The sequence below is a fragment of the Pseudomonas protegens genome (genome assembly GCF_013407925.2).
In the GTDB taxonomy this organism is placed as follows: domain Bacteria; phylum Pseudomonadota; class Gammaproteobacteria; order Pseudomonadales; family Pseudomonadaceae; genus Aquipseudomonas; species Aquipseudomonas fluorescens_AP.
Genome location: NZ_CP060201.1, coordinates 6,692,906 through 6,750,576, shown reverse-complemented (window position 1 = coordinate 6,750,576; position 57,671 = coordinate 6,692,906). Strand labels below are relative to the sequence as shown.

43 protein-coding genes (2 of these 43 running past the window's edge) are annotated in these 57,671 nt (G+C 63.6%); 29 read left to right on the top strand and 14 right to left on the bottom strand.

Features of this window, described 5'->3' with window-relative positions:
- Together GGI48_RS30795 and GGI48_RS30790 are read left to right on the top strand one after the other, a co-directional pair.
- Positions 1-349, top strand: partial view of a class I fructose-bisphosphate aldolase gene (locus tag GGI48_RS30795; protein ID WP_047304373.1) — the 3' portion only. 680 nt of this gene lie to the left of the window's left edge; the window shows 349 of its 1,029 coding nt (coding positions 681-1,029); its start codon lies beyond the left edge, outside the window; it ends in the stop codon at positions 347-349.
- Entirely contained in the window at positions 346-948 is a 603-nt protein-coding gene (locus GGI48_RS30790) for a histidine phosphatase family protein (RefSeq protein WP_047304374.1), read from the top strand. Before GGI48_RS30795 ends, GGI48_RS30790 begins: the two co-directional genes overlap by 4 nt.
- A 25-nt stretch (positions 949-973) precedes the next feature.
- Here GGI48_RS30790 and GGI48_RS30785 read toward each other — a convergent pair whose 3' ends face one another.
- The 3 genes from GGI48_RS30785 to GGI48_RS30775 form a co-directional block, all read right to left on the bottom strand.
- On the bottom strand, positions 974-1,480 hold the full coding sequence (locus GGI48_RS30785; protein ID WP_052960060.1) for a TlpA disulfide reductase family protein: 507 nt from the start codon (positions 1,478-1,480) through the stop codon (positions 974-976).
- A 100-nt stretch (positions 1,481-1,580) separates the two neighbouring features.
- On the bottom strand, positions 1,581-2,606 hold the full coding sequence (locus GGI48_RS30780) for a TonB-dependent receptor (protein ID WP_179601788.1): 1,026 nt from the start codon (positions 2,604-2,606) through the stop codon (positions 1,581-1,583).
- Between the two features lie 79 nt (positions 2,607-2,685).
- Positions 2,686-3,003 carry a DUF2946 family protein gene (locus tag GGI48_RS30775; protein WP_185909083.1) on the bottom strand — a complete coding sequence of 106 codons (318 nt, stop codon included), beginning with the start codon at positions 3,001-3,003 and terminating at the stop codon, positions 2,686-2,688.
- A 269-nt stretch (positions 3,004-3,272) separates the two neighbouring features.
- Between GGI48_RS30775 and GGI48_RS30770 the strand changes: the two genes are divergently transcribed.
- The gene (locus tag GGI48_RS30770) at positions 3,273-3,656 is read left to right on the top strand and encodes a DUF2946 domain-containing protein (RefSeq protein ID WP_042940846.1); all 384 of its coding nucleotides are present in this window, start codon (positions 3,273-3,275) and stop codon (positions 3,654-3,656) included.
- A 421-nt stretch (positions 3,657-4,077) separates the two neighbouring features.
- Positions 4,078-4,659, top strand: a complete 582-nt coding sequence (locus GGI48_RS30765) for a putative natural product biosynthesis protein (protein WP_179601784.1) — start codon at positions 4,078-4,080, stop codon at positions 4,657-4,659.
- Positions 4,660-4,770: 111 nt separating this feature from the next.
- Here GGI48_RS30765 and GGI48_RS30760 read toward each other — a convergent pair whose 3' ends face one another.
- Positions 4,771-5,334, bottom strand: a complete 564-nt coding sequence (locus tag GGI48_RS30760; RefSeq protein ID WP_016964374.1) for a fasciclin domain-containing protein — start codon at positions 5,332-5,334, stop codon at positions 4,771-4,773.
- A 172-nt stretch (positions 5,335-5,506) separates the two neighbouring features.
- Entirely contained in the window at positions 5,507-5,797 is a 291-nt protein-coding gene (locus GGI48_RS30755) for a c-type cytochrome (protein WP_372840534.1), read from the bottom strand.
- A gap of 400 nt (positions 5,798-6,197) precedes the next feature.
- On the opposite strand from GGI48_RS30755, the gene GGI48_RS30750 reads away from it, so the two are divergent.
- From GGI48_RS30750 to mbnM, 8 genes are all read left to right on the top strand, one after another.
- A complete protein-coding gene (locus GGI48_RS30750; protein ID WP_179601782.1) occupies positions 6,198-6,623 on the top strand; it encodes a DUF2946 family protein in 426 nt (141 codons plus the stop codon).
- Between the two features lie 72 nt (positions 6,624-6,695).
- Entirely contained in the window at positions 6,696-8,825 is a 2,130-nt protein-coding gene (locus tag GGI48_RS30745; protein ID WP_179601779.1) for a TonB-dependent hemoglobin/transferrin/lactoferrin family receptor, read from the top strand.
- Between the two features lie 16 nt (positions 8,826-8,841).
- Positions 8,842-9,729, top strand: coding sequence for an MbnP family copper-binding protein (locus tag GGI48_RS30740; protein WP_179601777.1), 888 nt, complete (start codon positions 8,842-8,844; stop codon positions 9,727-9,729).
- Positions 9,726-10,862, top strand: coding sequence for a methanobactin export MATE transporter MbnM (locus tag GGI48_RS30735; protein ID WP_179601775.1), 1,137 nt, complete (start codon positions 9,726-9,728; stop codon positions 10,860-10,862). The genes GGI48_RS30740 and GGI48_RS30735 overlap by 4 nt, the downstream gene beginning before the upstream one ends.
- 145 nt (positions 10,863-11,007) lie before the next feature.
- Positions 11,008-11,103: a methanobactin gene (gene mbnA, locus GGI48_RS30730; protein ID WP_016963189.1), complete on the top strand. Its 96-nt coding sequence runs from the start codon at positions 11,008-11,010 to the stop codon at positions 11,101-11,103.
- 62 nt (positions 11,104-11,165) lie between these two features.
- A complete protein-coding gene (gene mbnB, locus GGI48_RS30725; RefSeq protein ID WP_016963190.1) occupies positions 11,166-11,978 on the top strand; it encodes a methanobactin biosynthesis protein MbnB in 813 nt (270 codons plus the stop codon).
- A complete protein-coding gene (mbnC, locus tag GGI48_RS30720; RefSeq protein WP_179601773.1) occupies positions 11,975-12,553 on the top strand; it encodes a methanobactin biosynthesis protein MbnC in 579 nt (192 codons plus the stop codon). Before mbnB ends, mbnC begins: the two co-directional genes overlap by 4 nt.
- Positions 12,540-13,913: a hypothetical protein gene (gene mbnM / locus GGI48_RS30715; protein ID WP_179601771.1), complete on the top strand. Its 1,374-nt coding sequence runs from the start codon at positions 12,540-12,542 to the stop codon at positions 13,911-13,913. Before mbnC ends, mbnM begins: the two co-directional genes overlap by 14 nt.
- Here the strand turns inward: mbnM and copC are convergent.
- Together copC and GGI48_RS30705 are read right to left on the bottom strand one after the other, a co-directional pair.
- Positions 13,889-14,263: a copper homeostasis periplasmic binding protein CopC gene (gene copC, locus GGI48_RS30710; protein WP_179601769.1), complete on the bottom strand. Its 375-nt coding sequence runs from the start codon at positions 14,261-14,263 to the stop codon at positions 13,889-13,891. The genes mbnM and copC overlap by 25 nt on opposite strands.
- 78 nt (positions 14,264-14,341) lie before the next feature.
- Positions 14,342-16,432, bottom strand: coding sequence for a TonB-dependent receptor (locus GGI48_RS30705; protein ID WP_179601767.1), 2,091 nt, complete (start codon positions 16,430-16,432; stop codon positions 14,342-14,344).
- A 602-nt stretch (positions 16,433-17,034) separates the two neighbouring features.
- On the opposite strand from GGI48_RS30705, the gene GGI48_RS30700 reads away from it, so the two are divergent.
- The 8 genes from GGI48_RS30700 to pelG all read left to right on the top strand — a co-directional run bounded on the left by GGI48_RS30700 (position 17,035) and on the right by pelG (position 30,221).
- The gene (locus tag GGI48_RS30700) at positions 17,035-17,967 is read left to right on the top strand and encodes an NAD-dependent epimerase/dehydratase family protein (RefSeq protein WP_179601765.1); all 933 of its coding nucleotides are present in this window, start codon (positions 17,035-17,037) and stop codon (positions 17,965-17,967) included.
- A 79-nt stretch (positions 17,968-18,046) separates the two neighbouring features.
- Entirely contained in the window at positions 18,047-20,857 is a 2,811-nt protein-coding gene (locus GGI48_RS30695; RefSeq protein ID WP_179601763.1) for a bifunctional glycoside hydrolase 114/ polysaccharide deacetylase family protein, read from the top strand.
- Positions 20,835-24,428 (top strand): tetratricopeptide repeat protein, encoded by a 3,594-nt coding sequence (locus tag GGI48_RS30690; RefSeq protein ID WP_179601761.1) that lies wholly within the window; start codon positions 20,835-20,837, stop codon positions 24,426-24,428. The genes GGI48_RS30695 and GGI48_RS30690 overlap by 23 nt, the downstream gene beginning before the upstream one ends.
- 28 nt (positions 24,429-24,456) lie before the next feature.
- Complete coding sequence (locus GGI48_RS30685) at positions 24,457-24,978, top strand: hypothetical protein (protein ID WP_016963198.1); 522 nt, start codon at positions 24,457-24,459, stop codon at positions 24,976-24,978.
- A 5-nt stretch (positions 24,979-24,983) separates the two neighbouring features.
- Positions 24,984-26,354 carry a PelD GGDEF domain-containing protein gene (locus GGI48_RS30680; protein ID WP_179601759.1) on the top strand — a complete coding sequence of 457 codons (1,371 nt, stop codon included), beginning with the start codon at positions 24,984-24,986 and terminating at the stop codon, positions 26,352-26,354.
- Positions 26,332-27,321: a tetratricopeptide repeat protein gene (locus GGI48_RS30675; RefSeq protein WP_016963200.1), complete on the top strand. Its 990-nt coding sequence runs from the start codon at positions 26,332-26,334 to the stop codon at positions 27,319-27,321. Before GGI48_RS30680 ends, GGI48_RS30675 begins: the two co-directional genes overlap by 23 nt.
- Positions 27,318-28,850 (top strand): GT4 family glycosyltransferase PelF, encoded by a 1,533-nt coding sequence (gene pelF / locus GGI48_RS30670; RefSeq protein WP_179601757.1) that lies wholly within the window; start codon positions 27,318-27,320, stop codon positions 28,848-28,850. The genes GGI48_RS30675 and pelF overlap by 4 nt, the downstream gene beginning before the upstream one ends.
- Positions 28,851-30,221 (top strand): exopolysaccharide Pel transporter PelG, encoded by a 1,371-nt coding sequence (gene pelG / locus GGI48_RS30665; protein ID WP_016963202.1) that lies wholly within the window; start codon positions 28,851-28,853, stop codon positions 30,219-30,221.
- Between the two features lie 82 nt (positions 30,222-30,303).
- Here pelG and GGI48_RS30660 read toward each other — a convergent pair whose 3' ends face one another.
- On the bottom strand, positions 30,304-31,071 hold the full coding sequence (locus GGI48_RS30660; RefSeq protein WP_179601755.1) for a substrate-binding periplasmic protein: 768 nt from the start codon (positions 31,069-31,071) through the stop codon (positions 30,304-30,306).
- A gap of 399 nt (positions 31,072-31,470) precedes the next feature.
- Between GGI48_RS30660 and GGI48_RS30655 the strand changes: the two genes are divergently transcribed.
- The 6 genes from GGI48_RS30655 (at position 31,471) to GGI48_RS31295 (ending at position 36,473) form a co-directional block, all read left to right on the top strand.
- On the top strand, positions 31,471-33,162 hold the full coding sequence (locus GGI48_RS30655) for a SulP family inorganic anion transporter (RefSeq protein WP_179601753.1): 1,692 nt from the start codon (positions 31,471-31,473) through the stop codon (positions 33,160-33,162).
- Positions 33,163-33,418: 256 nt separating this feature from the next.
- Positions 33,419-34,279: an RNA ligase family protein gene (locus tag GGI48_RS30650; protein ID WP_179601751.1), complete on the top strand. Its 861-nt coding sequence runs from the start codon at positions 33,419-33,421 to the stop codon at positions 34,277-34,279.
- A gap of 14 nt (positions 34,280-34,293) precedes the next feature.
- Complete coding sequence (locus GGI48_RS30645) at positions 34,294-35,439, top strand: AAA family ATPase (RefSeq protein WP_179601749.1); 1,146 nt, start codon at positions 34,294-34,296, stop codon at positions 35,437-35,439.
- A gap of 73 nt (positions 35,440-35,512) precedes the next feature.
- Complete coding sequence (locus tag GGI48_RS30640; protein ID WP_179601747.1) at positions 35,513-35,911, top strand: hypothetical protein; 399 nt, start codon at positions 35,513-35,515, stop codon at positions 35,909-35,911.
- A gap of 50 nt (positions 35,912-35,961) precedes the next feature.
- The gene (locus GGI48_RS31300) at positions 35,962-36,210 is read left to right on the top strand and encodes an Imm15 family immunity protein (protein WP_260620578.1); all 249 of its coding nucleotides are present in this window, start codon (positions 35,962-35,964) and stop codon (positions 36,208-36,210) included.
- A 41-nt stretch (positions 36,211-36,251) separates the two neighbouring features.
- The gene (locus GGI48_RS31295; RefSeq protein WP_260620577.1) at positions 36,252-36,473 is read left to right on the top strand and encodes a hypothetical protein; all 222 of its coding nucleotides are present in this window, start codon (positions 36,252-36,254) and stop codon (positions 36,471-36,473) included.
- An 85-nt stretch (positions 36,474-36,558) separates the two neighbouring features.
- Here the strand turns inward: GGI48_RS31295 and GGI48_RS30630 are convergent, their stop codons facing one another.
- From GGI48_RS30630 to GGI48_RS30620, 3 genes are all read right to left on the bottom strand, one after another.
- A complete protein-coding gene (locus tag GGI48_RS30630; protein WP_179601745.1) occupies positions 36,559-37,818 on the bottom strand; it encodes a cation:dicarboxylate symporter family transporter in 1,260 nt (419 codons plus the stop codon).
- A gap of 93 nt (positions 37,819-37,911) precedes the next feature.
- Positions 37,912-39,120: a pyridoxal phosphate-dependent aminotransferase gene (locus GGI48_RS30625; protein WP_179601743.1), complete on the bottom strand. Its 1,209-nt coding sequence runs from the start codon at positions 39,118-39,120 to the stop codon at positions 37,912-37,914.
- Between the two features lie 10 nt (positions 39,121-39,130).
- Positions 39,131-39,796 (bottom strand): RraA family protein, encoded by a 666-nt coding sequence (locus tag GGI48_RS30620; RefSeq protein WP_047305258.1) that lies wholly within the window; start codon positions 39,794-39,796, stop codon positions 39,131-39,133.
- Between the two features lie 127 nt (positions 39,797-39,923).
- Here GGI48_RS30620 and GGI48_RS30615 point away from each other — a divergent pair, with 127 nt between their 5' ends.
- Positions 39,924-40,832: a LysR family transcriptional regulator gene (locus GGI48_RS30615; RefSeq protein WP_179601741.1), complete on the top strand. Its 909-nt coding sequence runs from the start codon at positions 39,924-39,926 to the stop codon at positions 40,830-40,832.
- 332 nt (positions 40,833-41,164) lie between these two features.
- Here the strand turns inward: GGI48_RS30615 and GGI48_RS30610 are convergent, their stop codons facing one another.
- The 3 genes from GGI48_RS30610 to GGI48_RS30600 all read right to left on the bottom strand — a co-directional run bounded on the left by GGI48_RS30610 (position 41,165) and on the right by GGI48_RS30600 (position 43,673).
- A complete protein-coding gene (locus GGI48_RS30610; protein WP_179601739.1) occupies positions 41,165-41,359 on the bottom strand; it encodes a hypothetical protein in 195 nt (64 codons plus the stop codon).
- On the bottom strand, positions 41,356-42,795 hold the full coding sequence (locus GGI48_RS30605; RefSeq protein WP_179601737.1) for an efflux transporter outer membrane subunit: 1,440 nt from the start codon (positions 42,793-42,795) through the stop codon (positions 41,356-41,358). Before GGI48_RS30605 ends, GGI48_RS30610 begins: the two co-directional genes overlap by 4 nt.
- A 62-nt stretch (positions 42,796-42,857) precedes the next feature.
- The gene (locus GGI48_RS30600; RefSeq protein ID WP_179601734.1) at positions 42,858-43,673 is read right to left on the bottom strand and encodes a helix-turn-helix transcriptional regulator; all 816 of its coding nucleotides are present in this window, start codon (positions 43,671-43,673) and stop codon (positions 42,858-42,860) included.
- 323 nt (positions 43,674-43,996) lie between these two features.
- On the opposite strand from GGI48_RS30600, the gene GGI48_RS30595 reads away from it, so the two are divergent.
- Both GGI48_RS30595 and GGI48_RS30590 read left to right on the top strand, forming a co-directional pair.
- Entirely contained in the window at positions 43,997-45,694 is a 1,698-nt protein-coding gene (locus GGI48_RS30595; RefSeq protein ID WP_179601732.1) for a cyclic peptide export ABC transporter, read from the top strand.
- 460 nt (positions 45,695-46,154) lie between these two features.
- On the top strand, positions 46,155-57,671 hold the 5' portion of the coding sequence (locus GGI48_RS30590) for a non-ribosomal peptide synthase/polyketide synthase (protein WP_179601730.1). The gene runs 7,749 nt beyond the window's last position; 11,517 of the gene's 19,266 nt are visible here — the first part of the coding sequence; the start codon lies at positions 46,155-46,157; the stop codon falls past the right edge of the window.

Sequence of the window (57,671 nt, the reverse complement as noted above, 5' to 3'; positions counted from 1 at the left end):
GGCTTGCACCCTCCCGGTTTCGCTGGAAGCGATAGCCGATGCCACCCTCAACTGCCTGAAGCGCAGCGTGCCGGCAGCGTTACCGGGCATCGTGTTCCTGTCGGGCGGGCAATCGGCAGAGCTGGCCTCAAGCCGGTTGAATGCCATGAATACGCGCTCCAAGTCACCGTTGCCCTGGGCATTGGCGTTTTCGTTCGCCCGCGCCGTGCAGTATCCCGCACTGGAGATCTGGCGCGGTGACGAGGCCAATCTGCGGGCAGCCCAACAGGCCCTCTTGCATCGACTCGCATGCAACCACGCGGCCTGTCGTGGTCAATACAGCGTGGCCCTGGAAAGGAAGCTGATATGAATTGCCCCAAGCCCCTGCGTCTCTACCTGGTCAGGCATGGTGAAACCCCATGGACACTTTCTCGTCAGCACACCGGCCGCACGGATGTGCCATTGACGGCCCATGGCGAGACTGAAGCGAAGAGGCTTATCGGGCCTGTGCGGGACATCCCCTTCAGCCAAGTACTGACCAGTCCAATGCAACGGGCACAGCGAACCTGTGCGCTGGCGGGGCTGGGGGCACACGCGCAGATCGACCCGCAACTGCTGGAGTGGAACTACGGCGATTACGAAGGCTTGCGTTCAATGGATATTCAAAAGCTGCGAAACGGATGGAACCTGTTTCGCGATGGCTGCCCCAACGGTGAAAGCCCGCTGCAAATCGGCGAGCGCGCCGACCGGCTCATCAGTCATCTGCGAACACTGGAAGGCAACGTGGCGCTTTTTTCCCATGGTCAATTTGCTGCCGTGCTGGCCGCGCGCTGGGTGGATCTCCCTCCGGTTGCGGCGCAGCATTTCCCCCTGGATACCGCCTCATTGAGCATCCTTGCCTATGACGTCCACCACCCCGAAGTCGCCGTCATTGCCTTATGGAATGGCTTGAGCAGCGCCGTCGTCTAGAGCGTCCGGCGCTTCAAGCCTTTGTTCAAGGTGCCGTCAACAGTGGGGTGACCACTTGTTCCAGCAAGGGCAGATCGATTTTGGGATCGCCGATGCTGCCATCCTTGCGAATCACCCCCTTCCGGTCGATGACGTAAGTCATCGGCATCCGCCAGACCCGGCCAAAGCCCTTGAAATCGGCATCACGCTGGAAGGCCGCCGGATAGCTGTAGTTGGCCATGACCTCGCGTACCAGCGCGTCGTCCTGCGGGTCATCCAGGCTGATGGCGACAATCTTCAATCCCTGTTCCTTGTGCTGCTGGTAATAGCGCTGCATCGCCGGCATTTCCGCGCGGCACGGCTCGCACCAGGAGGCCCAGAAGTTGACGATCACCACCTGTCCGGCCTGCTGCTTCAAGTCGAACAGGCTGCCGTCCAGGGTCTTGAGCGTCAGCGGTGGGGCCTGCTCGCCGACATCGACGGCCAGGGCGGGGAGGCAGGTCAGAGCGCAGCAGAGTGCCAGCCAGGGGGCGGTCAACGGGTTGAAAGGCATTGCATGTACCTCGATCTGTCGGGTACGCCGCACCGGAGGGTGCGGCGTGCTGAAGGAACGCCACACCGGGAGCAGGAACGACCTGACTCCCAGTGCAGGGCTAGAAGGCGTAACGCGCACCTACGGTTGCCGTATAGCGGGGCGCAAGCTGCACGCCATTGACGTTCTGATACACCGGCACCTGCACGAAGCTGTACAGCGACGCCTTGGCGGTGACAGGGATGGTCACGCCCGGACTGAGGTAGGCCAGGGTGCCGCCGGTACTCACGGTGTCAGCCTGAGCACCCTGGTCACGTTCGACATGGCGCACATTGACTTGCAGTTGCGGCATGACATAGGCGTTGCCCATGTAACGCAGCCCGGCGTTCAGGTTGATGCCGTCTCCCGGGCGGTACTGATCGCTGGAGTCCATGGCCCGTTGCACCATGGCCTGGCCGAAGTAGTCCCAGTTCTTGTTCAGGCTGTCCATGTAGTAGGCGCCGAGGATGGCGTCGGTGGTGCCGGTTCCGGGCTGCAGGCCGCGATCGATCGGCACCGGGCCAGGCGTGCTGGGGTCGCTGGAGGAGGCCGTGTCGTCATGGCTGCCGGTGGGCAGCTTGACGCCGAACAGCAGGCCGAAGTTGTGCTGCGGGGTAAAGCCCTGATAACGCCCGATGATCTTCACATCTCCGAGACTGGAGGTCTTGGAGCTGTACTGGCCGCCACCGTCACCGGCGCTGACGCCGTCCGAAGCCGTGCCCAGGGTGCTGTGGCTGCGGAAAATGTAGGGCATCTGCAGATTCACCCCCCAGTCGCGATTGATGCTGTAGTCCAGGCCTAAGGTCAGATAGTCGTTGCGGGTGTATTTCTCGACTTCCTGGGCTTGGCCCTGGTTGTTGATCTGGCTGGCGGTGCGTGGCGAGATCGTACTACTGCCACTGCGCAGCTGATTCTGGTTGAGGTAGTCATAACGCAGATCCAGTTTCAGGCCGGATGAGTTGCTGATGCCCAGGTTGTCCCAGTCGGAACTCAAGGTGCAGCCGCAACTGGCACAGGCCAGGGCGGTGTGGGGCAGCAGGGCGGTGACGGACAGGGTAAACATGGGCAGCAACATACGGCGGCCGCCACGGATGGAATGAAGGCGCATGGTAATTCCTGAAGATAAATGGGCAGACACGGGCGTCCGCCTCTGGCGAGGGCGCAGGGACGGACCGCAGCAGTGGGCTTCAGGCGTGCAGAGGGGGCGCGCGCGGCTGGGCGCTGAGCCGCAGAGCGGGAAACAGGGAAGGGCTGACGCCCGCTTGGAAAAAGCCCTGGCGAGGCGCGGGCAACGGGAACACAGCGAGGCTGCCGGGCAGGCCTACATCCAGGGCCTGGACCAGGCACAACACACAATGGCAGTCCTGCAGTCCGGCGGAGTCCGGGTGGTGCGCAGCATGGCCCGGCGCGGCCATCAGGCAGTTGCGCTCCATGCCTGCTGGAGTCGCCTGAACCACCGGTAGCAGCAGCATCAAGCTGGGCAGCAGCGCGGCAAGCAAAGCCAAGCGCAGGGCCAGTCGGCGTAATGGGCGGAAGCGGGAAGACGGGTTCAAGGCGCTGATCACGCAGACTGGGAGTGCCGGTTCGGCAAAGTGCGGCGATGGTACGCCGCTGGTTTGAGGCCAGCAAGAAGCGTGGCGGGGCATTTCACATGCTCTGCACGGCGCCTGATGTGGGCGCCGTTCTGCTCCACCCTGGTGCTCTGGGTGGCAGGTTGACGCGCCCCCAAGTCGCGCTTCATCCGCTCCGCTGTTCGGTGTTAAAGTCGCCGCCCATGAAATTGTCCCGCCCCGACCGCTCGCTGATTGCCTGGACCCTGTACTTTTGCGTCCTGTTCAATGTGTTCGCCTGCGGTTTGGGGCACGGCCAGATGATGGGCCTTGCCCTCAATGGTGTAGGCGGGCAGTTCTGCTCCACCCAGGGCAGCCAGGCGCCGGTGCAGAAGTCCGATTTCAGCGATCAGGCCGCCAGTGCCTGGGTCGGCAGTTTTTCCTGCCCGGTCTGCTCGGGAGCCGCGCTGAATCTGGTCCTGCTGTTCTGCCTGAGCTGGCTGCTGCGCATCGGCCAAGTCCGGCGCCGCTGTCTTGAACCGCGCTGCAAGGCGCCCCCACGCTACTCCTGGCCCTCGGCCAACCCTCGTGCCTCCCCGCTGATCTGAGCCCGCAGGCGGGCAGCCGCATTCGCCGCTGACCGCCGCCTGGCCTGTGTCCTTCACCTCTGTGGCCGCCGCCGGCGGTCGCTGCTGCGTGGCTGAATCCGGGCCATTCGATCCTCATGATTGCAAGTGTGTGGCATGAACGGTTTGCAACCTGTGCCCGCGAGTCCGGGTGCTTGCCGCTGCGGGTCCGCTGCGGCCTGCGCCAGGCCAGCCGGCACAACGCCTGGCCGCGGCGTTCCTGTCCTCACGCTCGCACATGACCCTTGTTATCCGCGCATTTCCACGGCCACTGGGCCGAGGGCGTGTTCATGGTTATGGCTGAGATGCAAAGGAGCACGACATGGCTCGAATCATTCAAGGTTGGCGACAGCCAGCGCGGCCCGTTGCCGCCAACGCGAGTACGGGGGCGCCGCAGGCTGAGATGCGCACACTGGCGATCCCCTCTGGGGTCAGCCGCCTGCTGAGCAAGAGCCCCCGGGGACAGAACCACGGCGATTTTCTGCTGCCGTTTCCCGATTACCCGAGCAACGCCCGCAGCTTCGTGCACCTGGATGCGCGCCTGCTGCCTTACTGGCACACCTTGTTCGATGTTTGTCCGGGGCTGCTCAAGCTCGATCCACCGGATGGCTTGAACATCTTCCGTGGCTTCATGACCTGGGCCTACCGCAATCATCCGCCGCTGAACTGGACCTATTACCTGAACCTGTGCCGCTGGCTCCTGGGCTCACGCTACGGGGCGCGGATCGATGCCGAGCATATCGAGGCGTTCATGACCGCCGCGGCCGCGCGCTGGATCAACACCGACGACAGTCAGGCCCGTGGGCTGGTGCTGGCCTGGCGCGAATCGCCGGACTGGGTGTTCGACTGGAAGGTGGCGCCGCGTCTGGCGCCACAGGTTGATGGCGAGCCGGAGGAGTATCCGCCAGTGCCCTGGGACTTTGCCTGGTGCCCGTTGAGCGCCAAGGGCGGTTCGGGATTTCGCCGCTGGTTGCCGATTCCCTGAACCCGCTATCGGGCCAAGGCCCCGCGGCGAAGGCCGTGGGAGCCTGGTCGCAGGGGGCTGGTCACACAGGGACGATGCCCGGCAGAGGCAAGGTCGGCCGGGCACCTTGGATTACTGCGGCAGCAGCACGCTGTCGACCACGTGAATCACCCCATTGGACTGCATGACATCGGCGATGCTGATCGCCGACTTGCCGCCTTTGGCATCGATCACCCAGAGCTTGCCTTCATAGGGTTTGACAGTCAGCGCTTCGCCCTGGACGGTCTTGAGCATGACCTGGCCGCCATGCTGCTTGGCCTCGGCCATCAACTGCCCGGCGGTGTGGGTTCCGGGCACCACGTGGTAGGTCAGGATCTTGGTCAGGTCGGCCTTGTGTTCAGGCTTGACCAGGGTATCGACCGTGCCGGCCGGCAGCTTGGCGAACGCCTCGTTGGTCGGGGCAAACACGGTGAACGGGCCTTTGCTGTTGAGGGTGTCCACCAGCCCCGCGGCCTTGACCGCCGTGACCAGGGTGGTGTGGTCCTTGGAGTTGACCGCGTTTTCCACGATGGTTTTGCTGGGGTACATCGCAGCGCCACCGACCATCACGCTATCGGCGGCGAAACCGCTGAGGGGGGCAGCAACGGAGAAGACGGCGAAGCAGACAGCGGCCAGGCGTTTGGTAAAGGTTTGCATGATGCAGCTCCTCGATTATTCGGCCCTCCTGATGAGGGTGCTGAATGTACGGTGCGCATCGGCCAACGGATGCAGCGCTGGCGAAGTTTTCCCACAGCACAGGCTCACTCGACCCTGAACGGCCTGCCCAGCCTGCGCTGCAAGCGCAGAACAGGGCAGGGCAGGCCGCGCCTTACTTGGACATCCAGTCGATCACCGCCTGGTAATCCTCGGCGCTGCAGTCCATGCACAGGCCGCGTGGCGGCATGGCGTTGAAGCCTTCGGTCACGTGCTTGACCAGCACCGCGGAGCCTTGCGCCAGGCGCGGCTTCCAGGCCTCCTGATCGCCTTTTTTCGGCGCCATGGGCAACTGCCCGCTGTGGCAGGCGGTGCAGGCGCGATTGAACACCGCCTCCGGGTCCTGGGCGGCGTGGGCGCTGGTGAATGCGAGTAAACAGGCGGCGGCCAGTAGCGTCTTCATGATGGTCCTCATCGTGTTCTTATCATCAGGTTGTCGCGCATCGGCGCGGTCGACGCAGTGTAGAGAGCGGGTTTTTGCGCCCCCACTGCGACAGCCTGCCGCAGTCGCCGGCGACCAGCGCACCCTTGGCCGATCCGCCAGGAATCGGAGGTCGACCTGTGGCAGGTTGTCGCACGTCAGGCCGGCAAAGCCTGCGTGCTACATTGCCGGCCGGCGGGATGCTTTCTCTAGGCAGGGTTACATCACGCCACTGAGTGCCGGTGTTTCGCGAGGAGCCCGGCACTCTTTTGCAGATTTCACGGGTCGCGCCTGGCAGGCATCGACGCCGACGATCAGGCACTCAAGCACGGAACTTGCCCTTTCACCGGGCATCGCTGATACACCCAAACGGCAGGGACTCTGCATGATCTTCAACCGGCACCGGCAACCCGCTCGCCCCAGGCTCGACCTGCTGGTGTGCCTGTTGGCCATGGTCTTGCAGGCGGTGACCTGGGCCAGCATGCCGATGCCCATCTCGGGCTCCGGCGCCACCGATGAGTGGCTGCTGGTGTGCACCGCACAGGGCATGCAGCGCGTGTCTCTTGCCGAGTTCCAGGCCCGCGCCGGCCAGAATCAGGATCAGGATCAAGACGACAGCCAGGGGCAGGGGGCTGCCCAAGGCTGCGCCCTGTGCCCCTTTGTCGGCGGTGTGGCGCTGCAGCCGGCCTGGCCCTGGTTGTCGACAGCCAGCGTCGGCCGTGAGGTCCCTGGCGCCCCCGAAAATACCCGTTCCTCCGTCAGTAATCGCGACGACACGCCCCAGGCCAGGGCGCCGCCGGCCATCGGCTGAACGCCAGTCATCACGCCAGCCCTGAAGTTCTGGGCCTGGTGCACTTTCGTGATCACCTTTGGACGTCCTGTCATGTCTGCTATGACCCGGGTCGCGGCCGCCTTGCGCGTTGCCGAACCTTTTGCCGTGCATTCTTTTCATCACACTGGCGCCGCCCATGGCGGGCCGGGCCGGCGCCGCTGGCCATTGTCGCTGCTGACGATTGCCTGCGCGCTGGCAATCAACACCGCGCATGGACAGGCCGCGGAAGAGGCGGCGTCGCCTTTCGCCCTGGACACCACCACCGTCACCGCCACCCGTACCGCCAACAGCAGCTTTGAACTGCCGGCCTCGGTGTCCACTGTTGAGCGTCAGCAGTTGGATGAGGTCCAGGCCAATACCCTGTCCACGGCGCTGCGCACCCTGCCCAACGTGAACTACGGCGGAGGCCCCCGGGCCGCCGCGCAAAGCCCGGCGATCCGCGGCCTGCAGGGACCGCGGATCATCCTCACGGTGGATGGCGCGCGACGCAACAATGATGGCGGGGTCAACACACCGTTGCTGATCGATCCGGACCTGATCCGGCAGATCGACGTGGTCCGCGGACCGATGTCCGCCGCCTATGGCAGCGGCGGGCTGGGCGGGGTGATGGCCATCGAGACGCTCAATGCCGACGACATGCTTGACCCGGGCCAAAGCAGCGGCGGCCGGATCAAGGCCGGCTATCGCAGCGCCAACCGCGAGTCGTCGAGCAACCTGACCCTGGCCGCCCGGGGCGAGCGTGCGGACATTCTGGCCAGCGGCACCTACCCCGACTACGGCACCATTCACACCGGGGCCAGCGGCAGCGATGCCCAGTACCCCAACGACGGCCATCTGCAGAGCGGCCTGCTCAAGAGTCGTTTTTCGCCCAACGAGCTGAACCATTTCGAGCTGGGCTACCAGCGCTTTGCCGACCAGATGGTCGGCCCGACCAACCCTGGCGGCAACCTGCTGTTTCCGTTCTCGCAGAAGCTCCAGCGCGAACAGGAGCAATACAACGCCAGCTGGGCCTTCGAGGATGCCGAGCAGCGTTTGCTGGACGGCAAGCTGGCGCTGTACCAGACGCGCTTCACCCTCGACGGCGACAGCCGTTCGGTGCCACGTCAACCCACCACCGCCACCCAGACCAAGACCCAGGGTGCCAGCTTGCAGAACACCAGCCGGATCGAGGCTGGAAACGCCGGAGCCCACCGTTTGACCTACGGCGTGGACGGCTACCGCGACAGCAACGAAAACGCCTCCGACGGTCAGTCCAACAGTGTCCTGCCCAATGGCCACATGCGTGCCCTGGGTGGTTTTGTCCAGGATGAGCTGGCCTTTCTCGATGACTGGACCCTGATTGCCGCCCTGCGCCATGACGACTATCGCCTGACATCCCCCGGCCAGGAGGATTCCCGCCACAGCCGGCTGTCGCCCAAGGTGGCGCTCAAGTATCAGCCCTGGGCATTCCTTGGGGTGTTCGTCAGCTACGGCGAGGCGTTCCGCGCGCCGACCATGACCGAGATGTTCGGCAACCTGAACACCCGCCGGGCGCTGTTCAACTTCCGCCCCAATCCGGGCCTCAAGCCGGAAACCAGCAAGACCCGCGAGGTCGGCGCCACGCTGGCGTTCGATGACCTGCTGGCCGGGGGCGACAGCCTGCGGGCCAAGGTCACCTACTTTCGCGAAGACGTCGACGACCTGATCGACCAGCAGGTGGTCGGCCGCTACGCGCGGCAGGCGCCGTTTGCCGGCACCGGGATGATCTTCCAGCGGGTCAACGTGGCCCAGGCCGAGCGCCATGGCGGCGAGGCGCAACTGAGCTACCAATGGCAGCGCCTGTCCCTGGGCGCCGGCTATTCGCGGCTGCGTTCACGCAACGCCGACACCGGCGCCCAGCTGTATGCACCGCCGGACAAGTTGGTGCTCGGCGGCCAGTACCGCCTGGATGAGCACTGGTCGCTGAACTACCAGGGCCAGTACGTCTGGGCCCAGGACTACGACGCCACCGAGCTGCGGCGGCGCCAGGGCTACGTGATCCACGACATCGGCGGTGCCTTCGAGTACCGCCAGTACCGCGCCGACCTGGGGGTCAGCAACCTGTTCGACAAGGCCTACAGCACCTATCAGCAGTCCTTGGCCAACACCTTTACCTATGAAGAAGGCCGCAGCGTGAACCTCACGCTGAGCGCGCGTTTCTGACCTCGGGAGTTTCACTATGGGTTATTTGACTTCAGGCCTTGCCCTGATCGCCCTGGCCAGCCTGGCCGGGTGCGCTACGAAGGAACCAGTGCCCGCTGCCGAGCAGGCGGTCACCGTGGATTTCGCCCTGGTGGCCGGCGCTCAGCCGGTGAACTGCGGCCAACCCTTTGGCCCTCTGGGCCACGACCGCAAGAGGCTGGCGCTGCACGATGCGCGCTTCTATGTACAGGACGTGGCGTTGATCGACGCGGCGGGCCAGCGGGTGCCGCTGCGCCTGGATATCAATGACTGGCAGGACGCCCAGGTGGCCTTGCTCGACTTCGAAGACGGCAGCGGGCACTGCGCAGGTGGCACGCCAGGCATCAACACCCAGGTATCCGGCCAGGTACCGCCCGGGCACTACCGGGGGCTGAGCCTGACCCTGGGCGTGCCGGAGGCGTTGAACCACAGCAGCACCGAACTGCAGGGCGCGCCGCTGGACCTGGCCACCATGGGCTGGAGCTGGCAGGCCGGGCGCAAGTTCATCAAGCTCGAGGTCGATCCTGTCGGCGGCGTGACCAAGGCCGACGGCGCCAAGGCCAGCACCTGGTACCTGCACCTGGGCGCTACTGGCTGCAGCGGCAATCCGGTGAACGGCGAAACGGTGGCGTGCCAGCGGGCCAATCGCATTCCCCTGACGCTGCCGGACTTCGACCCGGGCCGACAGCGGGTGGTCCTGGATCTGGCGGCCCTGTTTCAGGACAGCACCCTGGGCCAGGACCGGGGCTCCGCGCTGGGTTGCATGAGCGGCCCCAGCGATCCCGAGTGCGTCACGCTGTTTGCGCGCCTGGGCCTGGACTTGAACAGCGGCCTGCCACTGCAACCGGGGCAGTCGCCGGCTTTTGCGGCGCGCGCCAAGCCATGAAGGGCAGGAGCGGATACCGGCTCGCAGGGCTGTTGCTGAGTGTGCTGGTGGCCTGGCCGGTGGCCGCGCAGGACTGGAACTGGCAACTGCCGTCCCATGTGCCGGAACCGCGAGTACCGGCGGACAACCTGATGTCGGCGGCCAAGGTCGAACTGGGTCGGCGGCTGTTCTATGACCCGCGACTGTCGGCCACGGGCAACCGCTCCTGCAGCTCCTGCCACCTGCAAGAGCGAGCCTTCAGCGACGGTCGCGCGCTGTCGGTGGGCGGCACCGGGGAACTGACTCACCGCAATGCCCCTGGGCTGGCCAACAGCGCCTGGAACGCCACCTATAACTGGGCGGCGCCGGCCATCGTCAGCCTGGAGCGGCAGATGGAGGTGCCGCTGTTTGGCGACGACCCGATCGAGATGGGGGTCAATGACGGCAATCGCCAGCAGATCCTCGCGCGGCTGGCGGCCGATCCGCTGTACCCGCCGCTGTTCCGCCAGGCCTTCGCCGATCAGCCGCAGCCGTTGAACATGGCCTCGGTGATCCGGGCAATCTCGGCCTTCGAGCGTTCCATCGTCTCGGTGGACAGCCGTTATGACCGCTACCTGCAGGGCCGCGAGCCACTGAGCGACAGCGAGCAGCGGGGCATGGCGCTGTTCTTTGGCGAGCGCGCCGAATGCCATCACTGTCACGGCAGCTTCAATTTCAACGATCAGGTGGTGCATGCCCGCAGCCGGGTGGTGGACACCCCGTTTCACAACACCGGGCTGTACAACATCGACGGCGCCGGCGGCTTTCCCTTCCCCAATCGCGGGCTCTATGAAAGCACCGGCAAGGCCGAGGACATGGGCGCCTTTCGTGCGCCGAGCCTGCGCAACGTCGAGGTCACCGGGCCCTATATGCACGACGGCAGCCTGGCCACGCTGGAAGCGGTGATCGACTTCTACTCCGAGGGCGGCCGCTTGATCGCCAGCGGCCCGCAGCAGGGCGATGGACGCTTGAACCCGTACAAGAGCGGGCTGATTGCGCGCATCGATTTCACCGCGCAAGAGAAGCGCGACCTGCTGGCCTTTCTCAAGGCCCTGACCGACGACTCGTTGCTCCACGACCCGCGCTGGCAAGACCCGTGGAAGCGCCGGCCTTGATCCGTTCCCCATCACCACGCGCGTTCCCGCCGGGAGCAAGGAGGCTGCTCTTAAGAAAACCACCCGCTGCACCGCATTAACTCAACGGCGAATTCGCCAAACCCGGGCGCCTGCGCCCATTCAATCAAGCAAGGAGCAACACCTTATGAGCATCAAGATCGCCAAGAAACACACCCTGCACATCGCCGGTCGCGCCGGTGCCTGCTGCGCCTCGTGCTGTGCCCCGGTAGGCGTTAACTAAAAGCCTTCCCGCCACGGGCGCCCGGCGTGCGTGGCGGGTCTTGAGCAAGGAGGTGCAAGACCATGCGTATCGGCTTCAACTACACCCTGGGAGACACCGCGCCCCTGGTGCGAAAGCTCCTGGCGGGCGGCCACATCGACTATGTCGAGCTGCTGATCGACAACTTCCTGGCCGTGCCCATCGATGAACTGGAGACAGGCTTTGCCGCGCCGGTGGGTTTTCACATCATGTTTTCCAAGTTCATTGAAAACGACACCCCGGCCCTTGAAAGCCTGGCCCGGCGCCTGCGCGAGCTGATCGAGCGCTTGCGGCCGCTGTATGTGTCCGATCACGTGGCGCGCTTCAGTCACGACGGGCGGCAGCTGTATCACCTGGCGGAGATCGACTATGTCGGCGATTACCCGCAGGTGCGCGAGCGCGTCGACTGGTGGCAGCAGCAACTGGGTTGTCAGCTGCTGCTGGAGAACTACCCGTCGATCATGGACGGTGGCCACGACGCTCCGGCCTTTCATGAGCGGCTCTATCGCGATACCGGCGCCGGGGTGCTGTTCGACGCCTCCAATGCGGTGTGTGCCCATCTCAACTGCGGCGTGCCGCTGGAGGCCTGGGAGGGCGTGATTGAACACTCATCGCACTTTCATACCGCCGGCTACAACCTGTCGATCCTGCAGCCGCATTTGATTCTCGACACCCACGACCAGGTGCTTTCCGAGGCCACCCTGGGGTTCTTGCAACGCTATCGCGGGCTGTTCGACGGTCCCGAGGCAACCCTGACCTACGAACGCGACGGCCGTTTCGACGAGGCCGAAATCATCGGCGACCTGCAACGGCTGCGGGGCATTTTTCCCTCCTCGCCCATGGAGCCGCGGACATGAAGACCGAGCACCCATTGCCCAGGACCGACAGCCAACTGCTGCATGCCTTGAGCGTGCCGCAACGCCAGGGCGATTACCCCCATGATTCCCGGGCCTTTGTGCGCATCGACAGCAGCCTGCGGGTCTACTGGCACACCCTGTTCGATATCTGCCCGGGCTTGCTGCAGCTGACGGGGCCGGACGGGTTGGCGATCTTTCGCCCGTTCATGAGCTGGGCGGCGCAGCAGCGGCTGTCGCTGAACTGGACCTACTACCTGTGGCTGGATGTCTGGCTGCTGCAATCGAGCTTTGCCCGGCACGTGACGCCGGCCTTGCGCTACCAGCTGATGGGCGCCTCGGCGGCGCGCTGGGCCACCGGTGACCGCAGCGAGGCCAATGGCATCTTCCTCGCCGCCGCGGACCTGCCGGACCTGGTCTGCGGCTGGAAAACCCAGACCCTGGAAGGCGCCAGGGACATCGAGCAGATCGAGCTGGCCGAACCCTTGCCGGCGCCAGGGGCGGCCTTTGGCTATTTCACGCTGCACAGTCGGCATCTGCAAGACGGCTTTCCCGGTTGGACCGATGTCCCGCGTTGAACAGCAGGACAGGCCCGCGCTGACGGTGCGCAGCCGGGCGTTCTGGGCCGGTTTTGCGGCCCTGGTGCTGGCCTTCGCGGTGGCGCAGATGCTGGCCCAGATCGACCTCGGCATGCTGGCGCACCAGGCCCCGGGCATGCCGGCGGCCTACGTGATGCTGGCGCGTCTGGCGCTGCTCGATCTGCTGGCCAGCATGGCCCTGGGGTCGGTGGTTTCGGTCCGGGTCGCCCGAGCGCTCCGCGAGGGGCAGGCGGGGCCGGTGATGCGTGGTGCATTGACGCTGGCGGCAATCCTCGGGCTGCTACTGAGCCTGGTCGGCTTGCTGGCCTATCCGCCGCTGGCGGTTGGCCTCAGCGCTGACGATGCCGCACTGCGAGCCCTGCTGCTCAGCGCCATGCCCTGGTTCGTGGCGTCGGCGCCGTTGCGCCTGCTCAATGGCTGCGCGGCGTTCATCCTGCACGCCTCGCAACAGGGGCCGCTGGTGGTGCGCTGGAAACTCTGCGAGCTGCTGGCCAAGGCTGGGCTCAACCTGCTGTTCATCGAGTGCCTGAGGTTTGGCTTCGCCGGTTGCTTCATGGCATCGCTGCTGCTGCACCTGGGTTCCTGCGCCTGGGTGCTACGGCGCTTGCAGCCGCTGATGGGCCGGGGACGCTGGCTGCCCGCAGCGGACTGGGCCAGGGCGGTGCTGCGCCAGAGCGCCTGGGAAGGGCTGCGACTGCTGTCCATGCAACTGTTGGGGCTGGTGACCCTGGTGCTGTTCGCGGCGCCGCAGATTGCCCCGGTCGATACCCAGCGCCTGGATGCCTTCGCGGCGGGAACCTTCCTGGCCTTGCTGGTATTTGCGCCGCTGGTGGCGTTGATCCGCTTTCTGGCCATGCGCTTCGCGGGGCTTGCCCAGGACGAGGTGCGCCGGCTGCTCAAGCAGCTGTTGCGCCTGGGCGTGCCGGGCATGGCGTTGCTGGGTGGACTACTGATTCTGCTCGGTCCCTGGCTGGGGCAGTGGGTGTATGCCCAGCAGGACCGGTGGTGGAGCAGCTTCGTGCTGATGCTGGGGTTGTCGCTGCCGCTGCGTCTGGCCGGCAATGCCATGCGCGCGGCCTTGCAGAGCCTGGGGGAGTTTGTCGCCATCGCCAAGGTGGATGCGTTGCTGGGATGGGCGATTGGCTTGCCGCTCCTGGCGCTCGGGTTGCGCCTGGACCTGCCGCTGGTTGCCTACGGATATGTGCTGGTGCCGGAAGCGCTGGCCCTGCTGTGGCTGGCCAGGCGTATTCAGTGCATCCGCGCAGCGAGCCCGCAACCTTGCGGGCTCGCTGCAGCCATGGGCGACGCTCAGGCTCAGTTGCCGACGGTGAAACCGTAGGCGCCATCACTCTTGTGGGTGTCGACCGACACCGCATGCCACTGCACCTTGTACTCGCCGGGGGCCAGTGGCTGTTGCGGGGTGACGATCAGGGTCTTCTGATCGCCCGCAGCGTTGGCAATGCTCTTGATCGCCACGTCCGTGTTCCCGGTGCTGATCTTGACCTGGGTGAACTGCGCTTCGACACCTTCGGAAAACACCAGGCGCAATTCCTTCGGCGCGCTGACGGTGGTGTCGGCGGCCGGGGTTTCGCTCTTCAGATGAGCATGGGCGAACGCCGAACCGGCGCTGGTCAGGGAAGCCAGCAAGGCCAGGGTGGTGAGGATTTTTTTCGAACCGTAGGCGGTCATGGGCGGTGCCTCTTATCAAGGTGTGGGTACAAATGGGCGACTTGACCCGGGCGACCTGCGCCCGGGCAGGGTGGTTGATCAGAAGTCCAAAGTGATGCCGGTATAAAGCGCGCGGCCGTCGCCCGGCGAGTGCAGCGAGGCCTTGGCGCCGTCCGGGTCATACCAGACGTATTCGTAATAGCGGTTGGTGAGGTTCTTCAACTGCAGGTCGACACTCACCGACTCAGTGACCTTGTAGGTGGCGCCAAGGTTCATCAGCACGTAACCGCCATAGGTGCCCTGGGTGTTTTCCCGCTCCAGGTAGTAGTGGGTCTGGCCGTTCATCCAGGCAGTCAGTTGCAGGACAGGGGTCAGGTGGTAGCTGACACCGGCGTTGTACAGGTGATGGGGAATGTGGTCGATTTCCTGGCCCTGGCTGTTGGGCAGGGTGGCGCTGGGCTTGAGGATTTTCGAGTACTGCCAGGAGTACGCCAGCCACAGGTCGGTACGTTCGTCGGGGTGCAGGTTCAACTGCAGGTCGTAGCCCCAGCGCCGGGTTTCGCCGACGTTGTCCGACTCGCCGCTGGGGTCGTTGAGCCGGCGGCTGACTTCGCCGCTGGCGTCCTGGCGCCAGTAGGCGACGCGGCCATCGAGCCAGTCCGTGGGGGTGAACTTGATCCCGGTTTCCCAGCCTTCGTTGATCGACGGCGCCAGGTCGGTGTCGCGGGGCGGGATCTTGTACGCCGCCGCGCCGGTGCCGACCTGAAAGGTGCGGCCCCAGTTGGCGTAAAGACTGGCCACGGTCCAGGGCGAATACACCACGCTGAGCTTGGGTTGCTTGATCAGCCCGTAGTCGTTGATGTCGTAGTCCAGGCCGGTCATTTGGTTGGTGAAGTCGCCCTGGATCTTGTCGACGCGATACGCCGGCACGATCTTCAGCGACTCGAACGGCTTGATCTCGGCCTGCAGGTAAGCGCCGTAGGTGTCGAAGTCGAACTGCTGATCCCGGGTCTGGGCCAGGCGCGCGCGGTTCTGGGTGCGGTAGCGCTCGCTGCGGTTCTGCTGCTGTTGCACATCCGCGCCGCCTTCCAGCGCAAAGGCATGGAGCCAGCTGACTTGCGGGCGCAAGGTCAGGGAGCTGAGGGCGCCGTACTGGGTTTCGTAGGTGTCGCGCTCCTGCTGCGAGCTGGTGCGCCAGTACTGGGTCCAGCGCCGATCGTCGAAGGTGTTGACGTAGGTCTTGGCCGACCAGGCCAGGGTGTCGGCCAGATCCGTGTCCAGATGCAGGCTGAGCTGGTTCATGCGCCGCGTGCCTTTGTCCGTGGCGTTGTAGCTGTTGCTCATCGTCGGGTGCTGATGGGCATCGCTCTGGCTCAGGTAGCCCGGTTCCTGGGCCTCGGTTTCGTAGTGCCGGGCGATCAGGCCGATGCGGTAGCGGCCGTCGTCCGGTGTGTAGAACCATTTGCCGGACAGGGAGAATTTGTCCGCTTGGGCGTGGTCGCGATAGCCATCGGCCTTCTGGTAGGCGAAGAAGTAGTTCTGGGTCCAGTTGCTGCCTTCGATGCCCTTGGCCAGCTGGGTTTCCTGGGTATTGAAGCTGCCGTAGCGCAGTCGTGCCTTGGTGTAGTCGCCGCCGCTGCGCGTGAGCATGTTCACATTGCCGGCGATGTTGTTCAGGCCGTAGCGGGCATCGCTGGTGCCGCGCACCACTTCGATGCTGTCCAGCTCCATGGGGAAGATCATGTCCATGAACGGCATGTTGCCGTCGTTGCTGTTGCTCGGAATGCCGTCGATCAGCAGCTTGACCGCGTTGACCTCGCCCTCGCCGTTGAAGCCGCGAAAGGAGATCTTGCCGGACGTCGTGCCCTGGTTGAACTCGGTGAGCATCACCCCCGGCGCGCGGCTGAACAGCTCCCAGCTGTAGTTGACCGGCATCTTTTCCAGGATGTCGCTGCCCAGGATGTCCACCGAACTGAGCACGCTGCGGGTACTCAAGGGGCCGCTGCCTTCGGCATCGCCGCCCTGGACGGTGACGGTGCCCAGGGTCAGGGCCGAGTTCTCGACCTTGGCCGTTTCAGCCAAGGCGGTGGACAGCGGACTCAGGGCGAGCAAGCCGCAGCTCAGCAGCGGCCACAGGGCAGGGGATGGGCACGGATTCTTTGCCCGGGGCAAAGTGACAAGAACAGGCATGGGCAACTTCCAGACAGCCAGGACTTCCCCCGGGGCCATCGCCGGCCGGACAGGCCAGAGGGGGGAAGGCAGATAGGGACGGTAACGGGCCGGTATTTTCCGCAGGCCTGGATCGAAAGTCTTGCCAGGGGCCACCCGGCCTGGGTGCGACAGGCTGACGCACGATGTGACCTGCTTGCAGGGTGCTGGCCTGGAGCCCGCCGATGCGGCAGTGGCCGCGCTGGATCGCGACACAGGCAGCCGCGGGTGCGGCGGACTGTCGCAGGCATGATCCCGCGCGCGCTCAGTGGTCGGGAATGGCTGCCGAGGCTCTACGTCAACATATTGGCTAAAAGTTCAATGATTTTTAAGGGTCGGCATTTTTAGACGTAATATTGACGTAATGGCTTTTTCACCCCAGTATGCGCTCGCTGAGCAGTTGATTTTATTGATGTTTTTTTGACGCCAACATCATCGGATCGGCTCAAGCCAAGGCGCTAGAGCCTTTGGAAGACCACAGCCACCCCGGCACATGACGCTCATGGCAGCTATTAGCCATGGTGTTTTCAGTGGGTGTGCTAGCTTGAATCGGCGTAGCGACGATATTTTTCTTGGGATGATCTATGTCTACTGAACGGATACTGGTTACGGGTGGCGCCGGTTTCATTGGTTCGCACTTGGTCGATGCGCTGTTGGCCAAAGGCTATGCCGTTCATGTGCTGGATGATCTGTCCACTGGCAAGACCAGCAATCTGCCTATGACCCATCACGGCCTGCAACTCACGGTCGGTGATGTCGCCGATGCCACGCTCCTGGCCACGGCCATGCAAGGCTGCGACGCGGTGGTGCACCTGGCGGCGGTGGCTTCGGTGCAGGCCTCGGTCGAAGACCCGGTGCGCACCCACCAGAGCAACTTCATCGGCACCCTGCGGGTCTGCGAGGCCATGGTCGCGGCGGGTATCCGCCGGGTGGTGTTCGCTTCCAGCGCCGCGGTCTATGGCAATAACGGCGAGGGCACCGCGATCGATGAACAGACGCCCAAGTCGCCCCTCACGCCCTACGCATCTGACAAGCTCGCCAGCGAGTACTACCTGGATTTCTACCGTCGCCAGCATGGCCTGGAACCGGTAATCCTGCGCTTTTTCAATATTTTCGGTCCGCGCCAGGACCCTTCCTCGCCGTATTCCGGGGTGATCAGCATCTTCAGCGAACGGGCCAGGAGCCAGCGGCCGATCACCCTGTTCGGCGATGGCGGGCAGACCCGGGATTTCGTCTATGTCGCCGACCTGGTGAAGATCCTGGTCCAGGGCCTTGAGCAACCTGCACCGGCGATCGATGCCACCAACGTCGGCCTGGGTGGCGTGACCAGCCTCAACGACCTGATCGCGACCCTGCAACAGATCAGCGGCCAGCCGCTGCAGGTGAATCATGCCGCGGCGCGACCCGGTGATATCCGCCATTCGAAGGCCGACAACCGACGTTTGCGCGAGCGCTTCGTCCTGGGGACGCCGACCCGTCTCGGGGAGGGCCTGGCCCAGCTGTACCGCAGTCTCTAGCTTCCTGGCCTTGAGCGTTCCGGCGAGCCGGAGCTCGACAGCCTGATGGTGTGCCGATTGATCTACTGAAGAGTGAGTTATGGACATCGAGTTTCGCAGGGGGCGTGTCTTCAACATGGTTCGGCGCCTGTTTACCGCATTGGCTTTGTGTGTAACCCCTTCGCTGGTACAGGCCGCGCCGCCGGCGCCTGCCAGCGTCGGCTTCTGGTACGCCGAACGACCTCCGCTGGAGGAACTGGCGCAGTTCGAGTGGGCGGTGGTCGAGCCCGGTCATATGCGCACCGCGGATGTCGCCACCTTGCGCAAGCTGGGCAGCCAGCCGTTCGCCTACCTGTCGGTGGGCGAGTTCGACGGCGACCGCGTGGCACTCGACAAACAGGCCCTGACCCAGGGCGCCAGCGCGATCCGCAACAAGGCCTGGGACAGCCAGGTGATGGACATCGCCACCCCGGCCTGGCGCGAACATCTGTTCAAGCGCGCCAAGGCCTTGCAGGACCAGGGCTATGCCGGTCTGTTCCTCGATACCCTGGACAGTTTCCAGTTGCTCCCCGAAGCCCAGCGCGAAGCGCAACGCCACGCCCTGGCGTCGTTCCTGCGGGAACTGCACAGCCGCTTGCCCAACCTGAAACTGTTTTTCAACCGCGGTTTCGAGGTCTTGGGCGAACTCGACGGCGTCGCCTCGGCGGTGGCCGTCGAATCGATCCATGCCGGCTGGGATGCCGCGGCCAAGCGTTATCGGCCGGTTTCCGAGGCCGACCGCAACTGGCTCGAAGGTGAACTCAAGCCACTGCGGGCAAAAAACATTCCCTTGGTGGCCATCGACTACTTGCCGCCCAGCCGCCGCGAAGAAGCGCGCAAGCTGGCGCGCCAACTGAGTCAGGAAGGCTTTATCCCGGTGGTCACCACCCCGGACCTCAACTCGATCGGCCTGAGCACCGTGGAAGTGCAGCCGCGGCGCATCGCCATGCTCTATGACCCGCGTGAAGGCGAACTCTACGATCACGCCGGGCACCGCATGCTCGGCGGCCTGCTGGAATACCTGGGCTACCGCGTGGACTACCTGCCGGCCGATGACAGCCTGCCGTCCTACAGCTTCGCCGGCTTGTACGCTGGGGTGGTGCTGTGGATGACCAGCGGCCCGCCCCAGGACAGCCGTGCTTTAAGCCGCTGGATCGGCCAGCGCCTGGACGAACAGGTGCCGCTGGCCATCATGGCCGGCCTGCCGATCGAAGACCGCGCGCTGCTCAAGCGCCTGGGGCTGGGCCTGGCGGCGCCTGGAGCACGCGGCGCCCTGCAGATCCTGAGCCAGGACAAGAGCCTGATCGGTGGCTTCGAAGCACCGGTGGTGGCGCGGACCCGCGAACTGACCCGGGTCACGCTGTTGCCCGACGGGCCGAAACCGGCCTTGCTGCTGGGGGACGACAAGGGCGGCAAGTACGCGCCCGTAGCCATCGGTGCCTGGGGCGGCATGGCCCTGGCGCCTTATGTGGTGGAAGCCAATGTCGAGCGCAGCCGCTGGATTCTCGACCCGTTCGCCTTTATCCAGAAGGCCCTGCACCTGCCGGCGCAACCGCGCCCGGACACCTCCACCGAGAACGGCCGGCGGATCGCTACGGTGCACATCGACGGCGACGGCTTTCCGTCCCACGCCGAAGTGCGCGGGACCCCGTATTCCGGGCGTCAGGTGCTGGACGACTACATCCGGCCCAACCCGTACCTGACCTCGGTGTCGATCATCGAAGGGGAGATCGGGCCCAAGGGCATGTCGCCGTTCCTCGCCCCGGAACTGGAGCCGATTGCCCGGGAGATCTTTGCCGATTCCAAGGTCGAGGTGGCCACCCACACCTACAGCCACCCGTTCTACATGCAGCCGGACAAGGCCAAGAAGGACGAGGACTTCCACGCCGAATACGGCCTGCGCCTGAACATTCCGGGGTACAAGACCCTGGACTACAAGCGTGAGATCTACGGCTCGCGGGACTACATCAACAGCCGCCTGACTACCGCGCAGAAGCCGGTGAAGCTGATCTTCTGGCCGGGGGACGCGCTGCCCAGCGCTGACACCATCAAGATGGCCTACGCCGCCGGGCTGAAGAACGTCAACGGCGGGCAGACCATCCTGACCAAGGCCAACTCGTCGCTGACCGGCCTGTACCCCTTGCTGCGTCCCACCGAAGGCGGTCTGCAGTACTACGCGCCGGTGATCAACGAGAACATGTACACCAACCTCTGGAAGGGCCCGTATTACGGTTTCCGCGATGTGATCGACACCTTCGAGCTGACCGACAGCCCGCGGCGTCTGCGCGGGATTCACCTGTACTACCACTTCTATTCGGGCACCAAGCAGGCCTCGATCAAGGCCATGACCGAGATCTACCAGTTCATGCGCGGCCAGCAGCCGCTGTCCTTGTGGATGAGCGACTACCTGGACCGGGTCCACGGCCTGTACCAGGCCAGTCTGGCGCGTACCGCCGACGGCGACTGGCAGGTGCGCGGCCTGGATGGCTTGCGCACCCTGCGCCTGGACCCGGCGCTCGGCTGGCCGGATCTCGGCCGCTCCCGGGGCGTGGCCGGGGTTCGCGATCTGCCCCAGGGGCGCTATGTGGCCTTGAGCAGCGATCAGCCGTTGCTGGCCCTGCGTCCCGAGCGTGACCCGCGTCCGGCCCTGGAACTGGCGAACATCCCTCTGCGGGACTGGCGTTATGTGAATGACCGGCAGGTGGCGTTCTCGTTCGCGGGTCAATTCAACCTGGAGTTCTCGGTGCGTTCGGCCAGTGCCTGTCGGGTCGAGGTCCAGGGGCAACGCTACGCCGGCAAGTCCGAACAGGGCCTGTGGCATTTCCAACTTCCTTTGAAGCAGGTGAGTGATGGCCAACTCTTCTGCAACTAACAAGGCCCCGCAGGCGCGGCTGCTCAATCCCTGGGCCTTGCTGCTGGTGGCGATTGCCGTCGGCGTGCTGCTGTGGGCGACCTATCGCAACGAAGACGCCTTCCGGCCCAAAGGTGGCCAACCGGACGAGGTGTCCGCCAGCTATGCCGAAGTGCTGCTGGCCGCCCATCCGGAAAACAGCGAGTTGCGCACCCAGCTGCTGGATCTGCTGATTCAGCTGGGTGACTACCCCAAGGCCGAGAAACACCTGGCCGAGTGGCCGCAACCCGACCCGGCGCTCAAGGCCTACTACCGTCTGCAGCTCGATGCCCTGGCGCTGAACAACAGCACCGACAGCGCCGCGCTGCAGGCCCTGGCCGAGCGTTTCAAGGCCTTCGATTACCGCTCCTTGCCCAGCCCGCAGCTGGAGCGCCTGGCTTCCCTGGCCTTGGCGGCCCAGGCGCCGGGGCTGGCGGCGGATGCCTACGCCGAGCTGGCGCGTCGCGATCCCAAGCAGGCTCAACACTGGCTGCCCGAGGCGGCGCGCTGGTATCAGGCCAGCGAACAGCCGGGGCGCGCCGCCGACCTTTATGTGCAACTGCTCGATGCCGGCCAGACCCCTGAAGTGCGTCGCCAGCTCCTGCAGCAAGCCTTCACCACCCTGGTGGCGGCGGATCGTGGCGATCAGGCCGCCGAGCTGCTGGCCCGCGAGCTGGCGGCGCAGCCGCAAGCCGAATTCGATGCCGGGCTGCTGGACCGGGGCGTTGATGTGGCGATTGCCCACAACCGCTCGGACCTGGCCGAGCAGTTCTTCAGCGCCTGGCGCAAGTTGCAGCCCGACAGCCCGGAGGTCCTGGCCAAGGAGTTCAAGCAGCGTTTGGCCTTCGGCGACCTGAACGGCGCCCATGCGGTGGGCGTGCAACTGCTGGACCTGCGCCCGGAGGATCCGGCACTGCTGGAGCAGATGGCCCATCTCGCCGAGTGGCAGGGCGATTCGGCCTCGGCGCTGGGCTACTGGATCAGCCTGAGCAAGCTGCGTCACGACCCGGCGCAGTTCGAACACACCTGGCGCCTGGCGATGCAGACCTACGACTTCGACCGCGGCATTCCGCTGCTGGCCGGGATCATGGACACCCGGGCCTTGAGCAATGTCGAGCTCGACGCCCTGGTGTACGCCGAAGAATCCCGCGGCACCCCCGAGCAGGCGGAAGTCTGGCTGCGCCGCTATGTCGCCAAGTACCCCAAGCACCGGCTGGCCTGGGTGCGCCTGTTGCAGAACCTGGAAAACACCGAGCAATACCCGGAGCGTCTGGCGGTGTGGAAGAATTTCGCCAAGCGTTACCCGCTGACCAGCACCGAGCGGGTGGACTGGGCCAACAACTACCTCAAGCTGTTTGACAGCCAGTCGGCGTGGAAGGTGATCACCGCGGTCGATGGCAACAAGATCGACGACCTCAACTACTGGCAGTCCCGCGCCTCCCTGGCCTGGGACCTGGAACTGGACGATGAGCTGCAGCTGGCCCTGGAGAAGATGCTGGCGATCAAGGGCTCGCTCAACAGCGGTGACGAAAGTCAGCTGATTGCCCTGTATCGCACCCGCGATCCGCGCAAGGCCTTGCAGCTGACCGTCGACAGTTGGCGCCAGGGCCACGATCCGCAGCGCCTGGTCGCCGCTTTGCAACTGGCCCAGGAGCTTCAGGATTGGCCGCTGGTGGTCGATCTGCTCAAGGAGGCCGAGCAGTACCCGGATGCCTCCGATCAGTCCCAGGTGCTGGCCGCGCGCGGCGCCCTGGCGGTGCAACAGGGCAACAGCGACGAGGCGTTGCGCCTGTATCGCCTGGGCTTGAGCCGGTTCCCGGATGACAACACCTTCCGCGAACGCCTGTTGTGGCTGTATGTCGACCTGGGCCGCAGCGCCGAGATCAAGCCGCTGTTGCAGCAATGGCGCGCCCTGGCCCGCAGTGACAGCACGCTGTGGCTGCCATTCGCCGCCGCCAGCCAGTTGGTGGGGCGCAATACCGAGGCCCTGGCCTGGTATCGCCTGTACCTGCAAGGCAACTCGCAGGACTGGATGGTCCAGGCTGCCTATGCCGATGCCCTGGAGAGCGCGGGTTATGCCGACTCGGCCCAGCGCCTGCGGCTCAAGCTCGATCGCCAGGTGACCGCGGAGCAGGTCCGCGCCACGCCTCAGGGCTATGCCACCTGGCTGCGCCTGCTGGCCAGCAGCTACTCGTCGCGCAAGGCACAGAACCAGGCCATGCAATGGCAGGACGGTTCCAAACCGATGCTGCAGCTGTGGTTCGATCAATTCCTCGCGCGCCTGGATGACCTCAATCAGTCGGCGCAGAAGGACGAGTGGCTGGCCTGGGCCCGCAGCCGGGGCCTGAAGATCAGCAGCTACGAACAGATCCAGGAAGCCTTGCGCGGCAGTAACCGCCAGGCCCTGGAGCGTCTGGTGGCCGGCGGCAGCCTGGATCCGGCGCAGCAGGTCGAAGCCCTGAACAGCCTCGGGCGCGGCGGTGAAGCCTTGGCCACCGGCCTGTCGGCGCTGGGTGACGACCAGCCGCCAGCGATCCGCGAGCAGTTGCGCCGGCAGGCCATCGAGATGACCGAGCGCACGCCCCAGGGCGTGCAACTGGCCTGGGAGCGCCAGGACTACGGCGGACTGGTGTTCAACGGCCCGCGGCTGACCGCCGCCCGTTACCTCAACGACAACTGGTACGCCAAGCTGGTGCTGGAGCAGGGCCAATACAGCGGCGATACCCTGGACTCGGGGCGCTTGGGCACTGAAACCAATACCGAGCTGACCCTGCAGCGTCAGGTGGAGAACGGCAATTACAAGCTGATCCTCGACAGCAGCCTGCGCAAGGACGATGACCGCAACGGCCTGGGCATCAGTCGTACCTGGCAGGTGGACAGCGGCAACGAGCTGGACGCCGGCGCCGACTGGCACCGCAAGAACGAAGACAGCGGACTGATGCGTGCCTTCGGCCAGCAGGATGGTCTCTGGGTCGGCGGCCGGCATCGCTACTCGGCCCGTGACCAGCTGTCCTGGAACCTGGCCCAGCGCTGGTTCTCGACCCGCGGCGGCGACGACCTGGGCAGCGGTCAGGCGCTGAAGATCGAGTTCGACCACACCCTGCAGTTCGAAGGTCCGAACTGGGAACTGCGCAGCGGCATCGACTACCAGCAGAACAGCCTGAACAACCGCTCGCTGCCCAACCTGGCCAATACCCTGGGCGGGGGCATCGATCTGGCCGGCATCCAGCTCGACGACCCGAGCCAGATCAACAGCCAGACCCTGCTGCAGAAACGCTATGGCCAGCTGTTCTTCGGCAGTGCCTGGCGCCGCGGCTTCCCGGGGGCGCTGAACCGCACGCGCGGGCAGTACACCTGGCTGGTGGACGTCAGCTCCGGCTGGCAGTGGACCGACAACACCATCAACTACGCCATCAGTACCGGTATCGGCACCGAGGTGCTAGGGGATGACGAATTGGCAGTGACCTTCGGTTACCAGTCGGCGCCACAAGGCGGAACCGGCAAATCCGGCGGCACTGCAGGTGTCAGCTACAGCGTGCGTTTTGGACGCTGATCATGGAATTCAAAGAGGAGTGAACCTTATGCAATCCCTTCGTTGCGTGAGTCTGGCGATGGCCGCCGTGCTGATGGCCGGGTGCACCAGCTTTACCGGTCAAAGCAGCCCGGAACTGTCGAAAAATGCCCGCTGGGGCGTGTTGCCGCTGGTCAACTATTCGCAGACGCCCCAGGCCGGCGAGCGCAGTGAGCAGATCCTGCTCAGCGTGCTCAGCAGCCGCGGCCTGCAACCCCAGGTCTACAGCGGCGCGCCGGGGCAGGGCGAGCAGGCCCTGCTGGACGATAGCGAGCGCCTGGCCGGGGCCATGGACTGGGCCCGCGAGCAGAAGCTCGACTATGTGGTGTCCGGCAGTGTCGAAGAGTGGCAGTACAAGAATGGCCTGGACGGCGAACCGGCGGTGGGCATCAGCCTGCGGGTGGTCGAGGCGGGCACGGGCAAAGTGCTGTGGAGCCACAGCGGCGCCCGCGCCGGCTGGTCACGCGAGAGCCTGGCCGGTGCGGCGCAGAAGGTCCTCGACAAACTGGTCGGCGGCCTGCGGATCGAGTGACGGCCATGAACTCTCCACACATGGACTACGCGCTGGCGCCCCGAGCCAGCGGGCCGGCGTCATGGCTGGAAACCTTCCTGGTGACCGCCCTGGTGATCGGCGTCGGCCTGTGGCTGGCGCCCCAGGATCCGCTGCAGGTGCAGGGCGAGTTTCCCTGGTCGGTGCTGGCGCCGCTGTTGCTGGGGGTGCGCTACGGGTTTGTCCGCGGCCTGATCAGCGCCAGCCTGCTGGTGGCGGCGTTTTTCGTCCTGCGGCAGAACGGGCTGCCGGGCTACGCGCAGATCGCGCCGTCCTACATCGTTGGCGTGCTGGTCTGCGGCATGCTGGTGGGCGAGGTGCGCGACCTGTGGGAGCGGCGCCTGCTGCGCTTGCAGATGGCCAACGAGTATCGCCAGTACCGGCTCGACGACTTCACCCGGGCCCATCAGATTCTGCGGGTGTCCCACGATCGCCTGGAGCAGCGCCTGGCCGGCAGCGACCAGAGCCTGCGCAGCTCGTTACTGGGCCTGCGTGAGCGGCTGCGGGCGGCGCCCAATGGCGACGATGCCCTGACCCTGCTGGCCGAGCCGGTGCTGACCCTGCTGGGCCAGTACGGTTCGCTGCGGGTGGCCGGGCTGTACCGGGTGCAACAGACCGCCAACGCGGCGCCCCAGCTGAGCCTGCTGGCCTCCATCGGCACCATGCCCACCCTGGACGACAAGGACCTGCTGGTGCGCCTGTGCCTGGAGCGCGCGGAACTGGTGAGTGTGCGCGAAGAGCTGCTCGACAGCGGCGGACAAGCCGCGGTGTCGTCGTTGCAGGCCTGCATCCCGCTGGTGGACACCCAGGGGCAGGTGCTGGCGGTGCTGGCGGTGCGGCAGATGCCGTTCTTTGCCTTCCAGGAGCGCACCCTCAGCCTGCTGGCCCTGCTGGCCGGGCACATCGCCGACTTGCTGCAGGCCGATTCCCAGGTGCTGCAACTGCAGGACGCCGACAGTCAGCAGTTCACCCGCCAGCTCAAGCGTTCGTTGGTGGATGTCGAGCGCCACGGCCTGTCCGGCTGCCTCTATGCCTTCGAACTGACCCAGCCCAACGATGAACTGACGCGGCTGTTCGAACGCAGCCAGCGCGGGCTGGACTTGCACCTGAGCCTGGTCAACAACCGCGGGCACGGGCTGCTGCTGGTGCTCCTGCCGCTGACCAGCAGCGAGGGCGCCCAAGGCTATCTGACGCGCCTGGGCAAGCTGGTGCACGAGCACTTCGGCATGAGCGTGGAACTGGCGAGCCTGGGGGTCAAGGTGCTGCCTTATGACCTGGAGTCGGCCCGGCAACGGGATGGACTGCGTAACTTTCTGTACAACGAGTGTGGCCTGAATGATCAGCAAGTGGCTGTTTAGCGGAGCGCTGTTTTTCGAGGTCGGGAGCTGGGCCAGCCTGACGGCGCAGTTGCCCGACCTGCAGGTCGCGCTGCTGTATGCAATGAGTCATGCCATCGCCTGCGGCCTGCTGACGGCGGCGGTCTGGCTGCTGTTGCCGGCGCGTTATCGGCGGCCGTTGCCGTGGAGCCCGCTGTTCATCTTCAGCCTGGCGTTCTTCGTTCCGCTGCTGGGCTCGGTGGGGGTGATCGCGGCGATCTTTCCGGCCTTGTACCTGCCGCGCAAGCGCGAGGTGCAGATGTGGCAGGCGGTGGGCATTCCCGACCTGCCGTTTCGCGCCCAGACCCAACTGCATTCGCCGACCTTCGGCGACAGTGGCTTGCAGGATGTGCTGCGCCACGCCCCGGACCCCGACCAGCGCCTGGCGGCGTTGCTCGCCACCCGCAGGATGCCGGGCAAGGAAGCGGTGCCGATTCTCAAGCTGGCCCTGGGCGACCCCAGCGACGATGTGCGCCTGCTGGCGTATTCGATGCTCGACAAACAGGAAACCGACATCAACCAGCGGATTCAGGCGTCGCTGGAACAGTTGCCCGGCGCCGCGCCGAAGAAGGCCGGCGCCTTGCACGCGACCCTGGCGCGCTGGTACTGGGAGCTGGCTTACCTGGGCCTGGCCCAGGGCAGCGTGCAGCAGCACGTGCTAGGGCAAGCCGGTGAGCATGCCGAGCAGGCGCTGGAGGCGGGAGAGGGCGGCGAGTTGCTGTTGCTGGCCGGGCGTATCGCCCTTGAGCGGGGCGACATCGGCAAGGCGCGACTGCATATGCACCAGGCCCAGGAAGCGGGCATGGACCCGGCCAAGGTCTTGCCGTTTCGGGCCGAGATCGCCTTTGAAACCGGCAACTATTCAGAGATTCCCGCGCTGCTCAAAAGCTTGCCGCCGCAGATGCAACAACGTCCGCCCTTTGCCGGGCTGGTAAGGACCTGGACATGAAAAACGCCGTCGACCCAACCCCCATTGCCGATGTCTGCCTGCTGCTCGAAGGCACCTGGCCCTATGTGCGCGGCGGTGTCTCCAGCTGGATCCACCAGATGATCCTCGGCCTGCCGCAGCTGACCTTTTCCGTGCTGTTCATTGGCGGCCAGCGCGAAGCCTACGGCCAGCGCCGCTATGAGATCCCGGCCAACGTGGTGCACATCGAAGAAGTGTATCTGGAGGAGGCCTGGCGCAATCCCAAGCACAAGCGGGTCGCCCACACGGCGTCCCTGGAGGAATTGAGCAACCTGTACCGTTACCTGCACAACCCGGAGAAACCGCCCGCCGAGCTGGGCATTGGCGTGCTCGATTCCCTGGCCCAGGCGCGGATCACCCTGGACGACGTGCTCTACAGTCGCCCCAGCTGGGAGGCGCTGACCGAAGGCTACGAGCAGCATTGCGCCGATCCGTCCTTCGTCAACTATTTCTGGACCCTGCGCACCATGCAGTCGCCGCTGCTGATGCTGGCCGCCGCAGCCCGGCGCATGCCGCGGGCCCGGGTCCTGCATTCGATTTCCACCGGTTACGCCGGGCTGGTGGGCTGCATTCTCAAGCAGCTGTGGGGCTGCCGGTTCCTGCTCAGCGAGCACGGGATCTACACCAAGGAACGCAAGATCGACCTGGCCCAGGCCAGCTGGATCGCGGAAAGCAGCAACCAGGCGCTCAACGACAGCATGGACAGTGGTTCCGGCTACATCCGCATGCTCTGGGTGCGCTTTTTCGAACGCATCGGTCATCTGGTCTACGAGAGCGCCGACCAGATCATTGCCCTGTACGACGGCAACCGCCAGCGGCAGATCAAGGACGGCGCGCCGCCGGAGCGCACCCAGGTGATTCCCAACGGCATCAACCTGCAACTCTGGACCCAGGCCTATGAGTCCCGTGCCGCCGGCATCGCGCCGGTGGTCGGGCTGATCGGCCGGGTGGTGCCGATCAAGGACGTGAAGACCTTCCTGCGGGCCATGCGCGGCGTGGTCAGTGTGATGCCCCAGGTGGAAGGCTGGATTGTCGGCCCGGAAGAGGAAGACCCCGAGTACGTCGCCGAGTGTCGCAGCCTGGTGGCCAGTCTCGGCCTGGAGCAGAAGGTGCTGTTCCTCGGCTTCCAGAAGATCCAGGACATCCTGCCGCAGCTGGGCCTGATGGTGCTGACCTCCATCAGCGAGGCCCAGCCTTTGGTGATTCTCGAAGCCTGGGCCGCCGGCACGCCGGTGGTCAGCAGCGACGTCGGCTCCTGCCGGGAACTGATCGAGGGCGGCGAAGCGGCCGACCGCGATCTGGGGCTGGCCGGGGAGGTGGTGGCGATCGCCGATCCCCAGGCCACGTCCCAGGCGATCATCGATCTGCTGCGCAGCCCGCAACGCTGGCAAGCCGCCCAGGCCGCCGGCCTGGCGCGGGTACACCGCTACTACAGCGAAACCCTGATGATCGAGCGCTATCGCACGCTGTATGACACCGCCATGGGCGCCCCACGCAAGGAGGCTGTGTAAATGGCCGGCATCGGTTTCGAACTGCGCAAGATTCTGTCCCGCGACTCCTACACCGCGACCCTGCATGCCTATGTCTACGCCGGCCTGATCAGTTCCGGGCCCTGGGTGCTGTCGATTCTCAGCGTGATGCTGGTGGGGGTCATCAGCCTCGGGCTGGTGGTGCCGGAGGTGCTGATCCGGCAGTTTCTGATCACCGTGACCTACCTGATGGCCACCTCGCTGATCCTCACCGGCGGCTTGCAGCTGTTTTTCACCCGTTTCGTCTCCGACCGCCTGTTCGAGCGCAAGTACGAGCACATCCTGCCGAACCTGGTGGGGGTGCTGTTGCTGGTGACCCTGGGCTCGGGCGTGCTGGGCATCCTGCTGCTGGTGACCCTGTTCGACCAGCCGCTGATCTACCGCCTGATGACCCTGGCCAACTTCGTGGTGCTGTGCAACCTGTGGCTGGTGATCATCTTCCTCTCGGGGATGAAGGCCTATAACCGCATCCTGCTGGTGATGCTGGCGGGCTACGCACTGATGGTCGGCAGCGCGTTCTTCCTGCGGCACATGGGCATGGAAGGGCTGCTGCTGGCGCTGTTGCTGGGGCACAGCTCGCTGCTGTTCCTGTTCCTGTACGACATCCTGCGCGAGTACCGCGCGGAAAAGCTGGTGGCCTTTGATTTTCTCGACCGCCGCCAGGTGTTTGTCAGCCTGCTGCTGACCGGGCTTTGCTACAACCTGGGGATCTGGATCGACAAGTTCATCTTCTGGTTCAACCCGGACACCTCCAGCCAGGTGATCGGACCGCTGCGCGCTTCGATCCTGTATGACCTGCCGATCTTCCTCGCCTACCTGGCGATCATTCCCGGCATGGCGGTGTTCCTGGTGCGGATCGAAACCGACTTCGCCGAGTGGTACGACCGGCTGTTTCGCGCGGTGCGCGACGGCGAAACCCTGCAGCACATCGGTTCGCTGAAAGCCGAGATGACCTTCTCGATCCGCCAGGGCCTGCTGGAAATCTGCAAGGTCCAGGGGCTGACGGTGGTCCTGCTGTTTCTCTTCGGGCCGCGCCTGCTGGAATGGCTGGGGATGTCCAGCTACTACCTGCCGCTGTTCTACATCGACCTGATCGGGGTGAGCATCCAGGTGGTGTTCATGGCCATCCTCAACGTGTTTTTCTACCTCGACAAACGGGCGATCGTGCTGGAGCTGTGCCTGTTCTTCGTCGCCCTCAACGCCGGGTTGACCCTGCTCAGCCTGCACCTGGGGCCGAGCTACTTCGGCTATGGCTTTACCCTGTCGCTGCTGATCTGCGTGCTGCTGGGGCTGGCGCGGTTGTCGACGGCGCTGGATGACCTGGAGTACGAGACGTTCATGCTCTCGCGTTGAGGGGCATCGGCCAGCGCGTGCTGCGGACCGGGACGCCGGCTGTGCCAACGCGCCCCGGGTTCTGCGCAGTACAGGGGGCCGCTCAGGGAGCGTCGAGGTAGGATTTTCGCATTCTCTCCAGCGTGCCGTCCTTGCGCAGCTCCTCGACCGCCGCGCGCAGCTTGCGCACCAGTGTCGCATTGCAGTTTCTGGAGCAGGCCAGGTACAGATCGGTGCTCATGAAGACCGGACTGACCTGCAACGGCTGAGTCGACACCTTGCGCCAGATGCTCTGGGTTTCGGGAATGCCGTTGAACCAGGCGTCGACCCGTCCCATCAGCAGCAGTTGCGCCGGGTTCTCGCCAATTTCAAACGGATAGATCTGCTTGTCGGCAAAGCCTTCAGCCCGAAGCTTCTGCTCTTGGGCACTGCCCCGGCCAACGGCGATCCGAGCAAAGGTGTCCCGTGCCTGCTGCAGGGTTTCGACGCGCGTGTGCAGGCTGAAGAAGGCTCTGTCCATGGTCATGATGGGCGCGATCCAGGTGTAATCGGCTTCTCTTTCCGGCGTGCGCGACAGCGGAATGATCAGCTTGTCGACGCCTTTGCGCACGCTTTGCTGGGCTCGTGCCCAGGGCACTTCGATAAAATGCAGCGTATAACCGGCCCGGATCGCCGCTTCCGACGTCGCATCACCGACGATGCCATGCAGACCGGTCTGGTCCAGCATCGATAAAGGCGGCGCCTCGGCGATGTACAGGTCGAAGCCAAGGGGTTCTGCGCCAGACACCGAGGGCACCCAGGCCATCAGCGCGAGCAGCGGCGTCAGGATCAGCGCCCCCCACTGGCGCAACGATTGACTCACATGAGTCATGGCAGTAACTCAACAGACAGTGGCATTTCATGCTCTCGGATTAACGCTGCGTATTCGACACCGACAAAGACCGACCGCAACGACCTGCAAAACGTGCCGCCAAGATTAGAGGGTTATGTGCAGAGATGGATGGATTTGACCGATTATTTTGACCGCTGATTGCCATCACGGTTCAGGGCTGGCGCAACCGGTGACGTTGAACAGCGGTGGGCACCGGCCCACAAGCGCCAGCGGGTTGCCCATGGCCAATCATCTGGGTGAATCGACGCAAAAGCTGCTCCAGCTCATGGCGCCAAGTGGCCCGATTCGCTTGAATACGCGCCCGCGTCGCCGGGCCAAACAAGAGGGCCGCCAGAGCGCGGCCAAAGAATAAAACGGATTATTTCGAAAGGACCCGGCATGTCGTTATCCCGCTGTCTATCTGGCCTGTCCAACTTGCTGCACTACCGCCGTGAATGGTTTCGCGCCGACCTGCGGGCCGGGTTGTCCGTGGCGGCTATCCAGATCCCGATTGCCATCGCCTATGCGCAGATTGTCGGCCTGCCGCCGCAGTACGGGCTCTACGCCTGTGTGCTGCCGATGATCGTCTATGCCTTGGTCGGCAGCTCGCGGCAGTTGATGGTAGGCCCCGATGCCGCCACTTGCGCCATGCTCGGCGGGGCCGTGGCGCCTTTGGCCATGGGCGACCTGCAGCGTACCGTCGAGTTGTCGATGATCGTCACCGTGCTGGTGGGCCTGATGCTGATCGCCGCCGGGATCGCCCGGGCGGGTTTTATCGCCAGCTTCTTCTCGCGGCCGATCCTCATCGGCTACCTCAACGGCATCGGTCTGAGCCTGATCGCCGGGCAAATGGGCAAGGTGGTGGGTTTCAAGATCGAAGGCGACGGCTTCATTCTGGGGCTGGCGGACTTTCTCCAGCGGCTGGGGGAGATCCATGGCCTGACCCTGGCCGTTGGCCTGGCCAGCCTGGGCCTGTTGATCTGGCTGCCGCGACGCTACCCGCGGCTGCCGGCAGCGCTGCTGACGGTGGCGCTGTTCACCTTGCTGGCCGGGCTATTGGGCTTCGACCGCCTCGGGGTGGCGATCCTCGGTCATGTGCCGGCCGGGATTCCCGAGTTGTCCTGGCCCAAGACCAGCCTGGAGGAAAGCAAGAGCCTGCTGCGCGACGCGCTGGGCATCGCCACCGTGAGTTTCTGCAGCGCCATGCTCACGGCCCGCAGCTTCGCCGCGCGCCATGGCTACGCGATCAACGCCAACCATGAATTCATCGCCCTGGGCCTGAGCAACCTGGCGGCCGGTGCCTCCCAGGGCTTTGCCATCAGCGGCGCGGATTCGCGTACCGCGGTCAACGACATGGCCGGAGGCAAGAGCCAGTTGGTGGGCATCATCGCGGCCCTGGCGATTGCGCTGATTCTGCTGTTTTTCACCGCGCCCATGGCGTGGATTCCGCAGCCGGCCCTGGGCGCGGTGCTGTTGATGGCGGGCTGGGGCTTGCTCGACGTCAAGTCCCTGAAGCAGATCTACCGTCTCAGCCGCTTCGAGTTCTGGCTGTGCCTGCTGACCACCGTCAGCGTGCTGGGCCTGGGGGTGCTGCCGGGCATCATCTTCGCCGTGACCCTGGCCATCCTGCGCCTGCTGTACAGCATCTACCAACCCACCGACGCGGTGCTGGGCTGGATGCCGGGCATCGAAGGCCAGGTGGACATCCGCCAGTACCCGCAAGCGCACACCGTGCCCGGCCTGGTGGTGTATCGCTTCGACGACGCGATCCTGTTCTTCAACGCCGACTACTTCAAGATGCGCCTGCTGGACACCGTGCAGCGCGAGAGCCAGCCCGAGGTGGTGCTGTTCAATGCCGAGGCGGTGACCGATATCGATGTCAGCGGCATCGCGGTGCTGCGGGAAATCCGCGAAACCCTGGCCGCCCAGGGCATCTACTTCGCGATCGCCCGTGCCCGCGGTACTTTCCTGACGATGCTGGAACGCTCGGGGATGACCCGGGAAATGGACGGCCAGTTGCTGTTCAGTTCGGTGCGTTCGGGGATCAGGGCCTACCGCATATGGCGCAACAGCATGCGCGGCAAGCCATGAGGCGAAGCGGGGCGCGGGGCGAGGAGCAGCTCCGGTGCTTGACCGGATGCCGCTATCTGCTGTTGAATGCGCGCCCTGAAGCCTCTGCAACCTTTTCTCCAAGTGGTGAAGCCAGTGCCCTACGCCAGCCAACACGCCTGATACCGACGACGGTCCATCCTGCCTGATGGCTGCCCGTGCCTATGCGCGGCGGCGCTTGATTGCCATGCCTGCCTGATCCTGTCGTTGGTTTTTCTCTGTTTTCGAGGACAAACCCATGCACATGGATATTCGTGCCACTGCGCACAACCTGGAACTGCTCAAATACCCCCGCACGCCCCATCTGCAAGGCTCGCGCCTGCAAGATGGCGACACTGACACTGGCCAGGTGCGCTATGCCGCCCTGGCCGGGCAGTGGCTGGTGGTGGAAGAAAAACTCGATGGTGCCAACGCCGGCATCAGCTTCAGCGCAGGCGGCGAGTTGCGCCTGCAATCTCGCGGTCACTACCTCACTGGCGGTGGGCGCGAGCGCCAGTTCAATCTGTTCAAGCAATGGGCCGTGGCTCACGAACACTGGTTGCTGGAGCGCCTGGAAGATCGCTTCGTGCTGTATGGCGAATGGCTGCACAAGAAACACTCGGTGTTCTACGACCGCTTGCCACATTACTTCTGCGAGTTCGATGTGTGGGACCGCGCCACCGGGCTGTTCCTCTCCACCGCTGCGCGCCGGCGCCTGCTAGAAGGTGGGCCGGTGCTGTCGGTGCCGGTGCTGTACGAAGGCCCGGCGCCGCGCCGGCATGCCGAGCTGCTGGCGCTGGTGGGCGATTCGCTGGCCAAGACCGCGCGCTGGCGCGAGGTGTTCGAGCAAGTGGTGCGCCGCGAAGGCCTCGACCTGGCCCGTGCCTGGCGCCAGTGCGACCGCTCCAGTCGCATGGAAGGCCTGTACCTGAAGCTCGAGGACGAGCAGCAGACCCTCGGCCGACTCAAGTGGGTACGCCAGGACTTCGTCCAGGCCATCCTCGATGCCGACCAGCACCATGCCAACCAACCCTTCATCCCCAATCAGCTGGCCGACGGCGTCGACCTCTATGCCCCGCGCCTGTCCATGGACTGGCAGGGCCCACGCCACGGCTACTGAAGGAGCATCCCGATATGGACATTCGACAACTGCAACAACTGGTCCCCGAGCCGGGGCGCGATATGGACGTCGCCGCCTGCCTGGCGGCTATTCCGGCCCTGGCGCGCCTGGCCGAGACACCGCAAGACCCGACCTACCACGCCGAAGGCGATGTGTGGATTCATACCCGCCTGGTGGTCGAAGCCTTGCTGGCGCAATCCGCCTACCAGCAGGCCAGCGCCGAGCAGCGCTTTGTGCTGTTCTTCGCCGCCCTGTTGCACGATATCGCCAAGCCCGACACCACGGTGATCGACCCGGATACCGGGCGGATCGGCCAGCCCGGTCACTCGCGCCGGGGCGCAGTGGACGCGCGGCTGCTGTTGTGGCGCGCCGGCGTGCCTTTCGAGCTGCGCGAGCAGATTTGCCGCATCATCGCCGTGCACCAGGTGCCGTTCTTCGCTCTGCAGGGTGATCGCAGCGGCCGCAGCGCCGAGTTCCTGTTGCACAAACTGTCCTGGGAACTGCCGCTGTGGATGCTCTGTGCCGTGGCCGAGGCCGATATGCAGGGGCGCCACTACGCCGGCAAGGCCGATGTGCTGGATGCCATCGAGCTGTGGCGCGAACTGGCGCAGGAGGAGGGCTGCCTGCACGGACCACGGGCCTTTGCTGACGACTACACACGCATTCAGTACCTGCGAGGCGCCCGGGTACACCCCGACTACCCGCTGCACGCGCCGCAGGGTTCCTCAGTGGTGATGCTCTCGGGCCTGCCGGCCAGCGGCAAGGACACCTGGGCCGCACAGCATCACCCGGAGCTGCCGGTGGTGTCGTTCGACGACGCCCGCCAAGCCCTGGGCCTGCGCCACGGACAGAACGAAGGCGCCGCTGCGCACTACGCCATCGACCGGGCCAAGGCCTTGCTGCGCGAGCACAGACCCTTTGTCTGGAACTCCACGCACCTGTCGGCGCAGATGCGCAGCCGCACCCTGGACTTGCTCTATGGTTACGGCGCCGAGGTGGAAATTCTTTACCTGGAGCGGCCCGAGGACGAGATCATGCGGCGCAACCAGAAGCGCGACACCTCGCTGCGCAACGATGATATCCGCCGCATGCTGTTCAAGTGGGAAGTGCCGCTGCCGACCGAGGCGCATCGGGTGGTTTATCAGGCGGTGGAGGGGTGAGCGCTCCTGGGGGACATGGCGACGCCAGGCATGAAGCGTTTCAAATTCGCGGATGTTCAAAAGGAAAATGAATATGTCAGAAACTGCAGCCAAAATAAGTGATGTATTGCAAGCCTTTCATCGTTTTGAAGATGGGTTGCTATTGTCGTTTGAGTTTAGTTATGCACCAGGCGAGCGACTCGCGGCACAACTTTTATTTCATGCCAGAGATCATCGGCTTGATGGAAATGTTTGGAAGAAGGTTAAAGTGGTTGTCCGCGGTGTTGAAGAGCTGAGTGCAAAAGTTAGTGGGTATCAATTCAATTCAATTTGCTCGGGGGTTCGGTTGTTGAAAATTGACGAGTATTGGTGTGTCGATATTGATGGGAATTACCCTTTGGATGCTGATCCAGCATCGATTGATGAAATACGCCAGGATGGGGACCTATATGTTATGGGTCGTGACATTGAGGTTTATGAGCTTGAAGCTTAGGCGATCCTCGTGAAAGTAGTGGTAGCCAAGTAATGGAGTACTCCCTGGAAATGAAGCTGACAGACCTCTATAACAAGGTAATCAGTAAAGAATCGTATAATGATATGCGCGTATTCTTTGAGGATTATGAAAGCTTTGAAGAGATTCCGCTTGTATCAAGATATAGCCGCTTAAAGCACTTGATGAATGAGATGAGCCGCAACGGAGTTTCTGATTTCCTGACTGGGCTCGCCTTGTTTGTTTTAAATACTTTAAGGCTCTTGGAGATTTCAAGAGATAAGGATATTTTTTTGCCGTAAGTTTTACAGATTTTGCAGGATTGGAAGAGCAAGGCGTTCTCATGCCTAATATATTTATTTACACAAAACCAGCCTCAGTCGGTTTTTTGGAAGAAGTACGAAAAAATGATAGGGGGCTTGCGTCTAAGGAAATGAAGGAAGTAAAGAAACGTTTTTCTAGTTGTGGGGCAGAAACTGCTTTTGATTTTTATGAGAGTAGGTTTTATGACGCCGCTTGTGCTGAGGAAATTGTCAGGGTCTTTGCTGTACCCAGGACTTTTTGAGAGTACAGGGTGCGTCAGCTAATCCGATTCGATGGTGAAGCACTAGGCACTTAATGTTGCCAGTGCCTAGGCAGGGCTTTTACGCTCAGGCCGGCGTTGCCTTCAGACAATGCGCAGCGCGCCCCTCCCATTTCGCGATGACCAATGGAGCCAATGCGTTGCCCAACACATTCAGGGCGGTTGTCGGCATCTCCATGAGTCGGTAAACCCCGGCGATGAATGCAATACCCTCAAGTGGCAGTCCCGCACTGGCGAGCGTGGCTGACAAAATAACGAACATGAACCCTGGGACGCCTGCCGCCCCTTTTGAAGTCAGCACCATGGTGACCACAAGCAAAGCTTGGTCGCCGAAGCTCAGATCGATGCCGTAAAGCTGTGCGACGAACAAAGTGCCAATGCCGAGGAACAGCGAAGCGCCGTCGAGGTTGAACGAGTAGCCCACTGGAACTACGAAGCTGACCAGAGAGGGTGGCACACCATAGGTTTCAAGCTTCTTCATGAGCTGCGGCATTACCGCCGCCGAACTGGCGCTCGAAAAAGCGAGAATCAATTCATCCTTGATATGACGCATCAGCGCGAACAGATTAATCCCACAGAATCGTGCTACCAGGTTCAGTACGACGAGGACGAAGAAGGCAATCGCCACGTAGCTCACCATGATCAGCTTGGCCAAGGGCAGGAGTGAGCTAAAACCAAAGTTGGCCACGGTCACGGAGATCATTCCGAATACGCCGATGGGCGAGTAGGCCATGATCATCGATGTGACCTTGAACATGGCTTCCGACACGCCACGCAGTAGCGCAATGACCGGTTCCTTGCGTTCGTTGGTCAGTTTGGAAACGCCGAGGCCAAACATCACGGCAAAAAACAGCACTGAGAGCAGGCTGCCCTGTGCCATGGCATTGATCACATTGTCGGGGATGATTCCGACGATGATCTGCCCAAGCCCATGACCGGCTGCGTTACTGGTTGGCAGAGTGATGGCGGCGGCTTTGAGGCTTGCCAGATCGGTGCCGGCCCCAGGCTTGAGAAGGTTGCCAATCACAAGACCGACGATGATTGCCAGCGTCGTAATGCTGAAGAAATAGCTCAGTGATTTGATCCCGATACGGCCCAGGGATTTGCCGTCACCGTGACCGGCGATACCGACCACCATGCAAGAAAACACGATGGGGACGACGATCATTTTCATTAGCTTGATGAAAATGTCGCCCGCCGGTTGCAGGAGGTTGTCGACCAGCCACGGACGGGACTCGGGAAAGCGGTGCAACAGGGCGCCGATGGCGATGCCGGCCAGCAGGCCAATCATGATTTGCCATACCAGCGCGATACGGGGCTTGTGCATGGGGATGCCTCATTTGATGACAATGATTATGAGTGTTGTTCTAGGCAGTCAGTGAGCAGCCGTCCGCTGGCTGTCGGGTGTTGCGATGAGCCGTCAGCGCAATCGTTGGCACGCGTCTTTGAGTCGACGGCAACCTTCTTCGATGACATCCAGGGAGCTGGCGAATGACAGGCGTATGTACGGCGACATGCCATACGCCGCACCGCTGACCGTGGCCAGTCCGTGCTCCTTGAGCAGGTAGGAGACCAACTGCGAATCACTGTCTATGCGCTCTCCACTTTCAGCGGTTTTACCTATGAGTCCGCTGACGTTGGCAAACACATAAAAGGCGCCGTCCGGCGGGGTGAAGCTCAACCCGTCAATGGGGCCTAGCAACGCCAGCATGTGGTCTCGGCGTTGTTGGTACACCTCGCGCATTTCGGCAATGGGTGCCTGGTCCCCGGCAAACGCTGCCACGGCTGCAGCCTGGCTCACCGAACTGGGGCATGTCGTGGTCTGAGAAAGCAATTTTCCGATGGCCGCGATCAGCCAGGCGGGGCCTGCGCCGAAGCCGATTCTCCAACCGGTCATGGCGTAGCCCTTGGACGCGCCATTGACAATCAGCGTGCGCGGCTTGAGATCCGGAGCGAGTCTGGTCAGCGACACATGCACGGCGTCGCCGTAGACAAATTGTTCGTAAATTTCGTCGGCCATGATCAGAAGGTGAGGGTGCCTGCGCAGCACCGCCGCCAGAGCCAGCAATTCGGTTTCGTTGTAGACCGCGCCACTCGGGTTGTTTGGGGTATTTAAAATGACCCATTTGCTGCGTGGTGTGATCGCTTGCTCCAATGCTTCGGGCGACAGCTTGAAGCCGTTGCTTTCGTCACCAGGAATGATCACCGGCGTGGCGTCGTTCAGTCGGGCGATATCCGGGTATGAAACCCAGTAGGGCGTGTGCACGATGACTTCATCGCCAAGGTTCAGGGTCGCAGCCAGGGCGTGATAGATGATGTGCTTGCCACCGCAACCGGCAATCACTTCGTCAGCGGCATAGTGCAATCCATTGTCGCGCTCAAGCTTGAGGCAAATTGCCTGGCGCAAAGCCAGTGTTCCATTGGTCGCGGTGTAATGCGTGTCACCGCTGTGCATCGCGGCGCTGGCGGCACGAAGAATATGTTCGGGGGTATCGAAGTCCGGCTCGCCCAAGGTGAAGTTGACGATGTCCCGGCCCTGGGCGCGCAACTCGGTCACTAAAGCGTTGGCGGCAATACTCGGCGAAGGCTCAATGCCCAACACCCGATAAGACAAAAAAGCAGTGCTCATGATGTTCTCCTCAATCGGCCAGGCCGGCCTGTTGCAAGACCTTGTCCATCCAGCTTTGGCGAACAGCACCGGTGGCGATTTCGGCTTTTACCTCTTCTTCATGGGCTGCGTGTTGCGCGGCGCGGCGAAGTATCTCGGCAGCATCAGCCTGGGAGAACGCCACAAGACCGTCCTCGTCGCCGACCAGCAGATCACCTGGCTGAACCAGCATGCCGCCGATTGAAACTGCTACGTTGATCTCTCCGGGCCCGGTTTTGTAAGGGCCGCAGTGCACGACGCTTCGAGCGTAGCAAGGGGTATCGGCAAAGCTGGCAACATCACGAATCGCGCCGTCGATAACGAAGCCGACACAACCTCGTTGCTGGGCGTAAAGCTTCACCAGCTCGCCAATCACCGCGTTGTTGACATCGCCTTGGGCATCCACCACCAGTACGTGACCTGGTTGCAACATGCTCATGGCTTTGTAGATCAGCAGGTTGTCGCCGGGACGGGTTTTGACGGTGAGGGCGGTGCCCACCAGTTTGCCGCTGCTGTTATAGCGAGTCAGGCCGCGGGCGCCGATGTGTCGGCCGAGGTTGTCACTGATGTGCGGCGTGACGACGTGGGCAAAAGCCTCGAGCACTTCGGCTGCTGCCAGCGGCGGATTGGGGAAAATGCGTGAACCGGGCAAGGACATGACTGATCTCCTGAGATTGGACTGGCAGCCGATTTGGGCTGTGGTTCGATCTTAGGAGCGATAAACAAACAGTTTTAGCGATATTTTATTATGGAGTAGCATCGCTTTTTTTCATGTAGAAAAGTCGATGATCACCTTCAAGCAGATTGACGCGTTGTACTGGATTGCCGAACTGGGGAGCTTCGAAGCGGCAGCGAACAAGCTGAACATGTCGCAATCGGCTATTTCCAAGCGCATCCAGGAACTGGAAGAAACCTTCGATGTGGAGATTTTCGACCGCAGTAAGCGCAACGCGAGATTGACCGAAAAGGGCGGTGAACTGCTGGATTACGCCAAGGATTTGCTCGAGCGCCGCGATTATCTGCTTGAACGGGTCAGCGCCCGGGAGGTACTGGTAAGACGCTTTCGATTGGGTGTCACGGAACTTACGGCATTAACCTGGTTACCCGCGCTCGTCGATGCGTTGCGCCAGACTTATCCAAAAGTACAGATCGAGCCATCGGTGGAGCTGAGCAGTGAGTTGTTTCGAAAACTGGAAAACGACCAACTCGACCTGGTCATCGTGCCGGACGTGTTCAACGATGCCCGGTTCGTCAGTACGCCACTTCAAAGCGTCGAGAACGCCTGGATGTGTGCTCCAAGCCTGATAGCTGATCCGGATCCTGTGAGCCTTGAAGTCCTGGCCGGGTTCACAGTGCTGACCCAGGGGTCCCAGTCAGGCACAGGCCTGGTCTATGAACGATGGCTGGCAGCTCATGACGTGCAAATGCCCAAGACCCTCACCAGTCACAACTTGCTGGTGCAGGTTGGTCTGACATTGTCCGGAGTGGGCGTAAGTTATCTGCCCAAAGCCTGTCTTTCTCATCTGATCGAGCGCGGAGCGTTGCGCGCATTGGTCACAAAGCCAGGATTGCCGAGAATTCGCTATGCGGCGCTTCATCGTACCGATCGCCAATTTGGCCTGAATCAGAATGTGGCGCAGTTGGCAGTGGAGTGCTGTGATTTTTCACAACTATTGCTGTTAGCATTCTGGTAGCTGCGCACGGTGTTGGCCGCGGTACCGGCGGCGATGAACGCGTCTGCGGCGGCACGGGTGCTGGCGGCCAGTTCCGCCAACACTAAAGGCGAGGAGGGCATCGCTATCGGCTCTGTCAGTTTCATCTCGCTCAACGTTGCAATAGGTTCGGATAACCTGTGCTCATCAGACCCAACATAGCCAGATGCAGCAAAAGCGGTATCCATGATTGTGACTAGCCGATTTCGATCAACCAGGGCTACTACAGATTGGCTGTTGGATCGTTCACTCTCGGTCGATAACGGGCCACCTAATGCCTTCTGCTGCCCGTCGGCCATAGCCCTTTACAATCATTACTTTTGAGGAGCGCTTGCCAGCTTCAGGTTGGTGGCGATGTAAAACCCCTGCACCCTGCGTTTTTTCTCTTCGTGCTCACACAGCACCAGTGCGGAGTGGGGAAATGGCGCCGCCCCCTGTGACGATTTGACCAGCATCCTTTTGCCCCCCGAGCGCAGGCGCACATATTGCCCGGGCTCGAAGGTGCTCATGGCCGCGTCTCGGCAGCGGCCAGTCGGGTCGGTTCCCCCCATGCGCCGCCGAGGGCGGTGTACAGGTTGACTTCGGCGATCAGCTGCGCCAAACGGTCGGTAATCAACCCCTGCTGCGACGAAAACAACGAGCGCTGTGCGTCGAGGAACACCAGGTTGCTGTCCACGCCCTGGCGATAGCGGCGTTGAGCGAGGTTGTAATAGGTCTGGTCGGCCTGCACCAGATCGCGTTGGGCGTTCAGTTGGTCGTTGTAAGTCTGGCGTGCCGCCAGGCCGTTGGACACTTCCTGGAAGGCGGTCTGGATGGCTTTCTCGTACTGGGCCACGCCAATGTCTTTTTGCAGTTTGGCGTAGTCGAGGCTGGCGCGCAGGCTGCCGGCGTTGAAGATCGGCAGGTTGATCTGCGGCTGGAATGTCCAGCTGCCGGAGCCGCCCTTGAACAGGCTCGACAGTTGCGAACTGGACGCGCCGGCGTTGGCGGTCAGGCTGACACTGGGAAAGAACGCTGCGCGGGCCGCACCAATGTTGGCATTGGCGGATTTGAGCTGGTATTCGGCTTGCAGAATGTCGGGCCGGCGTTGCAGCAGGTCCGACGGCAGGCCGGCGGGCACCTGGGCGATCAGGTTGCTCGACAGCGGCAGGCTCGGCAGGGATTCCGGCAGTGCGGTGCCAACCAGCAGCGTCAGGCTATTGCGGTCCTGGGCCACCAGTCGCTCATAGCGCGCAAGGTTGGCGCGGGCGTTTTCGACACTGGTTTGCGCCTGGGCGGCATCCAGCGATGACGCGGTACCCACCTGCAGGCTGCGGGTCGTCAGACGCAGGCTTTCCTCATAAGAGGCGAGGGTCTGGCGTGTCAGCGCGAGTAATTCCTGGTCGGCACGCCAGGTCAGGTACGCATTGGCCACGCTGGCGACCAGGCTCAGTTCGGCACTGCGCTGCGCTTGCTCGGTGGCCAGGTACGCTTGCATCGCCTGCTCGCTGAGGCTGCGGATGCGGCCAAAGAAATCCAGCTCATAGGCACTGATGCCCAGGTTCGCGGAGTACGTCGAAGTGATCGCCGCCTTACCGGTCTTGGTAATGCTCGCCGGCACCCGCTGGCGGGTGCCGCCTGCCGTCGCCGAGACCGCCGGGAACAGGTCGGCGCGCTGGATCTGGTACTGCGCGCGGTACGCCTCGACATTCAGCGCCGCCACACGCAGGTCGCGGTTCTCGGTGAGAGCGGTCTGGATCAACTGCCGCAAGGCGGGGTCATGGAACAACGTGCGCCAGCCCTGGCGGGCAACGTCTTCGCTGACGCTACCTGCAGCGCCAGCATAGGCTGGGCCTTGCGGGTATTGCGTGGTCACCGGAGCTGCCGGTTGCCGGTAGTCAGGGATCAGTGAGCACCCGCTCAGTGCCACTGCAACCGCCACCGCAGAGAAAGCAAACTTGTTCATTGGCCAGCCTCATGCAAAGGGAAAAACGGGTTGCAGCGCAGTAACCCGTTTCTTGAATGTCGTTAGGTGCCGACCGTCCACTTGGTCAATCCGTGTCGGCCGCTGACCCCAAGCTTTGCTGTCGCACGCTTGAGATAGGTTTCGATAGAGCTGTTCTTGAGACGTAATTTCTCGGCTATTTCCGGCACGGTTCCGCCGTTGAGCAAGCCAAGGCAAACTTCCTGTTCGCGGGTTGAGAGCGTGACATCGCACAGCGACAGACGTTTTTGAAACTCACGATGAATGTGCGACGGTTCGGTGTCGCTGAGCGGGGGCGCCATCCAGCTGCCCATTTTGCGCAACGCACTTTGGCGGCTGAACTGGGCATAGCTTTCAATCAATGGCAGCAAGGCTTCGGAGAGGTTTTTCAGCAGCGACAATTCACTCAAGGAAAAATCCTTCTGCGTATGGGACCGATACAGCGTCACCACGCAGCGCCGGCTGCCATCGCGCGATACCAGGGTGCACTCGTGCGCCGCAACGCGTGACGCCTTGCCCGCTGCCCCTTTGGTTCGCGTATTCAGGCGGATCAGCAACGAGCCCTCCATCTCCTGCACTTCCTTGAGCAGGGGAGGGTTGGCAGTGGCGCTGTTCGCTTGTTGGACGGGGATGTCGGCGGGGTTGCCGGCCGTGCCCAGAGGCTTGATATCGATCAGGCTATTGTTTGACTTGTCCAGGGTCCACTCGCTGAGTGTCAACGCCGTGACCGGCAGGAGCTTGGCGATCAGCTTGAGCATATTGAGTGCGAAGTGATCCTGGTCGGTACTGGAAACCAATTCGCCGAGTACGAAATAGAAGTGCGGGCTGTCCGCAATTTGCATGCTGCTCGTCATTTCCATAGTCCAATCATCCTTGATGGCGCTGTTCTTTTAAGAGGTGGGTGAGCGATCAGAGCAGCCACCTTTTACTCCTGAGGGGTCCGGCTCGGGACCGTATTAGGCCCATTCATGCTGCGCCGGTCTGCAATGGAAAGAGGGGACATTCGCAGGGGCCATCCGCCCCGGTGGTGTGTATTTGTCTCGGTCCGCGTTTTGTACAGGCTTTCGGGGACAGCCGAATTTGTGCCAATCCGTACACTTGGCGGCGCCGGCAACAGGGCCGGTAGCAGCGGCCTTGTCTGGCGGGCCATGCGCGGTCTTGCGTGTATTTGAGGAGTTGGTCCATGAACAAAAAGCATGAGAAGCCGCCCAAGCCGGGCTCGGTCTTGCGCCTGCTTTGGCAAAATCATCCCTGGCTGGCGTTCTTTTCCCTGGTCACCGGCATCGTCAGTGGTGTGGCGGCGATCGCGGTGGTCAACGTGGTCAACCAGGCTATTTACGAGCAGGGATCGCGCTTGCACCTGCTGTATTGGTTTATTGGCTTGAGCGTGGTGGCGCTGGCGTTTCGTAACGGCGCGACCTTGTTTCCCGCTTACGCCAACATGAAGCTGATGACGCGCCTGCGCATCGCGCTGTGCCAGAAAATCCTCTCGTCGCCCCTTGAAGAAGTCGATCGGCGCGGCCCACCCAATGTGCTGACACTGTTGACCACTGACATTCCGCAACTCAACGCCACCTTGTTGGTGATGCCGGTGATGTTGGTGGAAGCCACGGTATTCATGTTCGGCCTGGCCTACCTGGCCTACCTGTCATGGACGGTGTTTGCGTTGACGCTGTCGCTATTGGTGCTGGGCGCCATGTTGTATGTGTTTCTGTTCCTTGGCGGGGTGAAGTTCACTGGTCGTGTGCGTGATGAGTTCACCGCCTTCAACGAGCATACCCACGGTCTGGTCTTTGGCCTCAAGGAGCTCAAGCTCAACGGCATCCGTCGGCGCTGGTTTGGCCGTTCGGCGATCAAGGAATCGTCGACGCGGGTAGCGCGTTTCAACTTCATCGAGCACCTGTGGTACCTCGGCGCGGAAAACATGGGGCTGGTCACTCAGTCCTTGTTGATTGGCAGCCTGGTGTTTGCCTTGCCGCTGCTGACCGTCACCGACAGCCAGGTGCTGACCGCCAGCGTCCTGACCGTGATGTACATCCTCGGGCCGCTGGGCCTGTTGATCAGCACCATGCCGGTGGTAGCGCAGGGCCGGATTGCGATCACCCGCCTGGCCGATTTCGGCTTCCTGATCAATGAGCACCATGCCGAGCAAGGCGAGCCGGAAACCAGCAATGTCCTGCGCCTTGAGCACAAAAAGCACTGGCAGGAAATCACCCTCAAAGGCGTGGTGATGAACTACCGCGGTGCCGACGCCGAGAGCGGTTTTGCCCTCGGGCCGGTTGACCTGACCATCAACAGCGGTGAGCTGATCTACATCATTGGTGGCAATGGCTGCGGCAAAAGTACCCTGGTCAAGGCATTGTGCGGGTTGTACGTGCCTCAGTCCGGGCAGATTCTGCTGGATGGCGTTGCCGTCACTGATGACAACCGCAGCGATTACCGCGATCTGTTTTCCGCAGTGTTCAGCGACTTTCATCTGTTCAACCGGTTGATTGGTCCGGAAGGCGAAGAGGTCAACCCGGACCTGGCGCAAAAGTACCTCGGCGCCCTGGGCTTGGCCGACAAGATCAAGATCGAAGGGTTGGGTTATTCCACGACCAAAGAGCTGTCCTACGGCCAACAAAAACGCCTGGCCCTGGTGTGTGCCTACATGGAAGACCGCCCGGTGTATGTGCTTGACGAGTGGGCGGCAGACCAGGATCCACCCTTCAAACGCTTCTTCTATGAAGAGTTGCTGCCGGAACTCAAACGCCGCGGCAAGACCATTCTGATCATCACCCATGATGATCAATACTTCCAGTTGGCCGATCGTGTGATCAAGCTGCTGGATGGCCATATCGTCTCCGATGTAAGCCTCGTCGCCCAGGATCGCCGCGCCTGATTCAAGCGTTGGCGCAAGCCGTCTTTTTGCACGACACCGGTAGCCTTCAAGGCGATCGGTCTCGTGCTTTTTTTGCATCAAAAAAGCCATATTTATCAATTAAATAGCGGCGATCTTGCAAAATATTTCGATGCCCGACAATTGTCCGGGTTTCGGGTGACATACAGCCAAAAACGCGAATGCTTAAATTTGCCAATGCGCTCATTAGGTCGTGCTGTGGGTGGTTGTTTCGGCCGCGTAAGGCGTTGCTGCTCAGTCCCCCTGATGATGTTTTGAGTTGTCATTTTCAACAGTATTTTTTCGCCTCAACTTCCCTCGCTGCTGCGCTGTGACCCAGGTGGCACTGACAAAATTCTGAGAAGGCTTTTATGAACCGTTTTTCTGCAGTGGCCATGGGCGACCTTGTCGCGAAAAAACTCCTTTCCAACGTCGTTTTTGCCGCTGTTGCGCAGGAGATCGTATGAAGCCTCAAACCTTCCCGCTGACCGCCGCGCAAAAAGCCATTTGGCTCGACCAGATCAGCCAGGGCGATTCGCCGCTGTACAACATCGGCAACTACCTGGAGATCCAGGGGCCGATCGTCCCCGAAGTGATGCAGCGTGCCGTGCAATTGATGGTGGACAAGCACGATGCCCTGCGCCTCACCCTGGTTGAGGAGACGGATGCCGACGGTGTTCCGTTGCAGGCGTTCGTGCCGGCGATCAAGGTCGAGGTGCCATTTCTGGATTTCTCCACACAGGCCGATCCGGTCAGCACGGCCATGGCCTTCGTTGAAGAGCACATGGCGCGCTCATTCCCCATGACCGAGGCGCCGCTGTGCCGGTTTTTCCTGATCAAACTGGCCGACACCCATTACTGGTCGATCAACCAGGCCCACCACATCATCCTCGATGGCTGGGCTTTCGGTGAGATGCTGCAATCGCTTGGCGCGCTGTACAGTGACCTGCTCCAAGCGCGGCAACCGGATATGGACGCCACGTCTTACCTGGACTTCATCCACGACGACCTGCGCTACCGTGAGTCGGCGCGGTATGCCAAGGACCGTGACTACTGGCAGGCGAAATACCAGAGCCTGCCGGAGCCGTTGTTCACCGCGCGTCATCACAACCAATTCGCCAAGGGCAAGGCCCCGGGCCGGCATTACGCACGGCCGTTCCCGGTGGCTTTGCATGAGCGCATGGGGGAGCTGGCCAAAGACCTGCAGGCCTCGACCTACCATGTGCTGCTGGCTGCCATGTATGTCTATTTCACCCGTGTGACGCAGCGCGATGAATGGGTGGTGGGCCTGCCCTTGCTCAACCGCACGGGCAAGTTCAAAGGCACCGTTGGCATGTTTACCCAGGTCAGCGCGGTGCGCTTCAGCCTCGGTCGCGAGCTGACTTTTAGCGAAGTGATCTGTGCGGTGCGCGACGGGCTCAAGCAGGATTACCGGCACCAGCGTTTCCCCTTGAGTGGCTTGAACCTGCGCAACGAAGGCGGGCAGCTGTTCGATGTGACCTTGTCCTACGAACAGGACGATCATCTGTACCAGTTCGCGCAAGGGCTGGGCGACTCGGTCAAGGTCACCAACAGCCACGAGCAGATGCCCCTGGCTTTTCACCTGCGTGCAAGCAACCTGAAAGACAAGGCATGGGCCCATTACGTCTACAACGAAGCGTATTTCAATGCCGAGGAAATCCAATGCCTGGCGGAGCGCTTCACCTACGTGCTGGAGCAAGCGCTGGACAATGCCGCGCTGGCGGTGAATGACTTCTCGCTGACCACCGAGCGCGATCGCGCGCTGTTGCAACACTGGAACGCCGGCTCCAGCAAGCCGGCCAGCGATGCCACCCTGCATGGGTTGTTTGAAGCCCAGGCTGCCTCACGACCCGATGCCACCGCCGTGGTGTTCCACGAGCAGCGCTTGAGCTACGCCGAATTGAACCAGCGCGCGAACCGGGTGGCGCACCGTCTGCTAAGCCTGGGCGTGCGCCCGGATGACCGGGTGGCAATCTGCGTTGAGCGCGGCCTGGAAATGATCGTCGGGCTGCTGGGCATCCTCAAGGCCGGCGCCGGTTATGTACCGATCGACCCGGCGTATCCCCAGGAGCGCATCAGCTACACCTTGCAGGACAGCGCGCCGGTAGCGGTGCTGGTGCAGGCGGCGACCCAGGCGCTGGTGGCCGAACTGGCGGTGCCGGTGATTGATCTGGACGCGCCGAGCCTGCACCAGGAATCGATACGGGACCCGCACGTTGCAGGCCTTAGCGCGACCAGCCTGGCCTATGTGATTTACACCTCGGGCTCCACCGGTCTGCCCAAAGGCGTGATGATCGAACACGCCAACGTCACGCGGCTCTTCACCGCCACCGATGCCTGGTTCGGTTTCAACCCCGAGGACGTGTGGGCCTTGTTCCACTCGTTCGCCTTCGATTTCTCCGTGTGGGAAATCTGGGGTGCGCTGATTCACGGCGGCCAACTGCTGGTGGTGCCGCAAGTCACCAGCCGCTCGCCGGACGAATGCTACGCGCTGCTGTGCAGCGCGGGCGTCACCATCCTCAACCAGACGCCGAGCGCCTTTCGCTCGTTGATCGCCGCTCAAGGCCAGAGTGCGTTGAAGCACTCTCTGCGCCAGGTCATTTTTGGTGGCGAAGCCCTGGAACCGGCGATTCTCAAGCCCTGGTATGCGCGCATGGCCAACAGCGGCACGCAACTGGTGAACATGTACGGCATTACTGAAACCACCGTGCACGTGACCTACCGCGCATTGACAGCGGCGGATGCGCAATTGGTCGGTACCAGCCCGATCGGCGGGCGTATTCCGGACTTGCGCCTGTACGTCCTCGACGCCCAGGGCCGGCCGCTGCCACACGGTGTCGAAGGTGAGCTGTACGTGGGCGGCGCGGGTGTGGCCCGTGGCTACCTGAACCGCCCTGAACTCAACGCCGAGCGCTTTCTGCACGATCCCTTCGACCCCACGCCCGGTGCGCGCATGTACCGCACCGGCGACCTGGGGCGGTGGCAGGCGGACGGCAGCATCGACTACTTGGGGCGTAACGACGACCAGGTCAAGATCCGCGGTTTCCGTATTGAACTGGGTGAAATCGAAGCCCGTCTCGCGGCCTGCGACGGCGTGCGTGAAGCGGTGGTGGTGGTGCGTGAAGACGAGCCGGGAGATAAACGCCTGGTGGCCTATCTGATTGCCACCGAAGGTGCCCAGCCTTCCGCCGCCGCGTTGCGCACGCAGTTGTTGCTGTCTCTGGCCGATTACATGGTGCCCAACGCCTTCGTAACGCTGGACAGCTTGCCGCTGACCACCAACGGCAAGCTGGATCGCAAGGCGTTGCCGGTGCCGGATGCCGAAGCGTTCGCGCGGCGTGAATATCAGGCGCCACAGGGGGCGCTGGAAACCACCCTGGCGGGGCTTTGGAGCGAGTTGCTCGGCGTCGAGCAGGTTGGCCGCCACGACCAGTTCTTCGAGCTGGGCGGCCACTCGCTGCTGGCGGTGAAGCTGATCGAGCGCATGCGCCAGGTCGGCCTTAACGCCGATGTGGGCGTGCTGTTCGGTCAGCCGACCCTGGTCGCACTGGCGGCCGCCGCCGGCAACCGGCACCAGGTGCAGGTACCCGTCAATGCCATCGCCAGCGATTGCCAACGCATCACCCCGGACATGCTGCCGCTGGTCCGACTGCCCCAGGCTCAAATCGACAGCCTGGTCGCCAGCATCCCCGGCGGTGTGGCCAACGTGCAGGATATCTACGCCCTGGTGCCGTTGCAGGAAGGCATTCTGTTCCACCACCAGACCAGCACCGAGGGCGACCCCTATCTGCTGCAAGCGCTGCTGCGCATGGAGAGCCGCGAACGCCTGGTGGATTTCGTCGAAGCCCTGCAACAGGTGATCGCCCGTCACGACATATTGCGCACGTCGGTCGCCTGGCAAGGCCTGGACGAGCCGGTGCAAGTGGTCTGGCGTGAAGCCCGCCTGCCGGTGCAGGAGGTGCAACTGGCGCCTTCGGCCGAAGATCTGGCCACACAGCTCATGCAACGCTTCAACCCCCGTCACACCCGCATGGACCTGACCCGCGCGCCAATGATGGCGTTGCATTTCGCCCAGGAACCGGGCGCCGAGGGCTGTGTGGCGGTGCTGCAGTTCCACCACCTGATCGACGATGCCACCTCGCTGGCGCTGCTCGGCGCGGAAATCGAAGCCTGCCTGCAGGGGCGTGCCGACCAGTTGGCGCCTTCGGTGCCTTACCGTAATTATGTGGCGCAGACCCGGCTGGGCATCAGCCAGGCCGCCCATGAAGCGTTTTTCCGCGAGATGCTCGGCGATGTCGATGAACCGAGCCTGCCGTTCGGGCTTCAGGACGTCCAGGGCGATGGTCAGGGTATCCAGCAGGCCAACTTGCCGGTGGCCGCGCAACTGGGCCAGCGCTTGCGCGCCCAGGCACGGCGCCTGGGGGTCAGCAACGCCAGCCTGCATCATTTGGCCTGGGGCCAGGTGGTGGGGCACTTGTCCGGGCGCCGCGACGTGGTGTTCGGCACGGTACTGATGGGCCGCTTGAGCAGTGGCGAAGACGCCGACCGCGCCTTTGGCATGTTCATCAACACCTTGCCGTTGCGCGTCGAGGCGGGCGCTCAGGGCGTGGAAGATGCGCTGAAAACCACCCACGCGCGGCTGGCCGCCTTGCTCGGCCACGAACACGCGCCCTTGTCCCTGGCCCAGCGTTGCAGCGGTGTGGCCGCGCCGACACCGTTGTTCAGCGCCTTGCTCAACTACCGGCACGGGGCAGTCGGCGCGCAGTCGGCCGAAGACGCGGGCAAAGCCCTGAAGTGGGCGGGCGTGGAAATGCTCGGCGGTGAAGAACGCACCAACTTCCCGCTGATGCTGTCGGTGGACGACCTCGGCGACGCCTTTGGCCTGAGCGTGCAGGCGGTGGCGGGTGTCGACCCGCAGCGCGTGTGCGGTTACATGCACCGCGTGCTGGAAGCCATTGCCGACGCGCTGGAGCACCAGCCGGAGCAAACCCTGCAAAGCCTGGCGTTGTTGCCCGATGCCGAACGGCAGCACCTGCTGGGCGACTTCAACGCCTTCGATGTCCAGTATCCGGCCACGGCCACCGTGCATGCATTGTTCGAGGCCCAGGTGCTGCGCCAGCCTGACGCCACTGCGGTGACCTACGCAGGGCAAGCCTTGAGCTACGGCCAATTGAATACCCTGGCCAACCGCATTGCCCATCGCCTGGTGGCTGATGGCATCGGCGTGAATGATCGTGTGGCGATCTGCGCCGAACGCAGCCTGGAAATGGTCGCCGGGTTGCTGGCGATTCTCAAGGCGGGCGCGGGCTACGTACCGCTGGATCCGGCCTATCCGGACGAACGCCTGGCCTACATGCTCCACGACAGCGCGCCCAAGGCACTCTTGACCCAGCAATCGTTGCTGCAGCGTTTCGGCGCGGCGGGTGTGCCGACCTTGTGTCTGGACCACCCGGCCGGCATCGCCGCACAACCTGCGCACAACCCGCAGGTGCAAGGCCTGCAGGCTGAGGCCCTGGCGTATGTGATCTACACCTCTGGCTCCACCGGTCAGCCCAAGGGCGTGGCCATGCCCCATGGGCCGCTGGTCAACCTCATGCAGTGGCAGATCGCGCAGACCGTGGCCGATGGCCGCGAGGCTCAGCGCACGTTGCAGTTTGCAGCACTGGGTTTTGACGTGGCGTTCCAGGAAGTCTTCAGCACCCTATGTGCCGGGGGTGAACTGTCGCTGATCCATGGTGATGTACGGCTTAACTTCCGCCAGTTGTTCCGTCATATCTGCGAACAGCGCATCCAGCGCTTGTACCTGCCGTGCATCGCCTTGCAGGCGCTGGCAGAAGCGGTGGCCGATGAGCCGGAACTGGGCGCCCTGGCATGTGCACTGAGCGATGTCATCACCGCGGGTGAGCAGCTGCGCATCAGCGCGCAGATGCGTGCGTTGTTCCAGCGCCTGCCGGGTTGCCGTCTGCACAACCACTATGGTCCGACCGAATCCCACGTGACCACGGCCCTGACCCTGGACGGCGATGCCGCCTCATGGCCAGTGCTGCCGTCCATTGGTGTGCCGGTGGCCAACACCCGCATTTACCTGTTGGATGAACAGCTGCAGCCTGTACCCCTGGGCGTGGCCGGCGAAATCTACATCGGCGGCGCCTGCGTGGCGCGCGGCTATCTGCACCGTGATGACCTCACGGCCGAGCGCTTCCTGGCCGACCCATTCGAGGCAGGCGGCCGCCTGTACAAAACCGGTGACCTGGGACGCTACCAGCCCAAGGGCGAGATTGATTACCTGGGCCGCAACGATGGCCAGATCAAGATCCGCGGCTTCCGCGTGGAGCTGGGCGAAATTGAAGCGCGCCTGACCCAGTACGCCGGCATTCGCGATGCCGCGGTGCTGGTGCGTGAGGACAGCCCGGGCGACAAGCGCCTGGTTGCCTACTTTACCGCCGAGGCCGAACGCGCATTGCCGGGCATTGATGAGCTGCGTGCGCACCTGCAGGCACTGCTGCCCGACTATATGATCCCGGCCGCCTACGTGCAGATGGAGCGCTTGCCGCTGTCGCCCAACGGCAAGCTGGACCGTCGCGCGTTGCCGGCGCCGCAGGCCGAGGCGTTTGCCAGCCGTGAATACGCGCCCCCTCAGGGCTCCACTGAAACGGCCCTGGCCGATCTCTGGGCCCAGGTGCTGGGCGTCGCCCGTGTGGGCCGCCATGACAACTTCTTCGAGCTCGGTGGTCACTCCTTGCTGGCGGTCAAGCTGATCGAACGCATGCGCCAGTTGGGCATGAGCGCCGACGTGCGCGTGCTGTTCGGCCAGCCGACCCTGGCAGCGCTGGCGGCGGCGGTGGGCGGCGGCAGTGAAATCCAGGTGCCGGCCAACCGCATTCCGGCGGACTGCACCCAGCTGCGCGCCGACATGCTGACGCTGATCGATCTGAGCCAGGACGAGCTCGACCGAATTGTCGCGCGGGTGCCCGGTGGCGCGCGCAACGTGCAAGACATCTACCCGCTGGCGCCCTTGCAGCAGGGCATTCTCTACCACCACATCACCGCCGAGCAGGGCGACCCGTACTTGCTGCAAGCCACATTTACCCTGGCCAGTCGCGAGCAACTCGACACCTTTGCCCAGGCCCTGCAAGCGGTTGTCGCACGTCACGACATCACCCGTACTGCCTTGTTGTGGGAGGGCCTGGAACGCCCTGTGCAAGTGGTGCTGCGCCAGGCCGAACTGATGGTCGAGGAACTGCATTTCGATAGCGCCCAAGGCAGTGTGCTGGAGCAGTTGCGCGGGCATTTCGACCCGCGCCTGACGCGTCTTGACCTGAGCCGCGCACCGCTGATGCATCTGGCCTTCGCCCATGATCAAGCCAATCAGCGCTGGCTGGCGCTGTTGTTGTTCCATCACATCGCCATGGACCACACGGCCCTGGATGTCATCAGCGAAGAAGTTCAGGCTTGGCGCAACGGCGACTTTGCGCAGCTGGGCGCAGCCATGCCGTACCGCAACTATGTGGCCCAGGCCCTGCTGGGCGTCAGCCAGGCGCAGCATGAAGGGTTCTTCCGCGAGATGCTGGGCGATGTTGACGAGCCAACGTTGCCGTTCGGTTTGCAAGAAGTGCAGGGCGATGGCCTGGGCGTCAAGGAAGCACGCCTGAACCTGGACCCGGACCTGTGCCGCCGCCTGCGGGCCCAGGCCCGTCACCTCGGCGTCAGCGCCGCCAGCCTGCACCACCTGGCCTGGGCCCGCGTGCTGGCCAGCGTCAGCGGACGGGACGACGTGGTATTCGGCACGGTGCTGCTGGGCCGCATGCAGAGCGGCGATGGCGCCGACCGCGCCCTGGGCCTGTTCATCAATACCTTGCCACTGCGCGTGGATGCCGGCGTAGCCGGTGTGCGTGAGGCGGTGCGCGCCACCCATGGGCGGCTGAGCGCCTTGCTCGGTCACGAGCATGCGCCGCTGGTGGTGGCGCAACGTTGCAGCGGCGTACCGGCGACGTCGCCGCTGTTCAGTTCGATCCTCAATTATCGCCATAGCCCGTTGCTGGAAAGCCAAGGACCGCAGTACTGGGCCGGCACCGAAGTGTTCGAAGTGCGGGAACGCACCAACTACCCGTGCATGCTCTCGGTGGATGACCAGGGCGAAGGCTTCCAGCTGGGCGTACAGGCCACGGGCGTGGACGCTGCCCGTGTGGCGGCCTACATGCAGACCGCCTTGCACAGCCTGGTCGAAGCACTGGAACACGCACCGAACACCGCCGTGCAGCAACTGCCGGTATTGCCGGCTGCCGAGCGCGAAACCCTGCTGGTGGAGTTCAACGCCACCGCCCGCGATTACCCGCTGCAACAGACCTTGCACGGCCTGTTCGAAGCCCAGGTTGAACGCACCCCCGACGCGGTTGCGGTGTGGGCCGACGGCCAGCGCCTGAGCTACCGCGAGTTGAACGCCCAGGCCAACCGCCTGGCCCATCACCTGCGGGCGCACGGCGTGCAGCCGGATTCGCCGGTGGCGATCTGTGTCGAGCGCAGCGCCGAGATGGTGGTCGGCCTGCTGGCGATCCTCAAGGCTGGCGGCGCCTATGTGCCGCTGGACCCGGCCTATCCGCAGGAGCGCCTGGCCTACATGCTCGAAGACAGCGCCCCGGCTGTGCTGCTGGTGCAAACCGCCACCCGTGGCTTGCTGGGTGACATCGCGGTGCCGGTGGTGGATCTCGATCACGCCGGCTGGCAGCACCTGCCGTCAAGCAACCCGTCGGTGGCCGCGTTGCCCCCGCAGCACTCGGCTTATGTGATCTACACCTCCGGTTCCACCGGCCAGCCCAAGGGCGTGATCAACGAACACCGCGCGGTGGTCAACCGCCTGCTGTGGATGCAGGAGGAATACGGCCTCGGTGCCGACGACAGCGTGCTGCAGAAAACCCCGTTCAGTTTCGACGTGTCGGTGTGGGAGTTCTTCTGGCCGCTGTTCACCGGCGCGCGCCTGGTCATGGCGCGCCCTGGCGGGCACAAAGACCCGCAATACCTGTGCGACATCATCGAGGCCGAGCAGGTCACCACCTTGCACTTTGTGCCGTCGATGCTTGACGTGTTCCTGGCCCATGGCGATGTCAGCCAGGCGGCCGGGCTGGTGCGGGTGATGTGCAGCGGCGAGGCGCTGCCGGGCAGCGTGGTGCGCCGCTTCAAGCAGCAACTGCCGGGCAGCCAGCTGTTCAACCTGTATGGCCCGACCGAAGCGGCGGTGGACGTCACGGCCTGGGACTGCAGCGGTGCGCAGACCCCGGACAACACGCCGATCGGCAAGGCCATCGCCAACACCCGCATGTACGTGCTCGACGCGCACTTGCAGCCGGTGCCGCTGGGTGTCAGCGGCGAGCTGTACATCGGTGGCGTGCAGGTCGCCCGTGGCTACCTGAACCGCCCGGAGCTGACCGCCGAGCGTTTCTTCAAAGACCCGTTCAGCGAAGGCCGGCTGTACCGCACCGGTGACGTCGGGCGTTTCCTGGCGGACGGCAACATCGAGTACCTGGGGCGTAACGACGATCAAGTCAAGATCCGTGGCTTGCGGATCGAACTGGGGGAAATCCAGGCGCGCCTGGGCGAATTCCCGCAGATCCTGGAGGCCACGGTGCTGGCCCGCGAGGACGTGCCGGGCGACAAACGCCTGGTGGCGTACTACACCGGCGTGCCGGCGGCCACCGACGAGCTGCGCGCCCATATGCTGGAGCAACTGCCGGAGTTCATGGTGCCGCAGCTGTTTGTGCACCTGGACGCGTTCCCGCTGAGCCCCAACGGCAAGCTGGACCGCAAGGCGCTGCCGGCCCCGGACATGGCCGCGCTGCGCAGCCGTGAATACGAAGCGCCGCAGGGTGACACGGAAATCGCCCTGGCCCGGCTCTGGGCCGAGCTGCTGAACGTGGAGCGGGTAGGGCGCCACGACAACTTCTTTGAACTGGGCGGCCACTCACTGCTGGCTGTCAGCCTGATCGGGCGCATGCGCCAGAAGGACCTGAATACCGACGTGCGGGCTTTGTTCGGCCAGCCGACGCTGGCTGCGCTCGCAGCCTCCTTGGGCACTGCGCGAAGCAACGTGGTGGTGCCGGCGAACCGCATCGGCGTCGATTGCCAACGCATTACCCCCGACCTGGTGCCGCTGGTGGCGCTCGACCAACCCACCCTTGACCGCATCGTCGAGCAGGTGCCGGGTGGCGTGGTCAATGTGCAAGATATTTACCCGCTGGCCCCATTGCAGGCGGGCATCCTGTTCCATCACTTGCAGTCTGCCGAAGGTGATCCTTACGTGCTCCAGGCGATGATTGGCCTGAGCAGCCGCGAACGCCTGGAGGCCTTCAGCCAGGGCTTGCAACGGGTGATCGAGCGCCACGATGCCTTGCGCACCGCGGTGCTTTGGGACGGTTTCGCCGAGCCGCTGCAAGTGGTGCTGCGCGAAGCCCGATTGGTGGTGGAAACCTTGACGCTGGACACGGCGCAGGGGGCCATCGAGGACCAGTTGCGGGCGCGTTTCGACACCCGTCATCACCGCCTCAACCTCAGTGAGGCGCCGCTGATCCGCATCGCTTGCGCTGCCGACCCGCAGAACGAGCGCTGGCTGGCGGTGCTGATGTTCCACCACATGATCATGGACCACACGGCACTGGAACTGCTGCGCCAGGAAGTGCAAGGGTACCTGCAAGGGCAGGCCGCGCCGCTGGCCGCTGCACAGCCTTATCGCAACTACGTGGCCCGGGCCCGCCTGGGCGTCAGCGAGGCGGAGCATGAGGCATTCTTCCGCGACCTGCTGGGCGATATCAGCGAGCCGACGCTGCCGTTCGGCGTTCGCGACGTGCAGGGTAATGGCAGCCAACTGCGCGAATCGGCCTTGGCGCTTGATGCCGAGCTGAGCCAGCGTCTGCGCCGCCAAGCCCGCCAATTGGGGGTAAGTGCCGCCAGCCTGTTCCACCTGGCGTGGGCACGGGTACTGGGCGCGGTGTGCAGCAGCGACAACGCCGTGTTCGGTACGGTATTGCTCGGTCGTCTGCAGGGGGGCGAGGGGGCTGAACAGGCGCTGGGCCTGTTTATCAATACCTTGCCTCTGCGCGTCGACGTCGGCTCCGCGGGCGTGCGCGCTGCGGCGCAGGCAACCCATGGCCGTCTCACCGCGCTGTTGAGCCATGAACATGCGCCACTGGCACTGGCCCAGCGTTGCAGCGGGGTGGCGGCGCCACAGCCGCTGTTCAGCGCACTGCTCAACTACCGACACAGCGCCATTGCCGCGGTGCAACAGGATGAGCAGGCGTGGCAGGGCATCGAGTTCTTCGCCGCCCAGGAGCGTACCAACTACCCGCTGACCCTCAGCGTGGACGACCTGGGTGATGACTTCCGCCTGGTCGCCCTGGCCGTGGACGAGATCGGTGCCGAGCGTATTTGCGACTTTATGCACACGGCCCTGGCGAACCTGGTGGCAGCGCTGGAACACACGCCTCAGGTGGCGGTGAATCAGCTGTCGATCCTCTCGCCCCGCGAGCGCCAGCGGGTGCTGCTGGAGCTGAACGCCAGCGCCAGGGAATACCCGCTTGGCCAGACCATTCACGCGCTGTTTGAAGCCCGCGCCGTGCAGCAGCCAGAGGCCATTGCCGTGCGCCAGGGCGATGAGCAACTGACGTACCGTCAGCTCGACCGACGTGCCAACCAGTTGGCGCACGGCCTGCTCGAACACGGCGTGAGCCCGGACGATCGGGTCGCAATCTGCGCCCGTCGCAGCCTGGAAACCCTGGTGGGTCTGCTGGCGATCCTCAAGGCCGGCGCGGCTTATGTGCCTATCGACCCGGCCCACCCGCAGGAACGCATCAGTTACCTGTTGCAGGACAGTGCCCCGAAAGTGGTTCTGGCCCAGTCGGGCACCCGCGACTTGTTGGGCGACAGCGACCGGCCGGTGATCGCGCTGGACGGCGAACAATGGCACCAGCAA

What these genes read in the sequence shown, in the direction of transcription:
- GGI48_RS30645 (WP_179601749.1), top strand. Translation starts at nt 34,294, where the DNA reads ATGGACATTCGACAACTGCAACAACTGGTCCCCGAGCCGGGGCGCGAT.
- GGI48_RS30745 (WP_179601779.1), top strand. Translation starts at nt 6,696, where the DNA reads ATGTCTGCTATGACCCGGGTCGCGGCCGCCTTGCGCGTTGCCGAACCT.
- GGI48_RS30675 (WP_016963200.1), top strand. Translation starts at nt 26,332, where the DNA reads ATGATCAGCAAGTGGCTGTTTAGCGGAGCGCTGTTTTTCGAGGTCGGG.
- GGI48_RS30765 (WP_179601784.1), top strand. Translation starts at nt 4,078, where the DNA reads ATGCGCACACTGGCGATCCCCTCTGGGGTCAGCCGCCTGCTGAGCAAG.
- GGI48_RS30620 (WP_047305258.1), bottom strand. Translation starts at nt 39,796, where the DNA reads ATGTCCTTGCCCGGTTCACGCATTTTCCCCAATCCGCCGCTGGCAGCA.
- GGI48_RS30700 (WP_179601765.1), top strand. Translation starts at nt 17,035, where the DNA reads ATGTCTACTGAACGGATACTGGTTACGGGTGGCGCCGGTTTCATTGGT.
- GGI48_RS30760 (WP_016964374.1), bottom strand. Translation starts at nt 5,334, where the DNA reads ATGCAAACCTTTACCAAACGCCTGGCCGCTGTCTGCTTCGCCGTCTTC.
- GGI48_RS30785 (WP_052960060.1), bottom strand. Translation starts at nt 1,480, where the DNA reads ATGCCTTTCAACCCGTTGACCGCCCCCTGGCTGGCACTCTGCTGCGCT.
- mbnB (WP_016963190.1), top strand. Translation starts at nt 11,166, where the DNA reads ATGCGTATCGGCTTCAACTACACCCTGGGAGACACCGCGCCCCTGGTG.
- GGI48_RS30610 (WP_179601739.1), bottom strand. Translation starts at nt 41,359, where the DNA reads ATGAGCACCTTCGAGCCCGGGCAATATGTGCGCCTGCGCTCGGGGGGC.
- mbnC (WP_179601773.1), top strand. Translation starts at nt 11,975, where the DNA reads ATGAAGACCGAGCACCCATTGCCCAGGACCGACAGCCAACTGCTGCAT.
- GGI48_RS30655 (WP_179601753.1), top strand. Translation starts at nt 31,471, where the DNA reads ATGTCGTTATCCCGCTGTCTATCTGGCCTGTCCAACTTGCTGCACTAC.
- GGI48_RS31295 (WP_260620577.1), top strand. Translation starts at nt 36,252, where the DNA reads ATGCCTAATATATTTATTTACACAAAACCAGCCTCAGTCGGTTTTTTG.
- mbnM (WP_179601771.1), top strand. Translation starts at nt 12,540, where the DNA reads ATGTCCCGCGTTGAACAGCAGGACAGGCCCGCGCTGACGGTGCGCAGC.
- copC (WP_179601769.1), bottom strand. Translation starts at nt 14,263, where the DNA reads ATGACCGCCTACGGTTCGAAAAAAATCCTCACCACCCTGGCCTTGCTG.
- pelG (WP_016963202.1), top strand. Translation starts at nt 28,851, where the DNA reads ATGGCCGGCATCGGTTTCGAACTGCGCAAGATTCTGTCCCGCGACTCC.
- GGI48_RS30685 (WP_016963198.1), top strand. Translation starts at nt 24,457, where the DNA reads ATGCAATCCCTTCGTTGCGTGAGTCTGGCGATGGCCGCCGTGCTGATG.
- GGI48_RS30780 (WP_179601788.1), bottom strand. Translation starts at nt 2,606, where the DNA reads ATGCGCCTTCATTCCATCCGTGGCGGCCGCCGTATGTTGCTGCCCATG.
- GGI48_RS30660 (WP_179601755.1), bottom strand. Translation starts at nt 31,071, where the DNA reads ATGACTCATGTGAGTCAATCGTTGCGCCAGTGGGGGGCGCTGATCCTG.
- GGI48_RS30625 (WP_179601743.1), bottom strand. Translation starts at nt 39,120, where the DNA reads ATGAGCACTGCTTTTTTGTCTTATCGGGTGTTGGGCATTGAGCCTTCG.
- GGI48_RS30790 (WP_047304374.1), top strand. Translation starts at nt 346, where the DNA reads ATGAATTGCCCCAAGCCCCTGCGTCTCTACCTGGTCAGGCATGGTGAA.
- GGI48_RS30640 (WP_179601747.1), top strand. Translation starts at nt 35,513, where the DNA reads ATGTCAGAAACTGCAGCCAAAATAAGTGATGTATTGCAAGCCTTTCAT.
- GGI48_RS30735 (WP_179601775.1), top strand. Translation starts at nt 9,726, where the DNA reads ATGAAGGGCAGGAGCGGATACCGGCTCGCAGGGCTGTTGCTGAGTGTG.
- GGI48_RS30690 (WP_179601761.1), top strand. Translation starts at nt 20,835, where the DNA reads ATGGCCAACTCTTCTGCAACTAACAAGGCCCCGCAGGCGCGGCTGCTC.
- GGI48_RS30605 (WP_179601737.1), bottom strand. Translation starts at nt 42,795, where the DNA reads ATGAACAAGTTTGCTTTCTCTGCGGTGGCGGTTGCAGTGGCACTGAGC.
- GGI48_RS31300 (WP_260620578.1), top strand. Translation starts at nt 35,962, where the DNA reads ATGAAGCTGACAGACCTCTATAACAAGGTAATCAGTAAAGAATCGTAT.
- GGI48_RS30615 (WP_179601741.1), top strand. Translation starts at nt 39,924, where the DNA reads ATGATCACCTTCAAGCAGATTGACGCGTTGTACTGGATTGCCGAACTG.
- GGI48_RS30770 (WP_042940846.1), top strand. Translation starts at nt 3,273, where the DNA reads ATGAAATTGTCCCGCCCCGACCGCTCGCTGATTGCCTGGACCCTGTAC.
- GGI48_RS30630 (WP_179601745.1), bottom strand. Translation starts at nt 37,818, where the DNA reads ATGCACAAGCCCCGTATCGCGCTGGTATGGCAAATCATGATTGGCCTG.
- mbnA (WP_016963189.1), top strand. Translation starts at nt 11,008, where the DNA reads ATGAGCATCAAGATCGCCAAGAAACACACCCTGCACATCGCCGGTCGC.
- GGI48_RS30595 (WP_179601732.1), top strand. Translation starts at nt 43,997, where the DNA reads ATGAACAAAAAGCATGAGAAGCCGCCCAAGCCGGGCTCGGTCTTGCGC.
- GGI48_RS30650 (WP_179601751.1), top strand. Translation starts at nt 33,419, where the DNA reads ATGCACATGGATATTCGTGCCACTGCGCACAACCTGGAACTGCTCAAA.
- GGI48_RS30740 (WP_179601777.1), top strand. Translation starts at nt 8,842, where the DNA reads ATGGGTTATTTGACTTCAGGCCTTGCCCTGATCGCCCTGGCCAGCCTG.
- GGI48_RS30750 (WP_179601782.1), top strand. Translation starts at nt 6,198, where the DNA reads ATGATCTTCAACCGGCACCGGCAACCCGCTCGCCCCAGGCTCGACCTG.
- pelF (WP_179601757.1), top strand. Translation starts at nt 27,318, where the DNA reads ATGAAAAACGCCGTCGACCCAACCCCCATTGCCGATGTCTGCCTGCTG.
- GGI48_RS30705 (WP_179601767.1), bottom strand. Translation starts at nt 16,432, where the DNA reads ATGCCTGTTCTTGTCACTTTGCCCCGGGCAAAGAATCCGTGCCCATCC.
- GGI48_RS30600 (WP_179601734.1), bottom strand. Translation starts at nt 43,673, where the DNA reads ATGGAAATGACGAGCAGCATGCAAATTGCGGACAGCCCGCACTTCTAT.
- GGI48_RS30680 (WP_179601759.1), top strand. Translation starts at nt 24,984, where the DNA reads ATGAACTCTCCACACATGGACTACGCGCTGGCGCCCCGAGCCAGCGGG.
- GGI48_RS30695 (WP_179601763.1), top strand. Translation starts at nt 18,047, where the DNA reads ATGGACATCGAGTTTCGCAGGGGGCGTGTCTTCAACATGGTTCGGCGC.